The organism is Larkinella ripae (genome assembly GCF_054780775.1).
The window spans coordinates 344,098-401,768 of sequence record NZ_BAAGVR010000001.1 but is presented as its reverse complement, the minus strand read 5'-3'; the positions used below and the strand labels follow the sequence as shown (position 1 = coordinate 401,768).

At 49.3% G+C, this 57,671-nt stretch carries 49 protein-coding genes, 1 tRNA gene and 1 pseudogene (2 of these 51 only partly in view); 28 read left to right on the top strand and 23 right to left on the bottom strand.

Going from position 1 to position 57,671, the window contains the following annotated elements; translation table 11 throughout:
* Both ACYVHX_RS01770 and ACYVHX_RS01765 read right to left on the bottom strand, forming a co-directional pair.
* A protein-coding gene (locus tag ACYVHX_RS01770) for a hypothetical protein (RefSeq protein WP_460669870.1) crosses the window boundary here: on the bottom strand, nt 1-201 show its 5' portion. 762 nt of this gene lie to the left of the window's left edge; 201 of the gene's 963 nt are visible here — the first part of the coding sequence; the start codon lies at nt 199-201; its stop codon lies off the left edge, out of view.
* A 137-nt stretch (nt 202-338) separates the two neighbouring features.
* Entirely contained in the window at nt 339-2,462 is a 2,124-nt protein-coding gene (locus ACYVHX_RS01765) for a M3 family metallopeptidase (RefSeq protein ID WP_460669869.1), read from the bottom strand.
* A gap of 422 nt (nt 2,463-2,884) precedes the next feature.
* On the opposite strand from ACYVHX_RS01765, the gene ACYVHX_RS01760 reads away from it, so the two are divergent.
* Together ACYVHX_RS01760 and ACYVHX_RS01755 are read left to right on the top strand one after the other, a co-directional pair.
* Entirely contained in the window at nt 2,885-3,274 is a 390-nt protein-coding gene (locus ACYVHX_RS01760) for a hypothetical protein (RefSeq protein WP_460669868.1), read from the top strand.
* Between the two features lie 124 nt (nt 3,275-3,398).
* On the top strand, nt 3,399-4,634 hold the full coding sequence (locus tag ACYVHX_RS01755; RefSeq protein ID WP_460669867.1) for a DEAD/DEAH box helicase: 1,236 nt from the start codon (nt 3,399-3,401) through the stop codon (nt 4,632-4,634).
* Nucleotides 4,635-4,663: 29 nt separating this feature from the next.
* Here the strand turns inward: ACYVHX_RS01755 and denD are convergent, their stop codons facing one another.
* Entirely contained in the window at nt 4,664-5,611 is a 948-nt protein-coding gene (gene denD / locus ACYVHX_RS01750; RefSeq protein ID WP_460669866.1) for a D-erythronate dehydrogenase, read from the bottom strand.
* Between the two features lie 119 nt (nt 5,612-5,730).
* On the opposite strand from denD, the gene ACYVHX_RS01745 reads away from it, so the two are divergent.
* Nucleotides 5,731-6,510, top strand: a complete 780-nt coding sequence (locus ACYVHX_RS01745; protein WP_460669865.1) for a DUF5958 family protein — start codon at nt 5,731-5,733, stop codon at nt 6,508-6,510.
* Nucleotides 6,511-6,644: 134 nt separating this feature from the next.
* Here the strand turns inward: ACYVHX_RS01745 and ACYVHX_RS01740 are convergent, their stop codons facing one another.
* From ACYVHX_RS01740 to ACYVHX_RS01730, 3 genes are all read right to left on the bottom strand, one after another.
* Entirely contained in the window at nt 6,645-7,085 is a 441-nt protein-coding gene (locus ACYVHX_RS01740) for a carboxymuconolactone decarboxylase family protein (RefSeq protein ID WP_460669864.1), read from the bottom strand.
* A 64-nt stretch (nt 7,086-7,149) separates the two neighbouring features.
* Entirely contained in the window at nt 7,150-7,725 is a 576-nt protein-coding gene (locus ACYVHX_RS01735) for a Crp/Fnr family transcriptional regulator (RefSeq protein WP_460669863.1), read from the bottom strand.
* A gap of 299 nt (nt 7,726-8,024) precedes the next feature.
* Nucleotides 8,025-9,338, bottom strand: coding sequence for a type IX secretion system plug protein (locus tag ACYVHX_RS01730; RefSeq protein WP_460669862.1), 1,314 nt, complete (start codon nt 9,336-9,338; stop codon nt 8,025-8,027).
* Nucleotides 9,339-9,440: 102 nt separating this feature from the next.
* On the opposite strand from ACYVHX_RS01730, the gene ACYVHX_RS01725 reads away from it, so the two are divergent.
* Nucleotides 9,441-10,361: a bestrophin family protein gene (locus tag ACYVHX_RS01725; RefSeq protein WP_460670409.1), complete on the top strand. Its 921-nt coding sequence runs from the start codon at nt 9,441-9,443 to the stop codon at nt 10,359-10,361.
* Nucleotides 10,362-10,419: 58 nt separating this feature from the next.
* Nucleotides 10,420-11,217 (top strand): DUF3667 domain-containing protein, encoded by a 798-nt coding sequence (locus ACYVHX_RS01720; RefSeq protein ID WP_460669861.1) that lies wholly within the window; start codon nt 10,420-10,422, stop codon nt 11,215-11,217.
* 31 nt (nt 11,218-11,248) lie between these two features.
* Here ACYVHX_RS01720 and ACYVHX_RS01715 read toward each other — a convergent pair whose 3' ends face one another.
* Nucleotides 11,249-13,183 (bottom strand): ABC-F family ATP-binding cassette domain-containing protein, encoded by a 1,935-nt coding sequence (locus tag ACYVHX_RS01715; RefSeq protein ID WP_460669860.1) that lies wholly within the window; start codon nt 13,181-13,183, stop codon nt 11,249-11,251.
* A 95-nt stretch (nt 13,184-13,278) separates the two neighbouring features.
* Between ACYVHX_RS01715 and ACYVHX_RS01710 the strand changes: the two genes are divergently transcribed.
* The 19 genes from ACYVHX_RS01710 to ACYVHX_RS01620 all read left to right on the top strand — a co-directional run bounded on the left by ACYVHX_RS01710 (nt 13,279) and on the right by ACYVHX_RS01620 (nt 34,740).
* Nucleotides 13,279-13,351, top strand: a tRNA-Thr gene (locus tag ACYVHX_RS01710).
* 183 nt (nt 13,352-13,534) lie between these two features.
* The gene (locus ACYVHX_RS01705; RefSeq protein ID WP_460669859.1) at nt 13,535-14,848 is read left to right on the top strand and encodes a site-specific integrase; all 1,314 of its coding nucleotides are present in this window, start codon (nt 13,535-13,537) and stop codon (nt 14,846-14,848) included.
* Nucleotides 14,849-14,884: 36 nt separating this feature from the next.
* Complete coding sequence (locus ACYVHX_RS01700; protein WP_460669858.1) at nt 14,885-15,706, top strand: hypothetical protein; 822 nt, start codon at nt 14,885-14,887, stop codon at nt 15,704-15,706.
* 83 nt (nt 15,707-15,789) lie between these two features.
* The gene (locus tag ACYVHX_RS01695; RefSeq protein ID WP_460669857.1) at nt 15,790-16,101 is read left to right on the top strand and encodes a helix-turn-helix domain-containing protein; all 312 of its coding nucleotides are present in this window, start codon (nt 15,790-15,792) and stop codon (nt 16,099-16,101) included.
* Between the two features lie 174 nt (nt 16,102-16,275).
* Nucleotides 16,276-17,121 carry a DUF4373 domain-containing protein gene (locus tag ACYVHX_RS01690; protein WP_460669856.1) on the top strand — a complete coding sequence of 282 codons (846 nt, stop codon included), beginning with the start codon at nt 16,276-16,278 and terminating at the stop codon, nt 17,119-17,121.
* On the top strand, nt 17,118-17,345 hold the full coding sequence (locus ACYVHX_RS01685; RefSeq protein WP_460669855.1) for a hypothetical protein: 228 nt from the start codon (nt 17,118-17,120) through the stop codon (nt 17,343-17,345). The genes ACYVHX_RS01690 and ACYVHX_RS01685 overlap by 4 nt, the downstream gene beginning before the upstream one ends.
* A complete protein-coding gene (locus ACYVHX_RS01680) occupies nt 17,342-18,751 on the top strand; it encodes a replicative DNA helicase (RefSeq protein ID WP_460669854.1) in 1,410 nt (469 codons plus the stop codon). Before ACYVHX_RS01685 ends, ACYVHX_RS01680 begins: the two co-directional genes overlap by 4 nt.
* 28 nt (nt 18,752-18,779) lie before the next feature.
* Nucleotides 18,780-19,184 (top strand): hypothetical protein, encoded by a 405-nt coding sequence (locus ACYVHX_RS01675; protein ID WP_460669853.1) that lies wholly within the window; start codon nt 18,780-18,782, stop codon nt 19,182-19,184.
* Between the two features lie 14 nt (nt 19,185-19,198).
* Nucleotides 19,199-19,831, top strand: coding sequence for a terminase small subunit (locus ACYVHX_RS01670; RefSeq protein WP_460669852.1), 633 nt, complete (start codon nt 19,199-19,201; stop codon nt 19,829-19,831).
* Nucleotides 19,791-21,194 carry a terminase large subunit gene (locus tag ACYVHX_RS01665; protein ID WP_460669851.1) on the top strand — a complete coding sequence of 468 codons (1,404 nt, stop codon included), beginning with the start codon at nt 19,791-19,793 and terminating at the stop codon, nt 21,192-21,194. Before ACYVHX_RS01670 ends, ACYVHX_RS01665 begins: the two co-directional genes overlap by 41 nt.
* Before the next feature lie 32 nt (nt 21,195-21,226).
* Nucleotides 21,227-21,457 carry a hypothetical protein gene (locus ACYVHX_RS01660; RefSeq protein ID WP_460669850.1) on the top strand — a complete coding sequence of 77 codons (231 nt, stop codon included), beginning with the start codon at nt 21,227-21,229 and terminating at the stop codon, nt 21,455-21,457.
* A 116-nt stretch (nt 21,458-21,573) separates the two neighbouring features.
* Nucleotides 21,574-25,101: a tape measure protein gene (locus tag ACYVHX_RS01655; RefSeq protein WP_460669849.1), complete on the top strand. Its 3,528-nt coding sequence runs from the start codon at nt 21,574-21,576 to the stop codon at nt 25,099-25,101.
* Between the two features lie 92 nt (nt 25,102-25,193).
* A complete protein-coding gene (locus ACYVHX_RS01650; RefSeq protein WP_460669848.1) occupies nt 25,194-25,487 on the top strand; it encodes a hypothetical protein in 294 nt (97 codons plus the stop codon).
* Between the two features lie 129 nt (nt 25,488-25,616).
* Nucleotides 25,617-29,738, top strand: a complete 4,122-nt coding sequence (locus ACYVHX_RS01645) for a helix-turn-helix transcriptional regulator (protein WP_460669847.1) — start codon at nt 25,617-25,619, stop codon at nt 29,736-29,738.
* Nucleotides 29,739-30,274: 536 nt separating this feature from the next.
* The gene (locus ACYVHX_RS01640) at nt 30,275-30,493 is read left to right on the top strand and encodes a helix-turn-helix domain-containing protein (protein ID WP_460669846.1); all 219 of its coding nucleotides are present in this window, start codon (nt 30,275-30,277) and stop codon (nt 30,491-30,493) included.
* Between the two features lie 209 nt (nt 30,494-30,702).
* Entirely contained in the window at nt 30,703-31,440 is a 738-nt protein-coding gene (locus tag ACYVHX_RS01635) for a hypothetical protein (protein WP_460669845.1), read from the top strand.
* Nucleotides 31,441-31,546: 106 nt separating this feature from the next.
* On the top strand, nt 31,547-33,019 hold the full coding sequence (locus ACYVHX_RS01630) for a hypothetical protein (RefSeq protein ID WP_460669844.1): 1,473 nt from the start codon (nt 31,547-31,549) through the stop codon (nt 33,017-33,019).
* A 119-nt stretch (nt 33,020-33,138) separates the two neighbouring features.
* Nucleotides 33,139-34,389, top strand: a complete 1,251-nt coding sequence (locus ACYVHX_RS01625; protein ID WP_460669843.1) for a site-specific integrase — start codon at nt 33,139-33,141, stop codon at nt 34,387-34,389.
* A gap of 3 nt (nt 34,390-34,392) precedes the next feature.
* Nucleotides 34,393-34,740: a LytTR family DNA-binding domain-containing protein gene (locus tag ACYVHX_RS01620; protein ID WP_460669842.1), complete on the top strand. Its 348-nt coding sequence runs from the start codon at nt 34,393-34,395 to the stop codon at nt 34,738-34,740.
* 52 nt (nt 34,741-34,792) lie between these two features.
* Here the strand turns inward: ACYVHX_RS01620 and ACYVHX_RS01615 are convergent, their stop codons facing one another.
* The 3 genes and pseudogenes from ACYVHX_RS01615 to ACYVHX_RS01605 form a co-directional block, all read right to left on the bottom strand.
* Nucleotides 34,793-35,089: a hypothetical protein gene (locus ACYVHX_RS01615; protein WP_460669841.1), complete on the bottom strand. Its 297-nt coding sequence runs from the start codon at nt 35,087-35,089 to the stop codon at nt 34,793-34,795.
* An 89-nt stretch (nt 35,090-35,178) separates the two neighbouring features.
* Nucleotides 35,179-35,353, bottom strand: a pseudogene (locus ACYVHX_RS01610) (integrase core domain-containing protein); the annotation flags it as partial.
* Between the two features lie 167 nt (nt 35,354-35,520).
* Nucleotides 35,521-36,423, bottom strand: a complete 903-nt coding sequence (locus ACYVHX_RS01605; RefSeq protein ID WP_460669840.1) for a response regulator — start codon at nt 36,421-36,423, stop codon at nt 35,521-35,523.
* Between the two features lie 544 nt (nt 36,424-36,967).
* Here ACYVHX_RS01605 and ACYVHX_RS01600 point away from each other — a divergent pair.
* The 3 genes from ACYVHX_RS01600 to ACYVHX_RS01590 all read left to right on the top strand — a co-directional run bounded on the left by ACYVHX_RS01600 (nt 36,968) and on the right by ACYVHX_RS01590 (nt 40,471).
* Nucleotides 36,968-37,780, top strand: coding sequence for a WecB/TagA/CpsF family glycosyltransferase (locus ACYVHX_RS01600; RefSeq protein ID WP_460669839.1), 813 nt, complete (start codon nt 36,968-36,970; stop codon nt 37,778-37,780).
* Between the two features lie 39 nt (nt 37,781-37,819).
* Complete coding sequence (locus ACYVHX_RS01595; RefSeq protein ID WP_460669838.1) at nt 37,820-38,716, top strand: glycosyltransferase family protein; 897 nt, start codon at nt 37,820-37,822, stop codon at nt 38,714-38,716.
* Between the two features lie 306 nt (nt 38,717-39,022).
* Nucleotides 39,023-40,471, top strand: a complete 1,449-nt coding sequence (locus tag ACYVHX_RS01590; RefSeq protein ID WP_460669837.1) for a right-handed parallel beta-helix repeat-containing protein — start codon at nt 39,023-39,025, stop codon at nt 40,469-40,471.
* A gap of 14 nt (nt 40,472-40,485) precedes the next feature.
* Here ACYVHX_RS01590 and ACYVHX_RS01585 read toward each other — a convergent pair whose 3' ends face one another.
* The gene (locus tag ACYVHX_RS01585) at nt 40,486-42,084 is read right to left on the bottom strand and encodes a PQQ-binding-like beta-propeller repeat protein (RefSeq protein WP_460669836.1); all 1,599 of its coding nucleotides are present in this window, start codon (nt 42,082-42,084) and stop codon (nt 40,486-40,488) included.
* 725 nt (nt 42,085-42,809) lie between these two features.
* Here ACYVHX_RS01585 and ACYVHX_RS01580 point away from each other — a divergent pair.
* Nucleotides 42,810-44,174: a hypothetical protein gene (locus tag ACYVHX_RS01580; RefSeq protein ID WP_460669835.1), complete on the top strand. Its 1,365-nt coding sequence runs from the start codon at nt 42,810-42,812 to the stop codon at nt 44,172-44,174.
* A 12-nt stretch (nt 44,175-44,186) separates the two neighbouring features.
* Here the strand turns inward: ACYVHX_RS01580 and ACYVHX_RS01575 are convergent, their stop codons facing one another.
* The 12 genes from ACYVHX_RS01575 to ACYVHX_RS01520 form a co-directional block, all read right to left on the bottom strand.
* On the bottom strand, nt 44,187-45,008 hold the full coding sequence (locus ACYVHX_RS01575) for a glycosyltransferase family 61 protein (RefSeq protein WP_460669834.1): 822 nt from the start codon (nt 45,006-45,008) through the stop codon (nt 44,187-44,189).
* A gap of 365 nt (nt 45,009-45,373) precedes the next feature.
* Nucleotides 45,374-46,234, bottom strand: coding sequence for a hypothetical protein (locus tag ACYVHX_RS01570; protein ID WP_460669833.1), 861 nt, complete (start codon nt 46,232-46,234; stop codon nt 45,374-45,376).
* The gene (locus tag ACYVHX_RS01565; RefSeq protein WP_460669832.1) at nt 46,227-47,822 is read right to left on the bottom strand and encodes a hypothetical protein; all 1,596 of its coding nucleotides are present in this window, start codon (nt 47,820-47,822) and stop codon (nt 46,227-46,229) included. Before ACYVHX_RS01565 ends, ACYVHX_RS01570 begins: the two co-directional genes overlap by 8 nt.
* Nucleotides 47,801-49,048 carry a glycosyltransferase family 4 protein gene (locus tag ACYVHX_RS01560; protein ID WP_460669831.1) on the bottom strand — a complete coding sequence of 416 codons (1,248 nt, stop codon included), beginning with the start codon at nt 49,046-49,048 and terminating at the stop codon, nt 47,801-47,803. Before ACYVHX_RS01560 ends, ACYVHX_RS01565 begins: the two co-directional genes overlap by 22 nt.
* A 2-nt stretch (nt 49,049-49,050) precedes the next feature.
* Complete coding sequence (locus ACYVHX_RS01555; RefSeq protein ID WP_460669830.1) at nt 49,051-49,938, bottom strand: glycosyltransferase family 2 protein; 888 nt, start codon at nt 49,936-49,938, stop codon at nt 49,051-49,053.
* A gap of 2 nt (nt 49,939-49,940) precedes the next feature.
* Complete coding sequence (locus ACYVHX_RS01550; RefSeq protein WP_460669829.1) at nt 49,941-51,212, bottom strand: O-antigen ligase family protein; 1,272 nt, start codon at nt 51,210-51,212, stop codon at nt 49,941-49,943.
* Between the two features lie 23 nt (nt 51,213-51,235).
* Nucleotides 51,236-52,276: a glycosyltransferase family 4 protein gene (locus ACYVHX_RS01545; RefSeq protein ID WP_460669828.1), complete on the bottom strand. Its 1,041-nt coding sequence runs from the start codon at nt 52,274-52,276 to the stop codon at nt 51,236-51,238.
* A 113-nt stretch (nt 52,277-52,389) separates the two neighbouring features.
* Complete coding sequence (locus tag ACYVHX_RS01540) at nt 52,390-53,565, bottom strand: glycosyltransferase family 4 protein (protein WP_460669827.1); 1,176 nt, start codon at nt 53,563-53,565, stop codon at nt 52,390-52,392.
* Nucleotides 53,566-53,587: 22 nt separating this feature from the next.
* Entirely contained in the window at nt 53,588-54,496 is a 909-nt protein-coding gene (locus tag ACYVHX_RS01535) for a glycosyltransferase family 2 protein (RefSeq protein ID WP_460669826.1), read from the bottom strand.
* Nucleotide 54,497: 1 nt separating this feature from the next.
* Nucleotides 54,498-55,781 carry a flippase gene (locus tag ACYVHX_RS01530; protein WP_460669825.1) on the bottom strand — a complete coding sequence of 428 codons (1,284 nt, stop codon included), beginning with the start codon at nt 55,779-55,781 and terminating at the stop codon, nt 54,498-54,500.
* Between the two features lie 94 nt (nt 55,782-55,875).
* Entirely contained in the window at nt 55,876-56,556 is a 681-nt protein-coding gene (locus ACYVHX_RS01525; protein ID WP_460669824.1) for a sugar transferase, read from the bottom strand.
* A gap of 61 nt (nt 56,557-56,617) precedes the next feature.
* Nucleotides 56,618-57,671: the 3' end of a GumC family protein gene (locus ACYVHX_RS01520; RefSeq protein WP_460669823.1), read on the bottom strand. Its footprint extends 1,277 nt past the window's final position; only the last 1,054 of its 2,331 coding nucleotides appear in the window; its start codon lies off the right edge, out of view; the stop codon is at nt 56,618-56,620.

Here is a 57,671-nt window from a genome sequence, read left to right as displayed (position 1 = left end):
ATACGAATGGCCTTTGTATTCCAGACTGGCAATGACCCCCGCCCAGTCGAAGCGCGTGCCCCGGTAGTACCCGGCTGCGGTGTCGGGCAAATACAGGGTCGCTTTCACGGAACCGTTGCTGATCGGCGCCTGCGGAACGTCGTCAACCGTCCAGGCAAGCAGGGAAAACGTCAGGAGCAGGGCAAGGAGGGCTTTCGTCATTTTTCTGGGGTTTAGGTGTCTTGGGGTTTACGGTTTTTGGGATACGGTTTTCGGTGTGGTCCCGATCAACACCCGAAACGTCGACCCGCCAAAAACCGTATCCCGAAAACTGAAAACCGTATCCCGAAAACCGGTTCTTACAACGCCTTTAGCAAGCCGCGCCGACGGAGGAGCGGTTTGATGTCGGGCTCGGCGCCCCGGAAGTTTTTGTACAGCGTCATGGGCTCGTCGGTGCCGCCCCGTTCGAGCACGTTTTTGCGGAACGACTGGGCCGATTTCTGATCGAACAAACCTTTCTGTTTGAATACCTCAAAGGCATCGGCGTCGAGCACGGCCGACCAGATGTAACTGTAATAACCGGCCGAATAACCGCCCGCGAAAATGTGCTGAAAATACGTGCTCCGGTAACGCGGGGGAATCTGCTCGATCAGGCCAATTTTGTCCATCGACTGCTTCTCGAACGCCAGCACATCGGTGGGCGTCTGGTCGGGCTTGAGCGTGTGGTAATCCATGTCGAGCAGCGACGCGGCCAGGTATTCGGTGGTTTCGAAACCCTGATTAAACAGGCTGCTTTTGTTGATTTTCTCGATCATGGCATCCGGAATGACGGCACCGGTTTTGTAATGCTTGGCGTACAATTTCAGCATCTGGGCCTCCTGCGACCAGTTTTCCATGATCTGCGAGGGCAGTTCGACGAAATCACGCGGAACCGACGTGCCCGATAGCCTGCCGTAGGTAACATTGGAAAGCAGACCGTGCAGCGCGTGTCCAAATTCGTGGAAGAACGTCCGGGTTTCGTCCATACTGAGCAGCGCCGGGGCGTCGCCCGCTGGTCGCGCGAAATTGCAGACAATGGAAACCACCGGACTGATTTTCTGGCCATTTTTCACTTCCTGCTGCCGGAAACTGGTCATCCAGGCTCCTCCGCGCTTGCTGGCGCGGGGGTGAAAATCCATGTACAGGATGCCGACGTGCCGGCCGTCAGCTTCTTTCACTTCGTAACCCTGCACTTCTTCGTGGTAAACCGGCAACTCTTTTTTAAGCTCAAACCGCAAACCATACAGCCGATTGGTCAGCATGAAAATGCCCTCGCGGACGTTTTCGAGCGAGAAATACGGTTTTAGCTCTTCGGTATTCAGCGCATATTTTTCCGCGCGCAGCTTTTCGGCGTAATACCGCCAGTCCCAGCTGGCCAGCTTCTCGTTTTTGCCTTCCTTATCCATCATGGCCTGCAACTCGGCGGCTTCCTGTTTGGTGACGGGCTGCGCTGCGGCCCAGAGCTGATTCAGCAGATCGCTTACTTTGGCCGGGGTGGAGGCCATGCTTTCTTCGAGCACGAAAGCCGCGTGGTTCTCATACCCCAGCAGCTGGGCTTTTTCGGCGCGCAGGGCCACCATGCGGGCCATAATGACCTTGTTATCGTTGGCGTCGTTGTGATTGCCGCGTTCGAGATAGGCCTTCAGAATCTGTTCGCGAAGCGCCCGGTTGTCGGCATACTGCAAAAACGGCATGATGCTCGGGTTTTGCAGCGTAAAGATCCACTTCTGACCCGCCTGATTCCGCTTCTTCGCTTCGTCGGCAGCCGCGCTCACCAGCGAAGCCGGTAAACCGCTGAGGTCGGCCGGTTTGTCGATCACCAGCGTATAGGCGTTGTTTTCGGCCAGCAGATTTTGTCCGAATTTCAAGGTTAATACCGACAGTTCTCCGTTGATTTTCCGCAAACGCTCCTGCTTTTCGGCCGACAGGGCGGCCCCGCCCCGCACGAAACCTTTATAGGTTTTTTCGAGCAGCTGTTGTTGTTCGCCCGTCAGTTTGAGTTTATTCCGCTGGTCGTAGACGGTTTTGACCCGCTTGAACAAAAGCGGATTCAGGGCAACGTCATCCCGGTTTTTAGCCAGCTTCGGCGCCACATTCTGCGCAATTTTCTGGAGCGCTTCGCTGGTGTTGGCGCTGTTGAGATTCGCAAATACCGCATTGACCCGGTTCAGCAGGTCACCGCCCACTTCCAGCGCTTCGATGGTGTTGGCGAACGTCGGGGCCTGCCGCTGACTGGTAATCTTCAGGAGTTCCGCGGCTTGCTGCTTGATGCCTTCGTCAAAAGCCGGTTCGAAGTGTTCGGTCTTGATTTTGTCAAAATCCGGAACCCCAAAGGGGGTTTTATAGGCACTGAAAAATGGGTTATCCGCCGGGGATTGCCCGTTTACCAGCCCGGGAGCAGTCAGCAACAGGGTCGATACCAGCAGACTAATGGGTACTTTCATAAGGAGCGCATTGATTGGAGTAATCAAATCTACAGAATCGCACCGCGAAAGGCAAATGCTTTACAATCAGGAAGCTGGAAAACCGGCTTTTAAAAACCGCCCTGAAAACCGCCCGGCGGTTTGAAACACCGGACCCGTCACTTCATCCCGAATTTTTGCGATTTCAGTCGCTACAATATTGATTCACAGGCCGGTTTTCGGTCATCTTTGTATCGTCCAACGCAGCCAGCTCTTTTGTCCGCCAGCGAACAACAAATGTCCGGGATCGTACAGGTAAAAACCGGAAGTTTATTTTTAAAGTGCTGAATGGTAGGTAATTAGGTAATTGGCACGGCATTTGGTTTTTGGGTAGCCGAACCGGTAAACAACAAATCGTGAATCGTAAGTAATCAAACAACAACAAATACTAAACGTAAAAAGTCATGTTAAATCTGCTGAGTAATCTGATCTGTACGGCGCTGGTAAGCGCATCCCTGAATGGTGGTGAAATCAAGGCGCCGAAAGCCCTGCCATTCGAAGTGAGTGCCTACGTCACGAGCGAAAACAAGGTTCGGTTCGCCGTCGAAAAGTCGTCACCGGAAACCGTCATGGTGCTGTTGCGCAACGAGAAAAAGGAAATCCTTTTTCAGGAAATGATCACCAAAAAAGAATTGAAATACGCGGCCAAACTGGACATGAAAAACCTGACCGATGGCGCGTACGAACTGGAATTTAAATCGGCCCAGGGCACCATTCGCAAACAGGTGAACGTGGCTACCAAACCGGTGGCATCGCCCGAGCGTCAGGTGCTGCTGAACAGTCCGGCCGAATAACGTGTCGGGTTTGATCCCCTGCAAAACCACCCCGGACCCGGGGTGGTTTTTTGTTTTGGGGAACGGTTTCTGGGAATATTCCCGTTACTTCGCAGGACCACGGAGCCGAACCGACTGCATTCCTATGAAATTTGACGATTATCACATTGCCCCCGAAATCAAGCGGAATCTGGAAGGGCTGGATTTTAAAAAGCCGACGGACATTCAGTTCAAGTCGATTCCGCCGATTCTGAAGGGGGAAGACGTGCTGGCGATTGCCCAGACCGGCACCGGAAAAACGGCGGCTTTTGCCATTCCGGTGGTCAGTATGCTCTACGAACGCAACCGGTCGCGCCGGACCGAGGGCATCAAGTGTCTGGTGATGGTGCCGACCCGCGAACTGGCGATTCAGATCACGGGCGTGTTCGAGAAAATTGCCCGCTATACGAACCTGAAGGCCTTTTCGGTTTTTGGCGGGGTGGAGCAGGGGCCGCAGATCGCGCGCCTGGAAAATGGCATCGACATTCTGGTGGCAACGCCGGGCCGGATGTTCGATCTGGTGAGTCAGGGCCATATCCGGCTGCAACGGGTTGAAATCCTGATTCTGGACGAAGCCGACCACATGCTCGATCTGGGCTTTATCAAGGACATTCAGGACCTGATGCGGTTTTTGCCCAAAAAACGGCAGACCTTATTTTTCTCAGCGACGATCAACGAAAAGATCAAGAAACTGGCGTACTCGCTGGTGCACAACGCCATCCGGATTCAGGTTTCGCCCAAAGATCCGGTCGCCAAAAACATCGACCATTCCGTGGCTTTCGTGGGCATGGACGATAAGCGGTTTTTTCTGGAACGGCTGATCAGCGAGCATCCCGAAAGTAAAATTCTCGTGTTTGTGCGGACCAAAGTGCGGGCCGAGCGGGTCCTGAAAGCACTCGAGCGGGTGAACATCCCGAGCCAGACCATCCACGGCGACAAAGAGCAGCGCGACCGCTTGCAGGTGCTGAATCAGTTTCGGAATGGAAGCGTTAAGGTGCTGATTGCTACGGATGTCAGCGCGCGCGGGATTGACATTGCCAATGTTGACTACGTGGTCAATTACGACCTGCCGGAGCAGCCAGAAAACTACGTGCACCGCGTGGGCCGAACGGGTCGGGGCACGCAGAAAGGGCAGGCTTTTTCATTTTGCAGCCCGGAAGAAAAACCGATTCTGGCCGAAATTGAGCAGTATCTAACGAAGCCCATCCGGGTTGTTCAGATCGACAACGGAACCTATACCGAAACCGTTGATGCCAGTCAGGACGCGCAGTTTGACCTGAAGGCGCTGATGAAGGAAGCCGAGGAGTTTGAACAAAACCGCCGGAAGAAAAAGAAGAAATAGGAGCAGGGGAGTCAGGCTCCCGAAGACAACTACGGTTTTTCCGGCGCGAGAAATTGCCGGATGAACGTGTCGAACGGGCCATCGACCGAAAAGCCAAGCCGGAGCGCCCGGCTGTTGTCGACGGCTGTGGGCCAGCTGCTGACAATGGCGTCGATGGCCGGGTCGGGCCGAAACTGAACCCGGTCGCGCGTTTCCCGATTCGTCAGCCGTTCGAGGGCGTCGAGCATCGCCCGGATGGTCACGGCAATGCCGGGGAGGTTGACCGTGCGCCAGTCGCCCAAAACCGCCGAATCCAGCGTGGCCCCCTTGATGAGGTTCTGAATGACCGTGTCCGGACTGGACACCAGAACCGTCAGGTCCGGAGAAACCGGACAAACTACCGACTCGCCCCCGAGGGGCTCCCGGATGATGCTGCTGACAAACGACGAAGCCGCCTGATTCGGCCGGCCGGGCCGGACGCAGATCGTCGGCGGGCGCAAGACCCGCCCATCGACAAACCCTTTCCGGCTGTAATCGTTGACCAGCAACTCCACCACGGCTTTCTGGATTCCGTAGGACGAGCGGGGCGTCACGACGGTGGTTTCGTCAACGACGGCGGGCAGCGTTCCGCCATAAACGGCAAAACCGCTGGCGAACACAAACCGGATGCCCGGACGCTGGTGACGGCAGGCTTCCAGCAGGTGGCGGGAAATGCCGAGGTTGACGGTCCAGCCCAGATCGAACTCCTGCTCGGCCTGGCTGCTCACCACGGCAGCCAGGTGAAAAACAACGCCGGTTTTTGGCGTAATGATGCGCTGGGCAACCCCCGCTTCCGACAGATCAAGTTGCTGGCAGCGGATCCGCCCGTCATTCGCCGGAAGGGGAGGAGCAACGAGGTCGACTAGAAGAAGCTCGTCAAAAACCAGCGAACTCTTCAGGAGCGCTTTGGCCAGCCGCTGGCCGAGAAAGCCCGCTCCGCCCGTTATAATAATCTGCATGATTGGCTAACGATTTGAAACCAAAAGCATCGAAAACCGGCGGGTTACTTTTTAGGGTGAACGGTTATTTCGTACAAAAAGCATAAATTTAGTTTTTAAAGTACAAAACCGTTACCGACGTGCGCGAGAAAATGAGTCTGGAAGAGGAAATTGCGATCGTCCGATTCGGGCAGGGAGTCCTTTCCGATGCGGATTTGCGGGCTTCGTTCAGTCCGTTGGATAAGGAGCGCAAAAAGAATCAGTTACTGGATCTGACTTCGCTGGTGCACCACGCAAAACCGGTCGATGCCGATATTGAGCGGGCAATTGCGGCTAGCGGGCTGGAACCGACCGATGCCGCCGTTTATTTCCTGAAAACCGATCGGCTGCGAGTCAACCGGGTTTTTATCACGCCCGAAGATGAACTCGACAGCGCTTACCTCCTGCAACTGCATTTGTTTAAAATCGCTTACCAACGACGCTATGCGCTGGAAAAAGGCAGGTTGACCCAATGGTGGTTCTGGGATTTAGCAGCCGATGAGGTGGTTCAGCGGATTCTGGCCGCCCACCAGCAACTGGTGGACGACGTATACCAAAATCCGGGGTACCGGGGCGAATTTGTCAGCATGGTGAAACTGCAACTGGCCAATGAACAGCAGATGCAGGCCCGCTTTCAGGAGCCTGCTCCCGAACCGGAAACCCATTTTACGTTTCTGACGTACGATGACATGCTGACGGCGGCCTTTAAAATAGACCAGGAAAATAAAAAATACAGCGAGCCCCTGTTCCTGCTGCGCCATGCGATGGGAAAGGCACTTTCAAAAAAATACGGTCTGGATTTTCCCCAGGAACTGCGGCTGATGCAGGATGTTCTGGAACGATACCGGCAGGAAAACCGCCCCGATGGGCTGGCGGAATGAGATCGGATGCGCTACTGGTTGGGCGAACGGGTCCGGAAATCGTAGCCAGCCAGCAGCACAAACGCCTGAAGCAGCGCCAGAAACCGGCCTTCGCGGGGTTAGGCAAAACCGGGCGGTTTTCGCGGACGGGCTTTTTATTTCCCAAATTCCAGGTGCGTACTGATCGCAATGCGGTTCCAGGCATTGATGGTGACGACGGCCATGATGAGCTGGGCCAGATACGTACTGCCAAACAACTGCTCGGCTTCCTGGTAGATTTTGTCGGACAAACCGCCCTGATGAATCAAGGTAATCGCTTCCGTCAGGGCCAGAATGGTTTTTTCTTCGGCGGTATACAGATCGGTCTCCCGCCAGGCATTGAGCAGAAAAATTCGCCGGGCGGTTTCGCCGGATTGCAGGGCTTCCTGCGTGTGCATGTCGATGCAGTAGGCGCACCCATTGAGTTGGGAGGCCCGTATCTTGATCAGGTGCTTGTGCGACCGGCTTAGCTGGGCGGTTTGTAGGTAACCTTCCAGCGCAAACATGGCTTTAAAGGCCTGAGGTTCCGTCTGTTGGATATTGATTCGCTTTTCCATGGCTCTTCTGTTTTGATGGTGGGACAAAACTAGGCACTGGATTGCGGGGAAAACTTAAACTGGTTTAAGAACGCTTTTTCCGGCGGATTTCACTCAGGTATTCCGGCGTAAACCCGAGAAAGGACGCCAGCAGGTACTGCGGAATGCGCTGAATAAAGGCGGGGTATTTGTCCGCGAACTGGCCGTATAGCTCCTCCCGCGAGTAATCGTAGAGGTATTTGATGCGCAGTTGGGCGGCCGCGTAGGCTTTCTGGTAGATTAGGCGGAAATACCGCTCCAGCTGGGGAAATTGCGCCAGCAGCTGTTCCTGCGACTGGAAATCAATGGCTACAAGGTCGCAGTTTTCAACGGCCTGAATAAAAAAATCGGTGGGCTGCTGGTTTTGAAACGCCATGTAATCGGTCATCCACCAGTTTTCAATCGCAAACTGGGTGGTTTGCTCCACGCCTTTTTCATTCACGAAAAACATCCGAAGGCAGCCGTTCAGCACGAAATAATTGGACCGGCAGCCCTGACCTGCTTCCACCAGATTTTCTTTCTTTTTCAGGTGAATGGGCTTGAAAAAAGCCGATATGGCCGGTTTATCGTCGTCCTGGATGGCGACAAATTTTGCAAAGTGCCGGATGAGTTGCTCGGGCATACGGGGTCAGTCGAAGATGGCGGTTCAAAGGTAGCCGTAGATTTTGATTTGTGTCGTGGTTTCAGGGCGAATTGCCCGGCCCGATCCGCACCGATCTTCTATTTTTCTGATCAAAACAAAAGCCGGTCCTGGCAGGCTGTGCGGTTTTTATCGGACAAAAATCTGCTAATCAAAATTTGCGGTTCTGAAGAAAACCGCTGCGGATTTTATATTCGCGACCGGAAACGGCAAGCCGGCGCCTTGCCAATCCTGGCAAGCGTCAACCCGGGAAATAGTGCGGGCCTCGCGGTTGAAAGGAGTTATTTCCGCTTGTTGTAACCCAGTCGGCGGTACCCGATGAGTTGATCGGCCCGCGCAGCCGGGGGGCGGTGGTAGATGAAGAGTTCGTAATCATTTTCGGTGTCCGAATACGTGCCCTCGATCAGGATTTCATTGCCGGTCAGGTTCATGCCGGAGCGCGTCACGGGGGGCGGAATGCCCTTAACGGAGTAATTGTAGTTGTAGACGCCCTGCTTCAACGGAATTTCGGCCTGATACGCCCGGAGTTCCGGAACGTAATGCATCCGGTTGAGCTCGTCCAGCCGCCAGAAATTGAACGCACTGTTGACGTAGACCTCGGCGTTGGCCAGTTCATCCAGCCGCAGCGTAAAAACCGTCGTGATGTAATCGGACTGCGTCGCTCCGATTTTGGTTTCCAGCTGATCGATCACGTATTGCCCGTTGAAGTCGTCGGTCTGCACGTACGCGCCCACGGAGCGCGGGCCGTCGGTTTGGACAAAAGCCGTGTTTTTATCGTCCTTCCGCTCCACCCGTTCGATGTAGTTTCCGCGCGATAAAACCGTCCGGGTGTCGAAATACCGGTATTCATTGCCGCCGGGAAAGGTATTTTTCAAATCAAACAGGCGGTATTCCAGCAAGTTGTCGAACACCCGCACGTTGGTGGGTCGCAGGCCCGTAACGACCCGGTCGTCGCGGTAATTCTGCCGGATGACAATCTTCAGATCGTCCTGCGGAGAAATGAGCGGATAGCCCCGGTAACTGATGTCAAAATTGATCTGCTGGTCGGTAAACCGCAATTGGGGATCGTTGGCAAACTGCACCGTTGCCGCCACACTGACGCGGTTGACGTAAGCAATAAACCGGCGGCTGAAATAGATCTGTCGCGGGTTCCGCTCGTTGTACACCACCAGCACATAATTGCCCGGCAGCTTCATTTTCGGGATTGGAAACCGGTAGTGGTAATACGGTATTTTGGTGTTGAGCGAAATCTGGTAATCCTGAATCGGGAAGTCGTTGTATTCATAAGTGAATTCAATGTCGTTCAGAATCGACTGCTTCCAGTCGGCGTTGCAATGCACAAATTTGGCGCGAAACGGGCGGTAGTTGGCCGTCAGGTCGTCAAATTCCAGCAGCAGTGAGGTCCCGACGCCCTGGTCGATCACGGGCGGGTTGAGGGTCTGGGCCGGGTCGCCGGGGTCGTTGCCCAGCACCGGGTAGAGCAATACGGTTTTGATGGCATTTTCAAAAATACGGTCTTCCGTCGGCAGGTTTTGGGCCGCGGCTGATCGGTTTATCAGGACACTGAGGAGCAGGAGGAATCGAAATAATTGCATAATACAGCTAAATTCTCATGAGTATGAACGAAATTTCGGACGCAGAGTTATACAAAAAATCCAACGATCATTTTGAGAAAGAAAGATACCAATCCGGAAGCAATGGTCAATTATAACCCGAAAGAGTGGTTGCGGTTTTTGATCAACTTCCCCAAAGCCGATACGGTTCGCAAGCTGTTGCCGTTCATGGGCGGCATGGCGGTTTATTCGTTCATCATTGCCTTTATTATTCTGGAAATCTTTCACCTGAAAGACAATTCGGATTTGAAAAATATTTCCCTGATGCACTCGCTGCTGGGGTTTGTGATTTCGATGTTGCTGGTTTTCAGGACCAATACGGCGTATGACCGCTGGTGGGAGGGGCGCCGGCAGTGGGGCGCGCTGGTCAACAACAGCCGGAATCTGGCCCTGAAGCTGGAACCGCTGCTGGACGGAGCAAACCGCGACGAGCGGGATTTTTTCCGGACGATGATTCCCAATTTTGCCTACGCGATGAAAAATCACCTTCGCGCCGGTTTTATCGAAAACGAATTCACCGAAACCGCCTTGTTTCGGCTGACGGATCTGAAACCGGACGGCCACATTCCGGCGCAGATTTCGGCGGCCATTCTCCGCAAAGTTTATGACCTTCAGCGCCGGGGTGTTTTACTGCCCGAACACCTGTTATTTCTGAACCCCGAACTCCTGAGTTTCATGGACATTTGCGGGGCCTGCGAACGGATTCACAAAACGCCGATTCCGTATTCCTACAGTTCGTTTCTGAAAAAATTCATCACGATTTACTGCATTACGCTGCCGCTGGGCTACGTTTTTAACCTGCATTACCTGGTCATTCCGTTTGTGGTGTTTATTTTTTACGTGCTGGCCAGTCTGGAGGTGATTGCGGAAGAGATTGAAGACCCGTTTGGCACCGATTCCAACGATTTGCCCGCCGAAACCATTTGCAAAAACATCCGCAACTCGGTGCAGCAACTCGTACCGCTGGCGGCCCCGCCCGTTCCGGCGGCTTCCGGGCGTTCCTGAGTTGCGGTTCTGGCCCGAAACCGCTACTTTGCGGGCAGCTTCATCTTAGCCTAACACCATGAGTCTGACTGCGGTAAACGAATGCCCGAACTGTTCGGCTGGTCTGGAAAAACCGTTTCATTACTGCCCAAACTGCGGGCAAAGTGCGCACCTTCACCGGTTTAACCTGCCGCATATTTTTCACGAGATTTTCCACGCCTTTACGCATGCCGACAAGGGCGTTTTGTACCTGGTGAAAAGCCTGACGCTGAAACCGGGGGTGGTGGCCCGCGAATACATTCTGGAGGGCAAGCGAAAAAAGTATTTTAATCCGTTTACGTTTCTGCTGCTGGTGCTCGGTCTGGCGGTTTTTGTCAATTCGTACTTCAAACCGTATTTCCGGGGCGACAACGCAAAGCCGTCGGCAAGCGCCCACGCTCAACCGGGCAGTGCCTCCCCGGCCGACGCCATCCAGCAGCGAAAAGAAAACATTGCGACGCTGTTGAACAAACGGGCCAACCTGATTGCTTTTGCGGCCATTCCGATTTTTACGCTGATTTTCTGGCTTTTCTTCTTTCGGTCGGGCATCAACTACGCCGAACACCTGGTGGCCAACGTATTCTTTGCGGGCTACTTCCAGCTGGTGGCCGTTGTCGTCACGGTGATCCTGAGCCTGTTTGACCGCTACATCTCCACCATCAACGAGCAGCAGCTTGTCTTTCAACTCATTTACCTGCCCATTGGCTATTACCAGTTCATGAATTACCACCGCCCCGTCAAGTTTCTGGTCACGCTGCTGGCTTCTTTGCTGGCGCTGGGCGTTTGGGTGCTGCTTTCGTCGCAGGCTATCCGGTTTTACATCCAGTATGGCTTTTGACAAAAAAACCGGCGTTGCCACCGGTTTTTGATCAGGCGAGTTTCTTTTCCAGTTCTTCGGCTTCGAGCATGGCTTCTTCCCATTGCTCCTGTACGCTGTCAAGCTGGTTTTTCAGGTGCTGGTAGTCGGCGGTTTTGGCCTGAAGCTTTTTGCCATCCGATACCACCGCCGGGGTCGCCAGTTCCGTTTCCAACTGTTTTTTCTGTTTTTCCAGCCCCGCAATTTTCTGCTCGAACTCGTCGGCCTGCTGCGTCACTTTTTTCAAAGCCCGTTGCAGTTCCCGGCGCTCGTCATCGTTGGCGGCCGGTTTGGGTTTGGCCGGGGCGGCAACCGGGGCCGGGCTGGCTTTGGTTTCGCCCCCCTTCAATTTGCGCTCTTCCATCCACCACTCGTACTCGTCGTAGGTGCCGGGGTATTCTTTCACCTGCTCGTCTTCGATGTACCAAATTTTATTGGCAATCTGCGACACAAAATACCGGTCGTGAGAAACGATCACGTAGGTTCCTTCGTACTGCTCCAGCGCCTGGATCAGGATGTTCACCGACTGCATATCCAAGTGGTTGGTCGGCTCATCGAGCAGCAGGAAGTTGGCCTGCGACAGCAGCACTTTCGCCAGGGCCACCCGCGATTTTTCACCTCCGGAAAGCACTTTAATCTTCTTGAATACATCGTCGCCCGAGAACAGAAAGCAACCCAAAACCGTCCGGAGTTCCGCTTCGGATTTGTTCGGGTTGGCCGATTTCAGTTCTTCGAGCATGTTGTCGTCCACGTTCAGCGACTCCAGCTGGTGCTGGGCATAAAAGCTAAACGAAACGTTGTGGCCGAGCCGCCGTTCGCCTTTGCTGGTTGGTTCGGTGCCGGCAATGATCCGCAGTAGCGTCGATTTTCCTTTTCCGTTGGCACCGATCAGCGCCACGTGGTCTCCGCGTTCCAGCCGGGCGGTGGTATGCGTCAGAATCTTTTTCTCGCTGTAGTTTTTGGTGACATCATCCAGGTGCAGGATGTGCCGACCGGGTTGCGTCGAGAAGTTAAACCGGAAGTTGACGCGGGCGTTTTCGTCGATGACCGCATCGACCAGTTCCATCTTCTCAAGCATTTTCACCCGGCTTTGGGCCTGTTTGGCCTTCGTCGCTTTGGCCTTAAACCGCTCAATAAACCGCTCGGTCTGGCGGATTTTGGCCTGCTGGTTTTCGTAGGCGCCCTGCTGGATTTCGTTACGCAGCGCCTTCTCTTCGACGTAAAACGAATAATTTCCGGCGTAGTAGTTCAGCTTCGCGCCCGAAACTTCCACAATGCTGTCAACCACATTGTCCAGAAATTCGCGGTCGTGGGAAACCACAATCACCGCTCCTTCGTAGTTCTGGATGTATTTTTCAACCCACTGAATGGAGGGTAAGTCCAGGTGGTTGGTGGGTTCATCGAGCATCAGCAAAGACGGTTTTTGCAGCAGCAGTTTCGCCAGCATGACCCGCATCCGCCAGCCCCCCGAAAATTGCCGGAGCGGTTTGTGCAGGTCGTCCGTCGTAAAACCGAGTCCTTCCAGGATTTCTTCCGCCTTCGACTGAATGGTGTAACCGTCCAGAGCCGCAAATTCGTCCTGAGCGCGGGCCAGCTTGTCGATCAGGGCGTCGGTGTAATTGACTTCCATTTCGTGCAGCAGGGCATCGATGCGCTTTTGCAGGTGGTTCTGGCGTTCGAAAGCCTGCATGGCCACCGACAGAATCGAGTCGTCGGTTTGGTAGGACAGCAAATCCTGGTTCAAAAAACCGATGGTAACGTCGCCCGCTTTGGAGATCACCCCGCCGTCGAGTTGGTATTCGCCGATGATCAGCCGCAGCAGCGTTGATTTTCCGGTTCCGTTGAGGCCGATAAGACCAATTTTCTGACCGGGCTTGATGTGCATCGACGCATTTTCGTAGAGTGCCCGGCTTCCGAGGTAATAAGACAGGTTGGTAAGAGAAATCATGGCGCGAATTTACGCATTTTTGCCGCGTTTGCTTGCATGATTTGTCAAGAACCCGTTATATTTGCACCCACAAAAATGAGGAATACTTTCATTTTGCCTCCTTAGCTCAGCTGGTAGAGCGACGCATTCGTAATGCGTAGGTCGCAGGTTCGAATCCCGTAGGAGGCTCATTTTTTGAATCAGGGTTAATCAGTTTTCGAGTATAAAAGCTCAAAATCAACTGATTAGCCCTTTTTCTTTATCAATCCTTATCACTAATAATACGGTTTGATAAAGCTCATCCGTCACCAAATCCGTCACCACGTATTGTTATTATTCGTATCTTGGTAGTGACCAAACCCGGTACTATCCATGAAAACGATTACCGAGAAGTCGGTAAAGTTGATGTTGAACAAGGCGAATGCTGATCTTCCGACTACTATCTACCTTGTTTTTCGCTACGACAACAAACGATTTCTAACCTCAACGGGGCAGACTATTATCCCATCCGAGTGGGATGCTGAAAATCAGCGGGCCCGTACGGACATGAAGAATCGTCAGCAGCGTCAATCCAACGAAACAATTAATGCTCACCTAGAACGCCAGCGCTCCGTTTTGCTGAAAGTTCTAAATTCGCTGCAGCTGGCACAGATTTCTTTTTCTAACGAATCAATCAGCCAACATCTCGATAATGCACTGGGGCGCACCAGAAAAGCAAAAATTGAAGAACTAAAGCCTGAAACGCTGCCTGACTATATCGACCGGTTTGTAAAGGAGGCTAAATCCGGAAAAAGGCTCAATTCAAAAAGTATTCACTATGCTAGGTATACGCTGGAAGGTTACATGAAATTGAAACGTATTCTGGACCGGTACCAAACTGACACGGGAAATCGAACCGCTTTCGAGTCCTTCACGCTTGATTATTACCATCATTTCAAACTCTGGCTTACGGGGAGGGGACTTACCCTGAATTACGTAGGTACGCTTTTGAAAGATCTGAAGGTGATGTTGAAACAGTCCCACGCCGATGGCATGCACACCAATACGGTTTACATGCACAAGGATTTTAAGAAGCTGGTCGAGGACGTCGATAATGTGTATTTATCCGATGAAGAGTTGACGCGGCTGTTTACGCTGGATTTATCCGGCAATGTACGGCTCGACCGTATTCGGGATCTGTTTCTAATCGGTGCGTATACCGGTCTGCGGTTTTCTGACTTTTCCGAGCTTCGGCCGGAGAACATTACCCACAATGGCCGTATCCTAACACGTAAGACGCTCAAGACCTCTGAGCGGGTTTCGATCCCACTGAATTCTAATGTGCTGGCTATTCTGGCAAAATACGAAGGAATCCCGCCCCAGACGATCAGCAATCAAAAGATGAATGATTATGTCAAAGAGCTTTGCCAGCGGGCTGGGCTGACTGAACGGATTGAAGTAAGCAGGACCAAGGGTGGTTTGAAACAGACGAGGTACCTGGAAAAATGGGAACTGGTGACGACCCACACGGCCCGGCGTTCATTTGCTACCAATGCATTTCTGGCTAAGGTACCCACGGTCTCGATCATGAAGATCACCGGTCATAAATCGGAGGCAGTATTCCTTCGCTATATCAAAATTTCTTCGGAGCAAAATGCTTTGTTGATGCTGGAGCATCCGCACTTTTCTAGACCACTAAATGAGTGAAAATTATATCTTCCAATAGACCTAAAATTAGCAATAATGACTGATTATAACAATTCTCAGCAGCCCACTAAAAGGACCATAGAAACCAAGTTTCTTAATCTATATGAACAATGGATTGAAGAGTGGATACAGATCGTTGCTTGTGTGGAATCAGATCTATTATTTAAACAAATGGGAAGAGAAATTGATATCGATTTGAATAATTGGAGACAACAACTTATCTCAATTCGTGAAGATTTTGATTCAAATATAGCATTATTCCAAATTGAGATTGAGGATAATATTTTCAGTATCAGCGATGAGCCAAATCGTTTAAGATATCTTAAAAAATTGGATAAGTTACCAAAACGGGTTAATCAAGTTCGCGATCTAATTATTGAGCAAGCTAGCTTCATAAAAACGGCATCTACCGAGTTTGAAGGGAAATCACTTGCATTTAGTTTTTATCATATTGCAGCAATTGCTCTCCCTTCTTGCTTTGGCAGCACCTTGTCTTCGATTTATAAAGAAGCATTTAAATATGAAATAAATTTTACAGAAGAAGAACCCCCACTGGCTAAGAATTTTGTAAAGACTGTTGTCAAGCCCGATATTTTGTTCAAATGGATAGGGAATAAAACTGATTTGGCCGAATTGATTTGGGCTTTAGCAAAGTCGGAACGAATTAGTGACACAGAAAGCGGTCAAGCTATAACTCAAGAAAAGCTATCCAGTCTTATCGAGTCAGGACTTGGAATATCAATCGATGTCACCGGACTAATGAAAGGTAGAATGAGAACTTATAAGGTGACTAAGGATGGAAATACATTCACCAAAACTTTATTTGATTTGGTTAACGAACGAGCGGCTTCTTCATAAAATTTATTCCACCTTCCTTCCACTGGAACTATCATCTGATAAAAACTCGCCTATTTTGAGCTGTAACCAAACCTGCTACAGCCATGTATGGCACAGTCACTCAAATCCAAGTCACCCCTGATCAACTTACAGAATTGGTCAGAGGGGCCGTTCGTCAGGAACTGGCTAACTTTACTCCAGCCACCCCAGCAGATTCTAACCTCCCTGACCTGCTAACACGTAAACAAGCATCCGAAAAGCTACAGGTTTCACTAACTACTCTCCATGATTGGGCGAAGGATACCGATGATAGACCAGCTGTCCTAATTCCGCTTAAAATTAATGGACGGGTTCGCTATCGCAAAGCGGATGTGTTGGCTGCTCTTAAAGAATCTCGGCGATTCAAAGCTGCATGAAATATGTCTGGCCAATTGCCGAAGAATTGCAGCTAATTCAGGCAATACAGCAACAAAAAACGGAATAGCCATGAGACTGCAACCCAATAGCTACTCCGTCGATGTGCTTGAAGATCAGGGCGAATTTACGAAAAATTTCTGGATTTATTTCTCATCTGAATATTCGTAATCGCTATGGCCCGCCCATCCCGTAATAACGCGGACTACTTCCCCCATAACGCAGATTTCCGAAATGACCGGCGCGTCAAAGCGATCCGGGCTCAGTTTGGTGTGAGCGGTTATGGAATCCTGATGATGCTCATGGAAGTTCTAACGGACGCTGAATTCACCCAGTTGAATACCGACGATTTGGAACTTGATCTGCTGGCTGGTGATTTGGGGGTTTCTGTCACAGATATCCGCAGTTTGCTACAGTTTGCGGAAAGAATCAGCCTTTTTGCCCGAAATACTACCGGACATCTGATTTGTACGGACCTAAACAAAGGTTTAGAGCAGGTTTTTGAGAAACGGAATCGGGCTCGAATAGCGGCTCAACAAGCCAAAGAAAGGGTTTCTGTCACAGAAACTCCGGATTCTGTCACAGAAAGTACACAAAGAAAAGAAAAGGAAAAAAAAGAAGATAATACTTCTTCTGTCGCTGATGCGACTAATTGTTCTTCTTCGGGAAAAGATAAGCCTCAAAAGGACTATACGCTGACTCATAAAATCCGGCTGGCCATTGAGGAAAAGTATCCGGATTATTACTGGGATGCTAAAGATGGGGCCCACGCTAAAAAGTGTGGCGTAAAACTCCAAACAGTCGCTAAAAATCGTCTGAGCCGCGATCCAACTGATTCAGAAAGTATCGATACCCTCAAATGGATTTTTGCTGAATCAGAAACGCTGGGGCCTTATTACCATTTTCAAGATATGGCCAGCTTCAATACGAATTTTAACAAGATTGTTAACCAAATCAGAAGAAGATCTTCAGTGTCACAAACTAGTCAGCCCATCCGGCGATCACCCAACGAAATCAAATGAAACATTTTCCTAAGATAGCCCGCATCCCGTCCGATGCTGTCCAGCTTCCCAATGGAGCTTGGGTTTATAAGTCTCGGGATTATCAATCGGGTTTTGAAAGGCGCCAGGTCAGTAGGCTCAAAACCACGGCCTGTTTTCTTCCTCCTGACGCAACTTTTGTCGATCCAGAAGAAGCGGAAACGGAACGACTCAAACTGGAACTCAATCAACTTCGAAAGTCATGAACACAAAAGCATTAGCCTCGCTACCCAAAGAAGAAACTACCGAACGCGCCGTGGTAGCCGCTCTGTTCGCAAAGCCTAAACTATTCAACGACCACTGGGCGATCCTGTTGCAAGGCGAAGTCTTTACCCACGAGGGTTACAAACTCCTGGTGCAGACGATGCATGCGCTTTTTCTCAGCGGACAGAAAGTCAGAATGGGAACCGTGCTCAAGGCCCTCAAGCAATCCGGAGATTTCAAAAAACTGGCGGCTTATTCGGACCTGTTGGACGGTCTGGACCAGGAAGGCCAGCTTTTGGAAAGCCAGCAGGATTGTTACCACCTCAGGGAATTGTGGCTCAAACGCGAAACCATTCTGGGTACCCAAAGCATTCTGACTGCGGCTTACGCCGGCGGTGAGTCAATTGATGCGTTGTCGGCCAAAGTCAACCTACTGGCCGATACGGTTACGTCGGGCATGACCATCAGCCGGGAGAAGTCGACGAAGCAATTCATTTCGGAAGCCCTGCAACGGATCGAATCCGCCATGAACAAACCCGACGGCATATCCGGCATCGACACGGGTCTGAAGAAGCTCAACAGCCACTTCGGCGGCTGGCAGAATGGGATCATTCTGATTGCAGGCCGGCCCGGCATGGGCAAAACCATTGTCGGTTTGTTTGCCGCCCTGTCGGCCGCCCGCGCCGGAAAGCCGGTCGGTTACGTTAGTCTGGAAGTCGATGCCGCCGAGCTGATCATTCGGGCCTTTGCCGAAAGCCTGTTGATCCCCTACGAAAACATCCTGACGGGCAAAATCACTCAGGCCCAGTTTGCCCAGATTCACCGGCTGGCCGGGGAGATGGAACAATTGCCCATCCATTTTTACGATGATGAGCCCCGCGATATCGAAGACATCCGGAATTTGCTAATCGACTGGCGCCGTCGGCATCACATCGAACTGGCCATCATCGACTACGTGCAACTCATTGAAGATCGGACCCAGCGGGGCGAGTACGAAGTAGCCAGCCAGGTCAGCAAAAAGCTCAAGAAACTGCAGCGCCGGATTAACATTCCGCTGATCGAGTTGGCGCAACTCAACCGGGATAATGAAAAGAAGGATGATAAGCGCCCGCAAATCTCGGGACTGCGCTCGACGGGCCAGCTCGAACAGGACGCTTCGGTGGTTATTCTGCTTTACCGGGACGACTACTACAAACTGCAGAAGGCCGAAGAACTGGGCGTTGAAGTCACCCTTGACCACCAACTGGACCTGATCGTCTGCAAAAACCGCAATGGCCGGGTGGGTACCGCTTACACCTACGTCGATGCGGCCACGAACCGCCTGGTGGATTACCGCAACCAACTCCAATTCGAACCACCGCCGCAAGGAACCTTCCAGTATCAACCTTTGGCGAAAGCCGAATTTTAAACCCACCAACGTTCAAACCCCATTGATCATGGCACTCGAAAAACAAAAGTCCCAATCCGAAAAGCCCAAACCCGGTCTGATCACCCAGCACTATGTAGACCTGGTTGATGAGAAACAACTACTGGACCCCACCTTTGACCGGCAAATGCTGGCTGACTTAGCCCGTAATCGACCAGAGCGTTTGCAAGCGTATCTGAAAAAGAACAAGCTCACCTGCCTGCATTTGCTTATCCTCGAAGATCAGGCCGCCAATACCCTTGAAGTAACCATCACTGACGGCACCGGAGCCAAAGAAACCCGGTTCATCACCCGCCAGCAGGAAGCCCAACTCAAACCCCAGGCCCTCTTTGTTCAACGGCTGGTCTTTGAAGACTTTTCTATCGGCAAACCCTATACGATCGATAGCACCACCTTCACCCAACTGCACCCGTAATTTTTATCCCGACTATGCAAGATACACCACCGTACACCAATGACCCCCAGGAGGATACCGGCTCCGATTTAACCGATAAGCAGCAACGCTTTGTGGAGGAATACGGCGTGGACTTCAACGCCACCCAGGCCGCCATCCGGGCCGGCTACTCGGCCAATGAAGCCTCCGCGGCCACCATCGGCTACCGATTGTTGAGAAAGGTTGAGATTTCAGCCGCCATTGAAGCCCGGCTCTCGCACCTGACCATGTCCACCGAGGAGGCCGCCGTCCGGCTCACCCGTTACGGACGCGGCAGCCTAAGGCCCTTTCTAAACGACCGGGGACTGATCGACCTGACCAGTGAAAGTGCCCTGAACAATCAGGATCTGCTGCGCAAAGTCAAACAGACCGTGCGCGTCGAGCGGAACTTTGAAGGTGAGCCGGTGGCCGACATCATCAGCACCGAAATCGAGATTGTCGACCCCAAAGACTCCATCGACAAGATGCTGCAGTACCACGGCAAGTACATCAAAAAAGTAGAACACTCCGGCCCCAACGGTGGCCCGATTCCCCTGGAAGATTTAACCCAGTTAAGTGATGACCAACTCCGCCAACAGGTTGCTGAACTTGAAGCTCGAATTACGCCGGCGGCAACTGGCCCGCAATAACCTGAGCGACTTTATTCCCTACATCCGCACCGACTACTCGCCCCAATGGTTTCACCGGGTCATGGCGGTCAAACTTCAGCAGGTGCACCGGCGGGAGACTAAAAAGCTCATGTTGTTTTTGCCGCCGCAGCACGGCAAATCGGAGGTGTCGACCCGGAGCTTTCCGGCCTGGACGCTGGGCCAGTCCCCCGACACCAAAATTGCGATTTGTTCCTACTCGGCCACGCTGGCCAGCAGCTTTAACCGCGATATTCAGCGCAGAATGGACGATGACCGCTACCGCGTCCTGTTTCCGGATACGAGACTCAGCCAGAGCCGGGTGGGACTGGGCAGCAACCAGCATGCGCTGCGCAACCATGAGCTCTTTGAAATCGTTGGCAAGCGCGGCTTTGTTAAAACGGTGGGCGTTGGCGGCTCGCTAACGGGAACGCCCGTCGATCTGGGCATCATCGACGATCCGATTAAAGACCGCCAGGAAGCCCAATCCCTGACCGTCCGTGAAAGCACCTGGAATTGGTATACGGACGTGTTTGAAACCCGCCTGCACAATAATTCGGCCCAGGTGCTGATCATGACCCGCTGGCATCAGGACGACCCGGCGGGGCGGCTTTTGGAGCGGGACGGGGTTTGGAGTTTGGATAATCCCAACGGCTGGCAGGTCATCTCCTTCCCCGGACTGAAAACCAACGACGGCACCTCTTTTGACCCCCGGCAGCCGGGTGAGGCGCTCTGGCCCGATCGCCACTCACGGGAAAAACTGGAGCGGATTAAAACCCATAATGTCATTACGTTCAACAGCCTCTACCAGCAGGACCCCAAACCCTCCCCCGAAGCGTTGGTGTATCCCCACTGGTCAACGGTGCCCGAATTTCCCAAAAACTGCGAACGGGTGGTGTATGGGCTCGACTTTGGTTTCTCCAATGACCCATCCGCCCTGGTTAAAATCGGTCAGATACGGACCAAGCTCTACCTGGAAGAAAAACTCTATAAAAAGGGGCTGACCACCAAGCTACTGGCCAAAGAACTCCGGAGCGCCGGCATTCGCTACGGTGACACGATTGTTGCCGACAGCGCCGAACCACGGACCATCAGCGATTTACGGCAAGAGGGCTTTACCATTGTGCGGGCCATCAAAGGACCGGGCAGTTTGAACGCGGGAATTGACACGGTACGGACCTTCGATTTGTTTGTGACCGAAAAGAGCCACAACCTGCAAAATGAGTTAAATCGGTATGAGTGGATTATGGAAGGCGGGGCCGCGACCAACCTTCCGATTGATGCCTTCAACCACGCCTTGGACGCCAGCCGCTACGGTGCCCGCTACCTCAAACAAAGCAGCGGGGGCGGCATCGAACAGGATTAGACGGAGCAGAAAGCAAAATGAGAACCAATCCCATGAAGAAAAACAAAAAGCAGAAGGCCAAACCGGCCGCCAGGAGTTTGGAACAGGTGATCGCCCTCAAACAGCAGATTATTGAAAGGGCCAAAGGATTTCTGGTTAGCGGGGTCCAGACGTCGATGCAATGGGCCGACCACGAATTGGCAATGGGCCGCTTAACCCCCGAGCAGCACCAGCAACAGGTCGACCGGGCCCGGGAGGAAATGAACCGGATTGCCCAGTACTGATTCGCCGGCGCCGGCCTCAACTTTTGGGGGAAAAGGTTAGGGGGTGTGAAAGCGATTGGCTATCTTTAGCCTCTCGTCAGCAAGTAACGGCGCTCACCGTAACGCCCTTATTTGCTATGTCCGCGCTTCAGCCCGAAGAGTTTGTCAATTTCCCCCGCTGGTATTCCGAACTGGCCAAGTTGGAAGCCTCCGCCGAGGGCCTGGGAAACTCCTTCGAAAAACAACTCACCCGCATCCGTCAGCAAGCCCAGTCGGCCTTCACGGCCATGCACCAGTTGACGGAGAAGATCGCCAAAATCAGTCCGATCCATCCGGACGCTTCCCAAAAAGTGGCCGAGTACGGCCAGCAGGTCCAGCGGTTGGGCCTGCTCTACCAGACGGCCCAGAAAAACATCGTCAGCTTAAACGAGGCCCAGCAGGCCCAGCGTGAGTCGGTCAAACTCTACCAGGACCGCTTGCAGGAGCTGGACCGGCAGTTCAAGGCCCTGGACTCGACCCAAAAGGGCTACCTGGCCAAGAAACGGCAGATTGCCGCCGAGACCAAACAGGTAACCGCCGTTATCAAGGCCCACGACACCGCCCTGAAGCAAGCCAAGCAAGCCATTGATGCCGCGGAGGGGTCCTACGATCGACTGTCGCGCCAGGTGGTCGACATGAAAACCAAGCTGCGGGCAATGCCCGACGCCTGGAACCAGTCAACGGGCGCCATCAACCAACACAACCGGGCCGCGGTCGATCTGCAGCGTCAGATTGAAAAATCGGATGCGGCATTGAAGAAAATGGATGCTTCAATGGGCAACCACCAGCGCAACGTCGGTAATTATGCGTCGGCGCTCTCGGGACTGAAGGGGCACCTGCTAAATTTTGGGGCAAGCTATATCTCGATTGAGGCTGGTTTGAGCGGCTTAAAGCAGGCCTTTGGCATCATGACCGAAATGGAACGAATGGACGCCGCTTTACGGGCCGTTACCCGCGACAACGAGGACTTTAACCAGACCCAGCAGTTTTTGATTTCTCTCTCCAAGGATCTGGGCCAAAACTATCTCTTACTGACCAAAACCTACAAGGGACTGGCCGCCGCCACGCGCGAAACGTCGCTGGAAGGAAAAGTAACCCAGCAGATTTTTAAAGGCGTCATTGAAGCCGGCGCCACGCTCCAGTTATCGAACGAAGAAGTCGAGGGGTCTTTGTACGCCATTTCCCAGATGGTCAGCAAAGGCAAGGTTTCGATGGAAGAACTGCGCCAGCAACTGGGCGAACGCATGCCGGGGGCCATGCGACTACTGGCTACGGCCTTGGGCGTTTCGGAGATGAAGCTCAATAAACTGGTTGAAGACGGCAAGCTGTACGCCCGCGACGTGTTGCCCAAACTGGCTACCGAACTCGACCGCGTTTATGGTCCTTCGGCTCAGAAAAACATTGACAAATTCGGGGCGCAGTGGAATATTCTCAACACCGAAGTGGCGCTGTTTCTTAAAATGCTCAATGAGGAAGAGGGGGCGACCGGTCCGGTAGCGGGCTTTATTAACATTCTTTCAAATCGGCTGGAGAAGGTGCGCCTGGTGTTGCAAAGCAAAGACTGGGGCCTGATTCTCAAACTGGCTACCGATCTGACGGGCTACAACCAGGAGGTCAACGAGTACGTCCAGCGCCGAAAAGCAAATTACGGCGATGAGCAGGCGTACAAAGCCCTGACCCCCGAAGCCCGGGCGGCTCGGCGGTCGGAGTTTATTGATCGTCAGTCCGCTTTACAGGCCAGGCTGGACCAGGCCAAACAGGTTCGGCCCACCAGCCAGATTGAGGACATCAAGCAGAAAAGCCTCATCAAAACCCTGGAGAATCAGATTGCGCTGTACGACCGGAAGCTTTTGCGGATGCAGGAAATCAATGCCGCGGCCTTGAAGCAGGAAGCCATTACCGGCGAACAGTTGAAAAAAGAAGCAGCCGCCCAGAAAGCCATGGAATGGGAAGAAGGTAAGAAAAAGCGCGATGCGGCCCAGGCTAAAGCCGAACGACAAGCCTCCGCCGATGCGGTGGATAAACTGCGCACCCGATTGGATACCAGCCGGGACAATACCCAAACCCAGGTAAAAGGACTGCAAGCCCGCCATGAAGACGGAAGTCTGTCGGATGCTGATTTTGCCAAAGAGAAGTACGATGAGATTATCAAAGGGGCCATGGAGCGGCATAAAATCCTACTGAAAGCTGCCCAATCCGATTTTAAAGAGGTAAAGAAAGCGGCTGAGGATGGGCTACGGGAAGAAAACAAAGTCATCAGCGATGCGGGCGCCGATTTCCTCAAGGCCCGCACCGATGCCGCCAAACAGAGTCTGAAAGTCATGGTGGACAATGTTAGGGAGGGAATAAAGGACATCGATTCGGAAGTTCGGGAATCGATGGAACGCGCCTTGACCGGGCGAAACGGGGAATATGAAGCCGAAGAACTGCGCATTCGGCAGGCAATGGCCAAACGGCAGCTTACCGAAGAGGACGGCTACCGGCAATTGTTCGAAAATCAAGTTGCTTACTATAAAGACGTGGCCGCTATTCAGTCCCATTTCTACGGACAGGACATCAAGCTAACCGATCAGTTGATTGACGCCAAAATCCAGGCCGTTAAAAAATGGGCCGAGGTGGCCGGCCGCACCGAAGCCGAAAAAGCAGAAGCGGCCAACGTAATCAGGGATCTGGAAGCCCAGCAGGCGGCTAACAAACGCAAGGAAGAACTCGCCAATGTAAAACAACAGGGCGATTCCGTTACGGCCATCAACCAGGCCACTTCTGATAAAAACGTTAAAATCACCGAAGAGGAATATCAAAAAAGGCGGCAAATCATTGAAGGCGTGGGTGAAACGATGACCACGGTTGCGGGTGCTTTATTCGAAATTGACCGGGCTTACCGCAACCAGGCCTTGGCCGAACTGGAAGATAAAAAAGAACGGGAACTGGCTATTGCGGGCGAAAACAAAGAAGCCCAGCAGCGGATCAACGAGGTATTCGAGAAAAAAGAGCGGGCCATCCGCCGTAAACAAGCGCTGGCCGACCGCAATCAGGCGCTGTTTGATGTGGCCATCAACACGGCAGTCAATGCCTCCAAATACACCCCCCTGAACCCCTTATTCTATCTGGCCCTGGCCAACGGGGTAGCCCAGGCGGCAGTGATTATTTCCAAGCCGCTGCCCGCTTACAAGGAGGGTAAAAAGGCCTCTGATTCGTATTCGGGTCTGGCCCTGGCCGGGGAAGCTGGGCCGGAGCTGTGGCTCAGGGGCGATTCAGCCACGCTGGTCGATAAGCCAACGGTGATTGACACCAAAGCCGGGGACACGATCCTGAAAGCCTCCGACACGGATCAGTTGCTCCGAAGCTGGAAACAGCAGGAAGTACGGCAACAGGCCGAGCAGCAGATGCTTTTGGACCGGGCCACGCTGAAAGGCTTGCACGAAAGCCGGTTCCCTCAGCCGCCGATTGTGGTTAGTACCGGCCTAACCGAAAAAGGGGTGGAAAAAGCCATGACCGCGGCACTGGCCAAGCAGTCGGTTCACCAGACGATCATCGACGAGGACGGATTCCACAACTTTATTCAACAGGGACAAAACCGCACGGAATATTTTAACAAACGCTACCATTTACCGCGCCGATCCTAACTAGACGATAAGCCCCCAAGGCCGCTCCCGGTTACCCGGTGGATCACAGGCAAGGCTTGGGGCTCTTTCTTATTGCAACTAAATCGAAACGGATGAGACACTACAAGGTAAAAGTCTATTTGGGCGAAACCCGGGAGATCCGGCAAAAAGGCAGTAGGCGGTACGTGGCCAGTTTAACCCACTGGACTTTTGTGACGGCTGCTACCCGGGAGGTTATCCGGCACAAGACCTACGAAGACGACATCGCCGGTTTCTTTTACCGGGACTGCGCCGGGGTGGATGGGTCGGACTGGAAGCTGGAGGAGATCGATTCGTTGGTGGGCAAGAATGAACTGACTCTGCCCAAGGACTACCAAGTGTTTTCTCGGGAATACGACGGGCATTAAATAGTTCTATCTAAATAGTGTCATATATATTACTGCTATAAATAAATGTTTAATAAACTTAGTACTTTATTTGTCAATTACATTCAATAGTTTTGTATTGTATAACGCTACACAATACAAAACTAAAAAATGAAATTAAGAACAATTAGCGGTAGTGCAGCCAACAATCAAACACCAGGTGGATATGTTCGAGAAAAGGTTCTACTGCCCAAAAAGATGTCGGTAACAGAAGCGGCAAAAATATTGGGTATTGGCAGACCAGCCTTTTCAAATTTTTTGAACGGTAATGCCTCCTTGTCGCCAGAGATGGCGTCTCGAATTGAGCGAGCTTTTGGTATACCTACGCAAAAGCTTCATGAGCTTCAGGCTTTATTTGATGCGCTACAAGCAAAAGCGAAGGGATCACCTTCAAATACAAAAGCCTATGTGCCTCCATTTCTTAATATTATTGCCAATGAAATCGAGACATGGGCTTCCAGTATTGGTGCGCGTTCACGTTTATCTGTCTTTCTACGCATTCTTGTTAATTCTACAGGAGTTAGTCTAACTAAAGTTGATTTCCCAGGAAATAACGATGCTGAACGGCCAGGCTGGGACGGCTGGATAGAAGCTAACGAAGGAACACCATGGATTCCAGAAGGGCAGTCTGGGTGGGAGTTTGGCTGTAACCAAAATCCTAAAGAAAAAGCGGATAAGGATTATGCAAAAAGCGTTAATGCTGTCAATAAATCAAGCAGGGCCAGTATAACGTTCATTTTTATCACACCACGTCATTGGCTAGGGAAAACAAAGTGGGCGAACGAACGTAAATCGGAAGGCAATTGGAAAGATGTTCGTGCCTATGACGCAAGTGATCTGGAACAGTGGTTGGAACAATCAGTAGCCGGCCAAACTTGGTTTTCTAGTGAAACGCAGCGTGCTTCTGATGGAACACGATCGTTGGATAAATGCTGGCTTGACTGGTCTGGGGTTGCTAATCCACCTTTAACAGGTGATTTATTTACAACCACCGTGCTAAGCAGCAAGGATATGATTTCCGCCTACTTATCGAAGCCAGCAGAGCAGCCGATTATTATTGCAGCCGATTCAACCGAAGAAGCTGTTGCTTTCCTAGCTGTATTATTTAGTGGATCTGATGAAGAACTAGCATCGTTTCGAGATCGCGTTATCGTTTTCGACAGACCTAATGTATTGCCTAAGATCGCTGCCGGTTCTTCAAACTTTATTGCTGTAACTACTTCGCGAGATGTTGAACGGGAGCTTGGGCCTTATAGTCGCTCTATTCATACAATAATTGTTTACCCGAGAAATGCGATCAGTGCTGAACCTCACATTTTACTGGAGCCGTTAAATTATGAAGCTTTTAGCTCTGCACTTGAGAATGCGGGTTATAAACGAGATGAGATTGATAGGCTTGATCGCAAATCAGGTCGGTCCCTCACCGTTCTACGTAGACAGCTTTCAGATATACCGGCAATAAAAAAACCAGAGTGGGCAGTTAGCAATGAGAAAGCAGCAGATTTGACCCCATTCCTATTAGCAGGAGCTTGGAGTTCGACTAATCCGTGGGATCAAATTATATTATCCTCTTTCGCTGACAATACCCCTTTCGAAAACCTGGAAAAAAAGCTTCAGGAATTCACCCAACTTAATGATGCTCCGGTATGGTCGATAGGCGAATATCGTGGCGTAATCTCTAAAATTGATCTTCTATTTGCTCTCAGTGGTACAATCACTCGCAAGGAGTTAGAAACGTATTTTGAGGTAGCTAAGTATGTTATTGCAGAAGAAGATCCAATTCTAGAACTCCCAGAAGATAAGCGATGGCTAGCTGGATTTTATGGCAAGACTCGTCAAATTACTGGTGCTCTGCGTAAAGGTATTTGTGAAACGCTTGTATTATTGGCAGTGCATGGGAATGAGTTATTTTATAAAAAATTAGGGGTTAATGTTGAAGCCATGGCTGTTCGATTGATTAGAGAATTGCTTGGCGATCCGCTGACAACTCGAACTTTGGAAATGCATGACCGCGATTTGCCAACGTATGCTGAAGTTGCACCTGACGAATTCCTAAGAATACTGGAGAAAGATCTAAAAACTGCTGCGCCAGCCAGTTTGAATCTTATGCGTCCCGCTGGCATAGGTATCTTCGGTGGGAGTTCTCGGACAGGCTTGCTTTGGGCTTTGGAGAATCTGGCATGGTCTCCAAAAACTCTTTTAAGGGCAGTTTTAATATTGGCGAAGCTTGCCGAAATCAAAATTGAAGATAATTTAATTAACAAACCGATTTCATCGCTCAATGCCATCTTTCGCTGCTGGATGCCACAGACCGCTGCAAGTATAAGGGACCGAATAAATGCTCTAAAATCGCTTGCAAAGCATTACCCAAAAATCGCATGGGCAATATGCATGGAACAGTTCGGACAAATTCACCGCATGGGCACCTATAACCATAAACCTCACTGGCGGAACGATGCCCAAGGACATGGCGATCCGGTGACGGTTGGGGAGATGGAAGAATTCGTTATTGAAGTAGTCAAAATGGCTTTAAGTTGGGAGGAGTATGATAAATCAGCAATTGGTGATCTCATTGAACGACTTCATTCTTTAGACGATAATCTCCAAAAAGATGTGTGGAATATTGTGACGAAGTGGGCCGATACAGCCAACGATCTAGACAAGGCATGGGTGCGAGAAAAGGTTCGTGTGAGCACTATATCAAAGAGAGGAGTTATTCAGAATAGGAACGTGAAAGGACGGAAGCCAGATGCTGCCAAAGCTGCTTTTGCCGCCTTGGAGCCAAGTGATATTGTGAACAAACATGAATGGTTATTCCGCAAACAATGGATAGAAGAGTCCTTCGATGAAATGCACAATGATGATCTAGATATTTATAAGCGAGAGGAGCGCATAACGAAAATGAGAGTTGATGCGCTCCAGGAGATTATAAGTGAGCAAGGGATTACAGGGGTTTTAAGGCTGGCAGAAATGGGAGAAACTTCTCTTCAAATTGGAGCGCTATTGGTTTCCAAAATACTCCCTGATGATGAGGTCACACCTTTTATTTTGACGTTATTCAAGTCAGGAGAAAAGTCAGATTCATGGATATACAGAAACCTTATTAAAGGATCTATTTGGGCAATACAGGATGATTCGAAAAGAAATGAACTGTTAAAAACGATAGGAGGCCTTCTGCCTTCAGAGAAATTAACAAGACTTCTCGAATTAGCACCTTTTCGAACAGCTACATGGTCTCTAATTAAAGAAATGGGTGAGACGCATGAAAAAGAGTATTGGGCAACGGTCCAGCCAAATTGGGAAGGCCAAAACAAAGATGAACTGAACGAAATAGTAAACCAGCTTCTGTCTGCCAAACGACCCCATGCGGCTTTCAGTTGCGTTCGCTTATCGATTGAAAAACTTAGGCCAGCTTTGTTATTTAAATTAATGGAAGGTCTCGTAACTGTCAAAGATGAACTTGATGATTATTTTAAGTTTGAATCTTGGGATGTAAAAAAAGCATTTGAGCTACTGGATGCAAGCGATTCTTTCTCAATTGAGCAAATGGCAGGTCTGGAACTTTCTTACATTGATGTTCTAGCACGCTATTGGGGCGATAGAACAAATCACGGAATCCCTAACCTTGAAACATATATTGATAAAAATCCTGAATTTTTTGCTCAAGTAGTTGCATGGCTTTATAAGCGTGCAGATGGCGGTACAGACCCTGAAGAATTGCAACTGGAGAAATCCGAGTATATTGAAAATCGAGCGGGAATTGCTTATAAACTTATTGAAGGATTACAACGCATACCAGGTCGAAACAAACAGGGCGATATTGATGAAGATCAACTCTTGGGTTGGGTTAATATTGTTCGTAAATCTTGCGCTGAACTTGGTCGTCAGGAAACGGGAGATCGCTCTTTAGGTAAATTATTTGCAGAGTCGCCAAAAGGAGCAGATGGTGTTTGGCCTTGCGAACCAGTACGTCAGGTTTTGGAGCAAATACAATCTGAAGATATCTCACGGGGAATCACCCTTGGTCTTTACAATTCTCGTGGCACTCACTGGCGTGGAGAGGGCGGAGATCAGGAGCGTAGTATATCTTCGATGTATCGAAAATGGGCTAAAGCCTTGGAATTTTCTCACCCTTTTGTGGCTTCAACAATTCTTAATTCGATGGCCAACGAATATGAAAGGGAAGCGCAGCGTGAAGACCTTGAAGCAAGAGTTAATCGTCGCTTAAGGTAATAATGATATGATTTTGTAAAGTGAATATCTTATATAAACTAATTCAAACTTTAACACCCGGAGTTACCTATCGAAAGTTGACCCGGGTGTTACCATTCATACGAAATTTTAAATAGATCGATTTACAGTACGTGCTATTAGAATCTATTAAAATCACCTATAAATTAACCAACATGCAGTCACACATTACTAAGGCTTTATTGAGGACCATTCTCCCCATAGTTTGCTAGACAGCAGCAGCCCAACGGGTTATATCATCTAACTAAGTTCGTCTATTTTCCTCACTTACCAACAGCGACTACAATATGCTTATACAGGGGCAGCAACAACTCATCGAAAACACGGACAGAATCTGATGGAAATGGCGCTGCAGAAGATCAAAAAGTTGACCGATGAAATTTAAGGAAGTTTATGGTGGGAAATAGTAGCCGATCACTCACAACTATGACCATTGAATCAACCCTTCCGTTGTTTTTGGCCCCATTTGCATAGATTTAGTCCTCACCACTTATCTTTAATGCAAAATGATTAGCCAGATGCCGCAGACGCCCGAAGAGATCGGTCAATTAATAAAACAACTCCGGAAACAGAGAAATATGACCCAAACAGAATTGGGTGAAAAATTGGGGATTAAGAAGTCTTCAGTTGTCTCATATGAAAAGGGCAGGAGTAATTTTACAGTTGATACTTTGCAGCGTATCGCTGATGCACTAGGCGCTGATCTAACTATTAACTTAGCATTTAAAACTAAGTAATTTTTTTTACCCAAAAAGTTTGAATATATTGATACTTTTGTTACTTTTGAAATAAGGAATCGGCAGAGATCAGAAAAGGCGGTATAGTACCGATGAGGTTGCCCGCTGGACTGTACGATTGAAGCCAACACCCAACAAAAAACCCCAACGCTCACGTCTGGACAACTTTAGCGAAGGGGTCATGTGCCACAATTAACCTGATCGATCAAATGAACACGGAACAAAAGTACAGTTCCTCAGCCAGCATTGCAACCGATGCCGGGCAACCTAACTCTGCCTGCGGCCAAAGCCGTGGCGCCCTGCAAACCGTCGACGAACTGTTTGACCGGCAGGGACCGATTGTAGCACTCAAAACGGTGCTTTCCTACCACATTCAGTACGAGTGCCCCCGGCACCAGCAACCGCCCCTGGCCATCACCTGCCCTAACGATGTAATCCGGCTTTTCCGGCCAATCTACGAGGGCAGCTACCCCATTCCGGGTGGAAACTACGAATGTCAGCTGTTTCTGCTCTTGATGTGTCAGGGAAAGCTGCTGGGCATCAAATTCGTCGGCTGGTCCTACAATGACATTGCGGACTCCCCGGTGGTGGAAGCCTACCGCTGGAACCAGTATCTGGGGGCTGATGCGATGATTGTCATTTCAGCCCACGCCGACAACGATCACACGCCGATCGATGACAGTGTCGACTCGGCCTCCTGGGATATGCCTAAAGAGTTTGAGCGGTATGCCGCTCCGGATCTGTACCTGAAACTGATCGATCACATCCGTATCTCACCCACGGGGGAGTTTTCCTACATCGCCGCCAACAATCCCTATTACACAGGCGGCACCTGGCCACCGGTCGATGAAAAAGAGCAGCGGCAAATCCTACGGCCCGAAGACCAGTACGATGATAACCGGCCTTACGATTTTAACCGTATTCTGCCGGATACCTTCTACGAATAAATCGTAACCCCTTTCGCTATTGGATTCTCATTACTCCCGGCCCCATCACCGGCCGGGCCCCTACTTTTCTGTTTTTCTTCTCAGCCTCCAAAACCGGTTCAACACCATGAACTTACCCGCTTATGTTTTACAGGACGGTCAGCAAGCCGCCGTTAATCTGAGAGTCTATCTGCCGACCATCGGCGTCTCCTTTGAACTGTACCGCCACTGGGTCAGCAGCCGTATCCAAGAGTTGGAACTGGTGGAAGGCCAGCATTACCAGCTTCACAAAGAAGGGCAGACCAAAAAACACATCGTAACTTTTCCAGCGCTGATTCAACTGCTGGGCATTGGCCGGTTTAAAGCGTTGCGGGAACAGCAGCAGGTTATTTACGCCCTGATGGATGCGTTAAAACAGCAAGGCTTTCAGCTTCCGGATCATCTGGCGGAGTTTAAGGCCGAACTACCTAATCTAACTGACCCCAGCCCGGCGCCGGCGATCTCCAGGGCTTCAGCGGCTATTGTGCCGGTTCTGCAAATCGAAGGCCGGGCCGCGGTCAACGTGCTGGATCTGTTTAAACTCTGGAATCCCCAAACGGAGACGCGTATGCCGCAGTGGTTTCTGTACCACATCAACAAGCTGGGCTTTGTGCTGGGCAAGCATTACGTGGAATACAACGAGCCACCCACAGCGGGCCACCGCCGGGGAACCACGGGCTATATTGTCAGTATCGATGCGGCCATTGCCATTGCGGAGAACGAAGCGAAAGGCAAAGGCCAGCACATCAGTCAGTACCTGATTGGATTCCGGAAAGAGTTGGCCAAACAGCGCCTGTCGACCAAGGGCAGTTTAGCCGATTTCATTGGCCTGAAGCCCGCTGTGCAGCCTGATCCGGACACCAGTGGATCACCGAGTGCTCAGGTTAAATTGTTTGACAATAACCCCACGTCTGAAGCGTCATCCCCACCCATCGAACACCAGACCGGTGAGGTTGATGAATCAAACCGGGAAGATGCCCCGGCAGGTGACGATTCTTTGCCGCAACAACAGGAGGTTGTTCACCAGACGGATCAACCCAGCGATACCGCTGCGGAGCCGCGATCCGATCTGGACAGCACTTTGCCTACCGAATCCACTCAACTTCCCTCAGCTGCCACCCTGATGTTGCAGATGGCTCAACTCCTGTTACAGCAGGCGCAGCTGTTGGTCGATCAGGAGCAGCGTCTAACGGAGACAACAACCACCGTCAGCCAGATCGTGGCCATCGGCCAGCAATCAGCCCTGCAGACGCTGGGTCTGTCGACGGGCGGACAGCAGCCACCGCAGCAGACCATGCGCTCACGTATACGACAGATCGTTAACAGCCGCTGCCGTAAAACCGGCGAGTTTCAGGACCAGGTGTACGCCTTCATTTACAACCGACTATACTACCTCTACGGCATCAGCGTGACGGCTCATCACAAGGCCAAGGATGAAAGTTACCTGGAGTTGTGTGAACGTCTGGGTATCCTGGAAAAGGTTTACGCCATTGTTAACAGTCACGAGTTTACCATCGCCAGCAACGCAGCCCCGCTGCAGCCTCGCGGGCAGGCGGCCTGATGGGACGGCGCTTGAAATCCACTTTTCGATGGCAGTCGTTTATCCCTTCCATTCTAAACAATCAATCATCGTGAAAAACAGTAAAACAGGGCCGATGCCCATTCAGAAAGGAGGGCATTATGGTCCTCAATGATGTTAAAGTTAATTTTTGGCTCCGTCGCCAGCGGGTTGCCAAGCGTAAGGGCACTCATTTCGGCCAGGCCCCGGTGATGTTTTATATTATCGCCAACGGGGTGCGATCTAATGATGCCCGAACAGGCGTCTACTGTTCGGCGGACAATTGGGATGCTGGTTCTGCTCCGGCCGAGGTCACTCAACGGATTCGCAAACTGGAAGAACACATTGGCCAGATGAATGCCCGCTATGAACAGTTAAACATTCCCGCCACTGGTACAATGCTGTTGAACGATCTGCTGAATACGAACAAACCAGCCCGTTTCTTACTCATTGTTGCCCAGGAAATGCTGGAGGCGCTTGAAAAAAAAGTAGGACGCCGGATTACGAAAGTAACCTTTCAGCATTACAAAGCCCGCTTCAACAACCTGACGCATTACGTCGAGCTAATTCTCAAACGCAACAACCTGACCCTGCACGAAGTCAATAACGCTTTTGTGGAGGACATGGAAGAATACTTCCGAGATCGCTACATTACCCAGCGTGGAAACCGCAAGGGCATGGCGGTACTGACGCTTAAACAGCAGGTTATGTTTCTGGTGAATGTGATGGATTTTGCCCAACGCCGGGATTACGTTCAGCAAAATCCCATCAGGGTCTACAAGGTTGATGCCAGCGATTGGAAGCCTAATAAGACTTACCTGACCGATGATGAACTGGATCGGTTTCGCAGCGCTTCAATCACTGACGAAAAGACTCGAAAGGCTGCGGATGTCTTTTTGTTTCTGTGTGAGACGGGGATGTCCTACTGTGATTACCTGCGCATGCAGGACGACTGGATAAAGCCCCTAAGAGATCTGGATTTGCCGCGCGATATTCGCTATAAAGTCAATCCGGATGAAAAGTGGCTGATTGGTGCCCGACAGAAAAGTAAGGTGTCATTCGCTGTACCGTTATCACTGGAGGCCCAGCGGCTGCTAACTCTGTACGGTGGGGTATCTGGAATGCCCAAAAAAATTGATAACAACGATTTAAACATTTACATTCGAAGCGTCGCTCAGTTGGCCGGGATCACCAAGCATTTGACCTCCTACGTGGCCCGCAAAACCTTTGCCCACTACTGGCGCAATCGGTCCGGTCTGTCGAGCAAAGCGGCCAGCCGGTTGATGGGGCACTCGACCGATACGATGATCAACTTTTATGCGGATGTCCAGGTAGAAGCCGCCGTCCGTGAGGTATACGCCCGAATCGCATAGGAAATGGGTACATTCCAAAACCAACAGACACCCGGTCAAAACCGGCCGGGTGCCCTGACGCTGACGATTGGCGCCCACACGGATTGGGTGCCGATCAATCAGATCGTTCGGATCCAGGGCGAGGGCAATTACAGCCGGATTCATACCCAGATGGGGCAGGAGTATCTGATTGCGGTTACATTACTGAAAGTAAGTCAGCGACTGCCGGGCTTCTGGCGGGTGCATAAGTCGCACCTGGTTAATCCTGCGTATGTCGATCAGATTCGTAAGACTCAAAAGCAGGGCAGGTTTATCTTACTGACGACGGGTGAAGAGATTCCGATAGCCCGCCGGTTTACCATCCAACTTTAGTAAGCCTGGCTCCGGCTCAGAACAATACATATCCACCTCCTCAAGCTGCGGACTATTCTGCCATCGTTTTAGCGATGTGATAACCCAGAACGTTAAAATCCGTTTTGGCCTGCAGCAGATCAATGCCTAAAGATCCCGGACCTACCTCCGCCGACTGAATTTTTACTAGCTCCCCGAGTTCTGCTTGGGTCTGTGCCGGAACTTGAGAAAAGTCATCCTCCCGGTTGGCGGGAAGAACCAGATACCAGTTTTCATAGCTGCGGGACTGATAGATATGCGTGTGTACCCTATTTTGGATAAGCCTATCCCACTTGTTTAGACTCAATTGGTAGCATAAAGCCAAGCGCATGATGGGAGCCTTTCTAATTATAATTTTATAGCCAGCCTTTAACTATCAACCAAACTCAAGCTAAGTTACGAATCGGATCGCCAAAGCGACAAATAAGCGTTCAATACTTCTCGGCGAAAAGTCCCGCACGGGTATCCCCGCGTTGAACCGCTCTATAAACGCATTTTGAGCGGCCGCTGCTGCGGTGGGTTTTTCCGGTTGAATCCAGTTTAACCTGTTTTTTTTCATCTCACACCATTCCGTTAATAATGTACTAATGAATTCTGCCAGGCCGAAGGAGCGGTTTGCTTCCATTTTTCTTCCCCTTTGTCAAAAGATAATGGAAAGGCTCCATTTTCCGACCGATCACTTTTGGAGAAGCTTACATGTTAGGCAACAACTGAAAAAGAGTAACTACAGGGCTCAATTTGATATTTGGACCGATTTGGTAATTACCCCAAATAGCTGTTCTCATTTTGAGCCTGATAGGTAATATTTTTCCATTGGTGCCATACAGATTTTATATGGTCTGACCAATCCTCACCAAATACTGGTTTAACTAAATAGGAACTGGCGCCCCAATAGTAAGATTCTTCCACATCTCTTAGATCTCTTGAATAACTAACAATCACCACAGGAATGTGTTTATACGATGAATGATTTCGCAAATGCCGCAGCAATTCCCACCCATCTTCCCGTTTAGGAAGGTGAAGATCTAATAGAATTAATTTGGGGAAATCTTGTTTTCCAACTCGGCACTTTTCCAGGTAATCTAAAGCCTGTCCAGATGTATTTGCTCCAACCGTTATTACTTCCTGAAGCTGTTTCTTAAGCAAATATTTCATGAGGATCTGCTGATCTTCATTATCCTCTATCAAAAGAATACTATCCCGTTCGTTGTTGCAAAAGAGATTTTCATTCCAGCGTTCCAACAGATTTTGCCTGACGTTTTGCCACCGCCGACGGGAAACCATGAAAGATTTTCCTGTGGATAAAAAAATTTTATAACCGCTGCTGATGCGTTCGATCCGCTCGATAAATCGATGATTAATTAATTGCATTCGATTGAGCCGGACAAACTGTTGTGCCGGTAACCGATCCTGGTGGTACTTCAATGTTCTAGAGGTAAGAGTACGGTGTCCGCCGAGCCAATATTGCCAGGTATAGTTAGCCTCTGCTTCCAGATAGATCAAGCTTGTAATATCGGGCGATAAAGTACTCGTGGTCCTAACATCTCGCCGGATTACGGACCAGTTTGCCGACTTTTCATCGGGAATTGAAAAGAAAGCGGTTCTCAAGAAAGTCATCATGGTTAGTCCTACAACGTTGAACAGAGCATTACAAACTGGGTGCATTCGATCTGGTAATGCGGTTAGGTAGAATAGCACCCTAACTTCAATTTTATCAACGTAAACATATACGATAGATACGGATTGTTAGATTTGATAACTGCCTATTAATTAGGTAGATAATTCTGAATGGATATCCGTATAAAAGCAAAAAATTGTCTTTTTATTGCTAAAGATTGAATTATAGTAAGTGTTTATTGAGTGGTTATCTGCCTAACCTACAGTTATACTATATAATAAACGAACAAGGCTTTTTACGTGTACTGTATCTCTATACGTACGCAGTTAATAGTCAGGTTAGAATCGGCTGATTGGAGACGAATCCGGTTTTTGAACCCTATTTATTTTCAGGGTAAATGGCTTCAAAGTCTCTTTCACCCTTCGTTTCAATGGATTACCAGACAGCGATGTAAGAGCCCTGCTTTTAATAGTCAAACAAACACATCTAGGCAATTTAATGTGCAAAAAAGACCCTCATTCTCAGTAGGATTTCTTGTGGTAACTTCATCATCGTAACATTTTAATTCAATCTGTTAACTGATTGAAGTTTATGGTAAATTATACTTCTGCACACCAGAACCCGGGCTATCACACGGAGGAAATTCGACGAGCCCGGGTAATTAGTCTTGATCTTTCCATTGGTGATTATGCTCATTTTCAGGAAGTAATCATTGAGGCAGCCTGCCGGAGACAATCAAAACGCATCTGTTTTGCTAATGCCCACATGATCGTGGAAGCCAGGCGAAATCACAAAATTGCACAGGCGGTAAATGACTCCGCGTGGGTAGCCGTCGATGGCGTACCGCTCATCTGGGCTCTGCGGGGCTTGCATCACATCGAGCAGGAGCGGATAGCAGGTATGGACTTGATGCCTTCTCTTCTTCAGCGGGCCGCTGAAGAAAATCTGTCGGTGTTCTTCTATGGATCGACCCCCGAAGTACTGGAGCAAACGGCAAAAAAATGCCGCCAGCAGTTTCCGGGTCTGATCATTGCCGGCACCGAATCGCCACCGTTTCGATCGCTAACACCCCAGGAGGAACAGGAAAGTGCCGATCGGATTAGCACTTCGGGAGCGGGCCTGGTTTTCGTGGCCCTGGGATGCCCAAAGCAGGAGCTTTGGATGGCCCGGATGCAGGGCCGAATTCCGGCGGTTATGCTGGGAATTGGTGCCGCCCTGCCGCTTCTGGCCGGTTCGATCAGCCGAGCTCCGCTCTGGGTTCGAACGGCCGGTATGGAATGGGTCTACCGGTTGGGGCAGGAACCCCGGCGACTGTTAAAACGCTACCTGACTGTCAATTCCCGCTATATCTGGTATCTGGCGGCTCAGGTCCTCCAGTCTGCCCAAAAAAAGCAAAGTTTCTGAAATCATCTTCGTATCCAATCATTTCAAGCTGTCCATCCCATGAACGCTCCTATTGTTTTATTTGCCTTCAAGCGACCCAAAGAACTCGAATTGACGCTTACCGCTTTACAGAAGAATCATTTAGCTTCTAATAGCGATTTATACATTTTTGTGGATGCTGCAAAACGACCCGAAGATGTCCCCAAAGTTGCCAAGGTAAAGCAACTCCTGGACGAGGTAAGCGGTTTTCGAACGGTCTACCGCCAATACGCCCAAACCAATATTGGTTGTGCCGACTCGGTAATTCAGGGCATTTCCTACGTACTGGAACGCCATCCTTCAGCCATTATCGTGGAAGATGACCTGATTACGGCCCCCAACTTTCTGGACTTTATGAACCAGTCGCTCCAGCAATACGCCAACAATCCGAAAGTTTATTCCGTTGCAGGGTACACATTCCCCTTTGCCCGCCCGGCCGACTATGGACCGGATTCGTATTGCATCGCCCGGCACAGTCCGTGGGGCTGGGCAACCTGGGCCAACCGCTGGAAAACCGTTGACTGGTCGGTGGCTGATCATGCCGATTTTATGGCCAATAAGGCGCGTAAAGATGCGTTTGCGCAGGGTGGTGCCGATCTGGTTCGCATGCTACAAGACCAGATGGAAGGGAAAAGCGACGCATGGTGCATCCGGTTTTGTTACGCCCAGTTCAAGGCGGACGGCTTAACGATTTATCCAACTGTATCGAAAGTTCAGAATATTGGTTTTGGAGAGGATGCTACCCATACTAACATTTTTAACCGGTACAAAACCGCCCTGGATACTGGCGAGCAGCGCGTGTTTAAACTCTCCAATCCGGTTAGAATTACTGAGTATTACCATCGAAAAACGGCGCAGCGTTACAGTGTTGTCGTCCGGGTTTTTAATAAATTAAAAACGTATGCTGGTTTACGATAATAGTAAGTACGCTTCATTCATCAACCTGATAAATCCTGGCTTTATGAAAGACTATTTTTCCTTTGATCTGGTAGCCATCCCGTATTCAAATAACCCGACTCTGTTTATATTCTTGGCGCTTATGAGTGTTTTCATCATAATTAGCATAATCATAGTTCTGTCATGCCTTAGATTGCACGATCAGATTGATAAGGCCGATAGAACAATCAGTATGGCGGACGAACTTAGGTATATAACCAATCAGTCATCTGATTCGATGCAGATGGAAAGCTTCCTATAACACTTTAACTTATTAACACACACTGCATGAATGACCTGATCCGTATAGGATGCCTGATAATATGTACGCTTTTTCTGATTAAATGCAAAGATTCTGATCTTCCTTCGGAAGTTCGGTTGATGGATACGGATACCTTAACAATTGCGGAGACACGCGCGATAAATACGACTTCTATTCCCGGTGCGATATATATAATTGACGCTGGTAAAGCGGGTTTATTTAAATTCGATCAAACTAGCACCCGTGCGGATAATATGGGCGTTATTTTGGTGACTGCCAACGGGAAAAGGTATAAACGAGAATTTACCGGAGACGCTAACGTTGCCTGGTTTGGGGTAGAAACTACCGATAACGACATCGGGCCGGAACTGCAACTGGCCGTTGATTCCGAAAATAAGTTGTCGATTCCAGATGGTACGTATACCCAATTGACAGAGGTAAAAATCAGGAGTGATCTGCATATTAAAGGAAACGCCGGTAAGGTAATGATCAATCTCCCCAAAAGTTATGTGTCATTAGTGAATGGCGAAGATCGAGCACTATCGTTAAAAAACATTGTCCTCGATGGGTTGTCGTGGAGTGTGACGTCGAGTCAGGACGCAACGTACGGACCTATCACCATTGATGGCCCTTCGGTTGACAACTTGCTGATTCAGAATTGCAGCAGTAATGACCAAACCGCAAAGGCCAATACGAACTGGTTGACGTTAAAAATTCAGGCGGGAAAAACTGCGAATGCGATCACGGTTAAAAACAATTCAGTACAGGCGAAACGGATGGGTTGTGAAATTTTTAATCACGACAATTACAATAGCTACGCCGGAAAGAACATTGTGGTTACTAATAATTATTTTCATAATTGTGAATTCGGAATTTCGCTGTCCGGACCTTTAGATAGTCTTATCGTTGATAGTAACTACTTGAAAGATTGTAGTTTATACGGTATTGAAATTGCCGGTGCCGCCCGGAATACCCGCATTACGAACAATAAATTTGAAGGTACGTTCGACAAATTTCTGGAGGGTTCCAATGATGGAGGGGGCAACGGAACGATCACGGGCGGTATGCTGATTTCAGGCAATGTTACGGTTGGGATGTGCAAAGGCGGTGTCCAGCTTTTTAATGCCGGAGCCGTGTCGTTTACGAAAAACAACTTTTCAATGACCGGCATGCTGGAACTGGCCCATTCCACCAAAGGAGGGATATTTACCGATAATGTGATCGAAAGTCTGGCCGATAAAGCTGTGATTTGTGACAACTCTCCGGATAACACCTTCACGAACAATACGATATCAAATCAGGGTTCTCCCGCCAATCGCGCCACTTTCATGGCTTACGGTAGTAAAGCAACGAACAACACACTTTCTAACAATAAACTACGGAAAGGGAGCGGTGGGCTCTATCACGAAGCGATGCTGGGCGGAAGTTATAAAGCAAGTATGAACTACGACGAAGCAGGTAATCTGATTCCATAACAACCGTTCTTTCCTTATTGAGACAAAATTTTCAGCGTCTGCACCCGTTCGGGACTGCTTGCCCGCAAGAGGAACAGGCCGGGTGGGCGGTTTTTTACTTCAAACCGGTGCCATTCCACCTCCCGCATCAGAGTAATTCGGCGTTCAGCGACAAGATAACCTTGCGGATCAGTCACTTGTAGATGCATCTGTTGACCATATACACCGCGCACTTCTACCGAAATCCGCCCGTCCTGCACCGGGTTTTCCAACAGGATAACCCGCCAGACATTCTTTTCGGCCGACTTGATCAGGAGTTTTTCGTTGTCCGGAAGGGATAATTTCATCAACCATCCATCGGCCAAGCCGTGGATGGTGCCGGTCGTCAGACTATTGGATCGGGTGTAACCGGCGGCCAGAATGTCGCCGTTCGCTGTCGGCATCAGGCTATAAATTCGGTCTTCCCATTGCCCGCCAACAGGCTGTTGCCAGACCATCCGCCCGGTTTTATCGAGCTTTACCAGCCAGCCGTCTTCCCGGCCGCGGCTCCCAATTACTTGATTGTCACTAGAATGGCTATAACCCGCTACCAGAAAACTGTTATCCGGCGTGGGCGTTATCGCCGTCGCAAAGTCGTCCTGACTACCGCCCAACGATTGTTGCCAGATCAGTTGCCCCAATTCGTCGAGACGGACTACCCAGTAATCCCGCTGGCCATGAAGGGCCGTTACCTGCCCATCGACGGAGCGGGTGTTTCCCGCAACAACATAGCCGCCATCGGGTGTGGAAGCCAAAGCCGTTGCCAGATCATCGTCACTGCCACCCAGCGTCCGTTGCCAGAGCAGCCGGCCCGTTTGATCGATTTTGATGATCCAATAATCCGCTTTTCCGTGATTGCCACTGACTTGACCGTCGTTGGATTCGGTGGAACCGGCCAGCAAAAAACCGCCGTCGGCAGTTGGAGCCAGCGCCGTAATCGTCTCTTTGCCACTCCCACCCAGCGATTGTTGCCACACGATTTCACCGTCCCGGTTCAATCGCACTACCCATCCATCGGTGTTCCCGTGATTACCTGTCACCTGTCCGTCGTTGGATTCAGAGGAGCCGGCTACCAAAAATCCTCCGTCAGCGGCGGAAGTCAGGACGGAGGCCAGATCGTTTTTAGTGCCGCCCAAGGTACGTTGCCAGCTCATTTCGCCAGTCGAATTGAGTTTAACAACCCAGAAGTCTGCCTTTCCATGATTGCCGGTTACCTGTCCGTCGTTGGAATACGTAAAGCCCGCAACCCCAAAACCGCCATCGGGCGTGTAAACCAGCGCGCGGGCATGCTCGTCTTGGCTGCCTCCCAGCGTTTGTTGCCAGCGCACACCTCCGTTTTCATCAAACCGGACTACCCAGAAATCGGCGCTGCTCTGACAAGTGCTGATTTGCTTGTCAATAGAAAAAGTAACGCCGGCAATCGCCGAACCGCCACCATCGGTTTCAACCGTTGCGTAGATATTTTCGTATCGCCGACCACCCAGGGTCTTTTGCCAGATGGAGCTTACAGTTTGGGACCATAACGGCAAACTGGTTAATTCCAGTAAAACTGCAATCAAAAGGGGAATCCGTCGGGTGTAAAAAAAAGCATTCATTGGGGAAAATCACGAGGTAAATGGCCCAATTCAGGCAGGCATTGTATTAAGGTCAACAAGCGTACCAAATCCAGATTTGAAAAGGTAGGAAGTCCTACCTCGATTAGGGAGAGATATTAAATGGATTTTTATTCGCTAATAATCAATACGATAGAAGGATTAGCGCTAAAAAATACTCTAGCCGTTATGATACCAGAAAATAAATTAGTCTGGTAAATCAGCCGATTTACGAATAGAACCGCATTCTGGATAGCGTTTTGCTGGATTATATAATCGAATGAATAAACAATTTGTCTATCAATTCTTGTCTTCCGATCAGCTATAAGGCTTTTTCAAAAATATAGATGTTTTGAAAGCGGTCTAATTACCCCTAAAATGAAGAGAAAATAAAACTTAATTTGTGCTGAATTATGAAATGGAGCTTGGTAGTATGTGGTTTATTCGGCGCTTGTTTTTTGAATTTCCGGCCGACTTGTGCATCAATTCGAATCCTGAACAAACCAGCCGTTTTTGTCTTAATCAGCGATTCGAAGGTATGGTATGATGGAAACGATTGGGTAAAAAAGCCGGGTACGGTGGCACCTTCAACACCTGGTTTTGGGGCGATTGTTCTACCGGGGCCGGAAGGCTTTTACTTTCAGCGCGAATTTTCCGGCCCGGCCCTTGCCGTTTGGTTTGATATCCGACCCGACGACAATGACATTGGCCCTGAACTTCAGACGGCCGTGAATACCGTAAGTGACCTGTTTATTGCGGACGGAACTTATACCCAGCTTACGAAGGTAAATCTGCGGAGCAACATCACCATTCGCGCCCATCCGGGAAAGGCAACAATTAAGTTGCCCGGCGATTATATTTCCTTAAATCACGTCTGGAACGAAAGCCGTCTGGAAAACATCCTGATCGATGGGTTGAGCTGGGCTTTGACCTCAAACAAAACCGTAAATGGCAGCTACGGTCCTATTACCATCGACGGGCCGAATACGCAAAATATTATCATCCGCAATTGCCGTAGTGTGCACACCTCAAAAACCGCCAAAGTAAACTTTGCTTTCATCAAGGTGAGCGCGGGCAAGTCGGCCAATACCATAACGTTTGAAAACAATTCGGTGACGGGCGCCCGGATGGGGTTCGAAATCCTGAATCAGAACAATAACGGCCAGTATACGGCCAAGAACATCAAAGCCAACCGGAATACTCTCGAAAGCTGCGATTACGGAATCAGTATTTCCGGCACTTTTGACCTGGTTGAAACGGACCAGAACTACCTGAAAAACTGCCCCACCTACGGCATTGAGTATGCCGGTGCGCTCCGGAATTCCCGGCTCACGAACAACCGGTTCGAGGGCACGTTTAATGGCTCGCTGTTTGTAGCCAACTGGAGCAGTACGGACCAGTATAACGACGGCGATTTTGGAACCGGTTCGGGCTATTTCATTTCTGGCAATCAAACCGTCGGACTTGTCAATTCGCGGCTTGAGCTAACGGGAGCAGGCTCAACGCAGTTTATTAATAATTATCTGAATATCAGCGGAGAGGTAATCATTGGTAAGGATACGAAAGAAGGCTTGTTTGAAGGGAATACGTTTATTCTGGGGAAAAAGGACATTGCCTTTAAAGTAGCGGGGCCGCAAAACCGCTTTACCTGTAACACGATTAAAGCCACCAGTACTTCGCTCTGGAAACTCCTTTGGGCGGACGGTTCAATGGCGAAGAATAACGTTTTCATAAACAATATTCTGGATAAAATAAGCGGCGATCTGACGGGCGAATACAACACGATACCTCATAAATTGTACAATAACTATGACCGAAATGGGAACCCGCTCAACGTCGGTTCGGGTTCAGCGCGGATGGCGGTATCGAATACCAGTGGAACCAAGCAATTTTCGGGCGATGGGGTCAAAACCCAGTTTGTAATTCCCCACGGTCTGGACGACATACCGGTTTTTTTCAGCGCCGAATCCGGAAGTGTGGATGCTTCCGAAATTCAATACCGGATGGTAGATAAAACAAATATTGTCGTCGTATATAGCACGGCTCCACCCGCTGGTACGGATAACATTAAAATTATCTGGAGTGTAAAATAAAGCGGAACAGGCTCACACAGAACTTTTCTCCAGAATCAGGTCCAAAGCTTTTTCAATTTCGACAATCGAAACCGTTATGTCTTCGTTGACATGCCGGTGCCCACGACCCGCGACCGGGTCGTGGGCATACGCAAAATAGTCGAGATCCAGTAACTGGGCCAGATACCGGTAGTAGTCCGGAACGTAATGCTTGGAAAACAGTTCCAGAAGACGCGTGCCGGGTTTGCACCAGAGAATATTGGCAAAGGAAGCTCCGTGTGGTCCGATGATGAAAGAAGCATTGTGGTAAAGCGCAACCTGATCCGCAATGGTTCCGGGCTGATCTTCAATGATTTCAAAATCGTATTTCAGTAGCAGAGTAATCAATTGTTCTTCGTTTAGAACCCGACGCCGTCCTGCCCGGCGGATATAAATGCGTTTAGGTTCGGCGGGGATAAGGGGTATACGGTTTTCGATCCGGTTTTTAAACCGCATGATGTCGTCAGAATGCGGGTAAAACCAGTCCGAACTATTGCCGGTAAGGACCGTATTAAATTTTACGGAATGAATCCGGCTATCAAGAATCGACGATAGTTTGTAGCCAAGAAGTTGCAGAAGTTCAAGCTCAAAGGGCGTATTGAGCAATGGATAGGAGATCAAGGCTTCATTGAACGTTTTGTCCGGTAAAGCCTGTTCAATCCGGCATAATTTAGGGCCAATGGAAACCAGCAAATCGTAGTAGCCGCCCCAGTAATGACTCCAGGGTGCAACGAGGGTTTCAGCCTGGAAAACCGGGCGTTTTTTCAGGCGAAACAAGTCATTTAAAAAGGATTGGTTGCCGAAATCAGTATTCAAGACAGTTTTGCCAATTCGGATACTGCCACATCGTAACTGTTCAGCCGGAATGGTCCGGTTTTCATATTTCCATACGTAAACCGGCCGAATATCGACTGATTCTTCGGAAAAAAAAGCCGCGTTTCTGTCTGGAAAACTACCTACTTTACGCAGTGTGATCTGGCCTGCTGCCGATGCAAAAAGCTGATTTTTTTTCAGATACGTTTCCGTGGCTGACTTACTTAACAGATCGATTCCACACACCTTTAACAATGAGCCCGAAAATTCTTTCCCAAGTTCAATAACCGGACGCAAAACATGTTGATAAATTGGCATACTGAAAAAGGCAATACAAACTTAGATTCTGATGAAGCAATGCAGCAATGCTATTGTTTTTTACGCACTTTTTTGTTCAATTCACGTTCCAGTTCACTTTCTTCTGGGTCGGTAGCAACCACGGAAATGGCTGAGAGCGGCTGAATCTCAGGTTGGCGCTCTTCCTTTTCCGGCTCATTTTGAACGCCTTCCGATTTGTGCTTTGAAATGGCTTTAACAGATGCTTCGACTGGGGCCTTTTTTTTCACAATTGGCGCTGTAGACGACAGGTGAGAATCCGGTTTTTTAAGCGCAGGTAACGAAATGGAAGGCCAATTTTTTTCCGACAAAATTGGCATATTTCCGGTACTTTGCTCCGTAACGGAGTCTGTTGATTGTTGGTTGTCGACCAGTGCGATTTGACCAGAACGGTTATAAAAGGTATATGCCAAACCCCCAATCAGCAATAAAAACGGCACGGCAAGCCAGTAACTGGACGCCCACGTTCGGGGGCTCTTACCCACGATCTGAATTGCAGTCATTGTTTCGGACGTTTGTACAGTCAGATTAGCGCTATGTCGCCCCACGCTGTCAGGTGAATACCGAATGTGTACGTGCGTCTGTTTGATAACGGGCTGAAGGGTCAGGCTCGGTTTAAAGGCAGGTCGCTGATCTGTGGCTAATTGAAAATAATTCGGCGCATCAGTTTTTAACATCAGTGTTGCGTCACTCTCTAGCGAGCCAATCGTCAGAATTAAATAACCGTATTCACCAGGCCGCGTTTCGGGTAAAATCAACGTTTGATCAGCCGAAATCAACCCGGAATTTTGCGTAAACTGAATCATTTCGGCAGGCCAATGTTCAACATCCCGTTGCACCGGCGACTGGTGACTAATTGTCCCGTTTCGTTTGCCACTTTTTTGATCATTCATGGTTCTGCTGTTTATTGTTAGCTTCAAAAGAACATTCCAGAATCTGGTGTCCTTCAATTGAAACCGGTATAACGGCCAGTACTTTAACTTTCCGGTTCTCGACGTAACGCTCTATTTGATACCGGCTGGATTCATCGATAACATAGAAGTGCGGAAAATTGGCGTTAGTAAACTCATCGGTCCTGATAATATTCTTCACATTATATTTTTCATTGACTGACTTTAGGATGTTATAATCCGTTGTAGCGTTCAATAAATTGCCTTCTTTGTTGGCAGCCTCCCAATCCAACAGGTAATTAATTTTAAGGCTTTTATTGTAAAACCAGATAGGTAAAAAATAGTCGGCGGATTCAAAAAAAATCGGATATCTATAGTTAACCTTAGGTAAATGTGCTAAAATTCCACTTGGAAACAGGGCAGTTTTTTTATTCTGATAAAACATAAAGACTGCTAATAAAAGACCATATAGTGGCAGAAATCTCACTAGTTTTGCTGAGTAATACGAAGGGATAAAATAATAATATAGGTAGATAATCTGAAAAGCAACCAGTAAATTATTGGGCCAGAAATACCGGCTTAAAAAGACGGAAGTGTGCAGAAAAGAAACCAAAAGCGCGACAAAAATAACGGTAGTGCTTAAGAAACCAGCTAACAGGTAAAACAAAAAGGCTTTATCCTTTATAACTTCCTCGAATCCCGTTCTTAGCTTTTTCTGAGAGATGTAAATAAAACATCCCGATAAGAGCGCAACTCGCAAGATTGGCAAAAACAAAAGAATGCTGGATCGTTCCAGTTGCGAGGAAAGCGTTGGGATTGATTCGCCAATGGTTTGGAAAAAGGAAATAAAGGTAGGCAGAGGAATCCAAGAATGCGGTTTTCCAGCGTTCGATTGAATTTTAAAGCTGGCATACCAGATCACCAGCCATATACTGATAATGAAACCATGAGTGAGCAAAACGAATAAATAATTCTTTTGCTTTGACCAAAAAAACAACAGACCAAAAAAAGCAACCGAAGCCGCTACATAAAAGAGGCCAAAATTATGGGTCAGAGTCAGCAGGGAGCCACATAGAAAGTAGCTTACTAATAAATTGATTTTATTAGGTGTAATAATTAGTTTGTGGGATATGATAAAATAAACACAACTTATTGCTAAGAATAGCGTATATCCACGGATTTGAGTCGAAAGTGTATAATTTAAATACGTTAAACTAACCACCAGCGTAATCAGGATAAAGTTGGAAACTGCATTTCCAACCAGCGACGTAACGAATCTAAAAAAAAGCGCAATAGTAGCCGAAAATAAAAGGATCGATACGGTTTTTAAAAAGAACGGATTAAGGCTAATAAAATGCCCAATCAGCCAGTATAGATTGGCAAAAAAAGGTGGGTTTGCATCTAGTCCACTGACGACAGCATTGTTTACATGCGCAAGCGACGGGTCAGAAATTAGGAGATAACTCAGGATCTCATCCATCCAGAGCCATCTTTCTTTAAAATAGAGCGAAATGGTCAGGCCAGATATCAGAATAAACATAATTCCCGCACTTAATACATTTCCGTTTGCTAACTTGTAACTGGATCCCATGATAGTAAGGAAGGGTAAATTTCATCGACGTACTGTCTTATTTTGTGTTCCCAAACCTGTGATTGAGCAAACTCGTAGGCTTTTCTGCCCATCAAAATCCGTTCTTCCGGGTGGAAATACATCCATTCCACAGCCTTGGCTAAATCCTTAAGGACCTGCTCCTGAGTCATTACTGGTATTTTGATTCCCCGTTCTTTGGTAACCAGCTCGTTTTGACCGTGTAGCTTCAGCGTGACCACAGGCAAGGAGTACGCCATGGCTTCCATGATCTGCATGGGGCAGGAGTCTCGTAAACTGGTGAAGAAGAATAAATCAGATTGTTTGTAATACTGCTTTACTTCCTGATACGATACACCGCCCACCCACTGCACCCGGTCGCCAGCATTATAGTGTTGAATATACTGATTCACCTGATTGCTCATTTCGCCTTCTCCGCCCACGATAGTTAGGATGATTGGCAAGTCTGGATTGACTTTGCTGAAAGCGTGGATACTTAGTTCCAAAGCTTTACGAGGCAGCATACGACCCACCCAAAGCAGTTTCAAAGTTTTACCCGGTTTTCGTTCGATGGGCGTGGAGGGCATAAAAGAAGCACTGAGACCCGCATCCAGCACATAGTTGATGGGCTTGTCGGGCCGTAAATGCCGGGCTAGAGGCAGTGTATCAGCGTTCGAAATCAGGACTCGGTCGGCTACTTTCAGCGTGTGAAAATAGCCCGGATTGGTATGTTGCAGGAATAAACTAACCCAGTTCCTGATCTTTTCTCGGGACCAATACCGCCCGAAATAGGACTTTAATACTTTTGGTGCAGTTTGCCCACCGCCAACCGGACCAAAAATGAACGGTTTTCCGACCTTATACATAAAACTACCCAGTTGAATACTGCTGTAGGTAACATGATGTACCAGGTCGAATGACAGCGTTTGATCGAGTTGACGCGCCAGATCAGCGGCTTTCCATTGCCAGTAGAGGTAATGAACGTACAAGCCAATGAGCGAATAATACCGCTTTTCCAGCCAGTCGGGCATCCCAACGTAATGAAAAACGAGGTTAGGGTACGAACCGGCAGCAAGCGCCAATTCAATTCTGGATTTCCATTTTTCCTGCGTGAAACAATGAATTTCGTAACCTTCCCGGCTCAACAGCACGGCATAATTCCAGCCATTTCCTTCTTCTGAACCATGATTGGGCAGGCAGGCATAGGCCGATAGCAAGACTTTTTTCATGGTTAGGATACGGTTTTAATAAGTCTGATTTTGCGCATAAGAAAACCAACACAGATTCTGGAAACATCGATGAGGAAATAGAGGTATTTTGTCTTTGAATGGATAATGGCGAAGTGATACCGTATTTTAAGATTTGTTGGCGATTTAATGGATGTGAGACTATTTATAAACTCCCCCCAGCTAACTTTTTTATTGATGAATAAGCCGGTCGCTTTCACGTATTCATAAACCACACTACCCGGATTGACAATTAGCCTATAACCGGCTTTGTGCGCCCGTACAGAAAATTCGATATCTGACATGTAATGGGCAAAATGCCGGGAATCATACAGGCCAATTTTCTCAAAAATTGGAAGCGGTATTAATGTTCCCCGGCCCGGTAATGAATCAGATTCAATGTAAGTGGCAGTTTTAACCAATTCTTTAAAATCATTGTTGTACTTTTCGGCCAGCAGTTTTCCACTCGCGAAGTACAATTCATGTTGCGTTCCGGCAAATTGAAGCCTGTTGGGGTTATCGATATCGACGCTGACTGACCCAATTAAACAGGGCTTATATTTATGATAAGCTGTCAGTAGCGTCTGCAAATAATCTTTCTTGACTTCGGTATCGTCATTTAGTGTTAATACAAAATTTTCCTCATTGGGAACTGCATAAGCCTGTGCATACCGAATGCCCCAGTTGGTGGCTTCCGTCCACCACAAATTTCCATCACCCTGCAAAACAATGACCTCCGGAAATTCGATCCGGATCATCTCGGCGGTTCCATCCGTCGAGCCGTCATCGATGACAATCACTCTGAAATTTGGGAAGGTCTGCGCGATTAAACAGTTCAAACATTGACGGGTAAGGTCCCGGCGGTTATGGACCGGAATGACTATACTGATCATGATTATCTTTCAGTTAGAATAATGGATTTATCAGCATTTCGCTGTTCGGAATCAGGAAAGTCTATTGCTTCAAAATCAGCCTCATCGTCTGTCGGTATTGGCCGGATCGAGCCGTAATACATGCCCAGGCCAACGAAACTCCAGTAATAGGCCGGAAGCTGGTACGATATGCCGAATAACAGGCCACCGGCAATGAAGCAGAATAAAACCGTCTGCTCGGTAGAAAACGTCTCGTTGCGGTAGTAAATAAATAGAAGGGTAAAACAGATCACCAATAAATGAATACCGAGTCCGATAAGACCATAATTATAGAGCAGATCGACGTAATGTGAATGGATAATGGTGCCTTTGGTTGGAAAATCTTCATTTTCCATAATTTCACCTTTATCATAGCCATCATAGCGCCATCCGAGTAGTGGCCTTTCCTGAATTCCATCCCAGTAATACAGCGATTGCTCGTAACGCCAACTTCCGGTTTCATCTTCGGTTGGCGAAAATATACCGGCAATATTTTCGAAAAATGCCGCTGTTTTAGTGGGGGATAAGGCCCCCAGAAAAGGAGTTGAAACCACCAACAAGATCGCAAATACCGCCAGTGTTTGCCCAAATTTTAAATCGCCGATCAAAACTCTTTTTCGAATTGATAAACCGCCCAGAATCAGAGCTGTAATTACCGCCGTTGACATAACTGAACGGTGCAGCAGAATAACAATCAGAGCAAAAGTGGTAAGGGCTTTTAATAGTATTATTTTTTTCGGTTCCTTCAGGTAAGTAACCAGAAAGTGCAGGAATGGAATGACAAGATACAATGCCTCAGGAGCGGATGTCGTCCGGGTTTCTGAGGTGAATGAATAGCTGAATATCCGGCCAATCACCAGTTGATTGATGACGTAAAAGAAGAATATGAGATTGACAATATGATTCAATTTTAAGACCCTGAGTTGGCTCATGGCATAGAACGTAATCAAGGCTAAACCGCAATAAGAGAAGCGTTTAAGTACAAAAAACGAATACACATATTCCTGGTAACTGTGTAATGACTCTAGAACCAGAAAGATCGACCCCAGCGTAACCAGCCAAGCTACGGCTTTATACGAAACCGGATAGGTAAAATAAAAAGCCATCACCAGCGTCATCCCAGCCAGGGCTACCAGATTGAAAACCATCACGAAAAGCGGATGCTCCTGTTCGCCCCCGTAACTCAGGGGACTAATCCCAAATAAGAGGATAAACAGGATTGCTCGATAAAGCCAGATTTTTAGAAGGACAGGCATACGAATTGGAATATGATTCAGGACTAGTCAGAATCTGCTAAAACCGCCCGATAAATAGTTTTGGTGGTGTCGGTAATTGTTCGAACGTCGTACCGTTGCAAGGAAACTTCCCGCGCTTTTGCCGCCAGTCGCTGGCGAAGTGTAGGGCGCTCCCACAACGTTTGCACTGCCTGGGCTATTTCCTGACTGTTCAGAGAGGTCAGCAGGCCCGTTTCGTAGTTCTCGATGAGGGAAGGAACCCCACCGACATTGGTGGCAATAACTGGTAAACCAGCTAGTTGCGCTTCACACACACTGTTGGGGCTGTTGTCGATGTAGGAGGGATGAAGAAGGCAAAATGCTTCTTCGTAGGTGTTCCATAACTGCGCTGCGTTCAGCATCCCCCGGTGCTCAATGTCCTCTCCCCGAATGTTCTGGAGGGAAAGTGAAGAAATCAGGCCTACTAAATCGGCTTTCGTACCATAACCGGTGACAATCATCCGAACCGGTATTCCCGGAACAAGCAAATTCAATGCGCAAAGCGCTTCCCGGATTCCCTTGATCGAATTTACCCCGCCCACAAACAGCAGCGCGTTGCCGGGTTTTGTCGGCGATGGCGTAATGGGCTTGTAAAACTCCGGCCGGATCAATTCCCAGTTGTGGTGAATAACCGCCTGGGGTTGTAGCTCGCGAATAACGGCTTTGTCCCAATGCGTTCGGCAGATAAAATGTCGGACGGTTTCGGTATACCGTTTTTCGTAATAACCGGCAATGGCCCACGAAACATGTTGAAACTGCGGTCGGGCTGGCAGATACTTGTAATATTTAGTAACAAACCCCTGCGCCGACAGCACTTTCGGAATTTTCAGCGAACCACCCATTACCTGATACTGTTGCTCCGTACCGTGGATGTGCATCAGATCATACTGATTCACAATGCCTTCCAGATAGTTTCTAACACGCTTAATCCGGCTCGAATAGCCGGAAAGCAAATCCCATTTGTCGTCCCGAACCTTCAGATAGATGTACCGGACACCGTCTTTGACCAGTTCCTCGTCCTGTTCAATCCGATGGTTGTAACTCACGATTGTAATGGTAACGTCACCTGTAGCCACCAGACTGTTCGCCAGAGACGTTATCCAAGGTGTGGGATGTCCACTTATCGATGGATGGGGCGCAGCCGCGAGCCAAAGAACATTCATGGTGTTAAGGCGGTTTTAGTGGAAAGTTCTGTGTACGGCTGGTCTGCAAGTATGGCCTGGTAAAAAATCAGGTGTTTGTCAATCATCGCGTCCAGCGTGAAGTTGTCGCGCGCAAAACGGAATTGCTCTTGAGCCAGCTGCTTTCGTTTTTCAGGACTCTGATGGCTTTGAATAAGGGTTGCCAATTCAGCGGGTGTCGCATCTTTTGGGAGAAGCCCCGGCTGGTGCGCATCGAATTGTTCCGGAATTCCACCCGTCGCCAGCGCCAGAACCGGCGTGCCGGAAGCAATTGCCTCGGTAATGGCGTAGCCCCAGGATTCCTCGGTGGCGGTGTGTACGTACAGATCAGCTTGAGCTAAATAAGGCGATACATCGGACTGAAAACCTGCAAAACAAACGAATTCCTGCAATGTTTTTTCGGCCACAACTTTTTCCCATTCGTACCGTTTTGGCCCATCGCCAACCAGCCACATTTTAAAGTTGCGAAATCCGAGCGTTCGTAACTGGTGGGCGGTTTCAATCAGCAACAGTTGGTTTTTACGATGTTCGAGCGTACCGATATTGACAATATTCAACGGCAATCCTAGGGCAGTGGGTTTTGAATTCTGATCGGGAAAGACAACCCCGTTGTGAATCACTTCGCAAACCGCCCCTTCGGGCCGCAGAAAAGCCGAAGTCTTTCTGGTATAATTCGAAACCGTGATAAACGTCCTGTGCTGCCTGAACAGGTGCGTATACCACGCTAGTAGTTTTTTACGCCCCCAGGCGCTAAGTCCGTAGTGCAGATCATATTCCGTAATCGGGTCTGTATTGAAGTGGCAGGTCACCACCGTCGGAATTTCCTTCCCCAAACCGGTGGAGGCAGCCGCGCCGGAGTTGACATCCTGGGCATGAATTAGGTCGATTTCCCGGTTGGCATGTTTGCGCACGGCAATCCAGATACTAATGAAGTTGGAAGCTTCCCGGAATAGAATCGGGCTGTTTTTTCCCAGTAAATCAGCTATTTTTCCCAGAAGACTCAGCGCTTTCCGGATTAAAACCGGCGCGTCGTCCGGGGTTATTAACTCCACGGAAGTTACGATCTTGGACATATTAGCCAGCAGCCGGTTGTTGTGCGCCGTAACACCCGTTTTTGAACCCGGCGTCATCGAAGAAACCAATAGAATTCTCATGCGTGCGGTTTTGGAAAGCGGATCATTTGTTCATGAAGCGGTATAACCGAACGGTAAGAATGCCGTCAGGCCGTTTCCGGAAATTGTTGAATAAACTATCCAAAGCGGCTTCGCTGTAGATCAGGAAATTGTACAGCCGATGGCGCCGTTTCGAGACGATTTGCTCCAGAATAACGCGCAGTGACCATTTGAAGAAAACCATAACCCCATAGTTGGAACCGTGCAGATTCTGGAAAATCCGGCGCTGGTTTCGGACGGCGTAATATTGTTTCCAGGCACCGGGCCATGGAATACCGTTCCGGTCGAAGGACGGCGGGTGATGAAAGATGCTTTTGGGAACCGTCACCACTGGAAAGCCCATTTTCTGTGCCCGAGTCATGTATTCCACTTCGTCGCCCCAGATAAATAACCGGCTGTCGGGCAGACCGACAGCTTTGACCACATCTGTATGAATCAGGGTGCCGTTGAAAAAGAACGCCACTCCATAAATCAGGTCATACGGTGCCATATCGGCAACTTTTCGATACGATTTATTCGGACGATCTACAAAAAAGGCCAACTCCGTCCTATCCTGATTACTGACCGAAACCGCGTTCTTAATACAGGGGCCGATGTTGGGCGCACTCATCAGTTTTTCGAGTGAATCGGGCGTGGCCAGACAATCGTCATCCATGCACCACAGCCAAGTAAAACCGGCTTTGTAGGCGGCTTCGATGCCCGTGGCAAAACCACCCGCACCACCGGAATTAGACTGGTTAATAACAGTCAGCGCGGATTGGGTGGCCAGCCATTCGGCGGTTCCATCCGTACTTCCGTTGTTAATAACCAGAATAGTATCCGGTTTTCGCGTTTGTTGTTCCAGACTGAAGAGGCATTTTTTCAGATCGCCAAGCCGGTTGTATGTCACTACGACTGCTGCTACCGTTTCCATATTACCGTATTAAAAATGAAAGCACTTTGCCTTTGCCAAAACGGAAGGCGTCCCCTATATTTTCCACCCGGAAAACCGTCACGCCTTTCGTATATAAATAGATTCCCATGGCCAGCATCACGACGGCTTCTGTAATGACCCACGAATAGGCCGCACCCAGATGATTATAGCGCTGAATCATCAGTAGATTTAATGAAAGACCCAGCACCGATCCTAAAGCCGTAATGGCAAAAAAGGCTTTATCCATCCGCAGATTCAGCATGGTGTGGATTCCCAACAAGTTGCTAATGCCGATGATGACCGGTAAGAGGGAGATAATCCGGAGGATTGGGATCGCGTCCTGAAACTGGGGTCCGTAGAACAAAGGGATGAAATAAGGCGCAATGACCCAAAGTCCGATTGAGAGGAGACTCAGCGCAATGGTCAATGGAAAAATGACTTTTCGAATCATCGCCAGACCCTGTTCCCGGCTTTGGCCAAAGGCATGAACCACAATGGGGAAAAAGGCTTGATTGAGTCCCAGGACCATGAAAGAACGTGTGATTCCCTCCAGCCGGGTTCCTGCCGCGAAAATGCCAACGTAATAAGTCGAGCTGAAAAGACCTAGGAAAAACAGATTGGAACCGGCGTATAATGTTATCATGACCGAAGAAAAAAACAAGGTGCTGTCGTCCCGAAACCGGTTCCGTAACTGCCTGAAATTCGGCCAGGTAAACCGCACCTGAAATCGGCGCATCGCCAGCCAGAGCGCGACGATATTGACCAGGAGCTGAGAAACGCCAAGTGCCAGATTTTGATAGAGATAATCGTCAGCCTGTTGGATCAGCAGAAAGATGGAAAGCGTGAAAACGATCTTGACAGCTAAGTTGAAAACCGCAACCCGGCTCAGATCTTCCATAGCCTGATAGAGCCAGAAAGGTGATAGAACCATGCCCAGACAGGCCGTATAGGTGCAGACGTGGAGCCACAGGTGCGCTTTGAATTCGGGATTGCCCAACGTGATCAGCGTGAAGGCAATTGTTGAGACAATCCAGAGCAGAAACTTACCGGCAATCACTTCGCTATAAACCCGGTTAATTAAATCCCTGTCGTTCCGGTTGGCGGCAATACTACGAACGGCGGCCATGTCGAAACCGTAATTGACAATCAGGTTGAAATACGCAATGTATGCCAGCGAGAAGTTTAGCAAACCCAAGCGTTCGGGGCCAATAATCCGCACGACGTACGGCACCGTCAACAGCGGCAGCAGGAAGTTGGACACCTGAATGCTGAAAAGCGAAGCCATATTAACCACAAATCGCCGGAAGATTGATCCTAAAAGGACGGGTGGCGATTTGACTATATTTTTGTTAATCATATTCGTTATTCGGATTGAGCACTTACCAGGCGTTTGTATTCCCTTTCAGCATTGATTTAACCGTGTACCAGCAGATTTTAACATCCAGCCAGGGTGTTTGCCGACGGATGTACAAGTGATCATACCGAATTCGCTGGCTCATTTTGTAAGCTTCTTGGGTTTCGCCCCGTGCCCCCCGGACCTGAGCCAGACCGGTGATGCCGGGTCGCACGCAATACCGGTTTGGATAGCTGGACAATTTGTGCCAATAGAGAATATCCAGGGGGAGCGGATGAGGGCGCGGTCCAACAACGCTCATGTGACCGGCCAGTACATTCAGAAATTGCGGCAATTCATCAAGATTGGTCCGGCGCAGGAACCGACCCAGGCGTGTTACTCTATAATCATTAAATGTAGCCTGTTGGAACCGGGCCCGGCGGTCGAAGGTCATGGTTCGGAATTTCAGACAAGGAAAATGCCGCCCGTTGCGCCCTGATCGCGTCTGCACGAATAAAACCGGGCCCGGCGATTCCAAACGGATGGCCAGTCCGAAAATTGGTACTAGCCAGATCAACAAGCTGAAGGTTATAAAACCGGCGAAAATCAGGTCAAATAGGCGCTTGCCCCAATGTAGATACGCGTTACTGACAGGATTTTTAATGACAAATTTTACCCGTTTCAGTTGCCTTCTTTTTTGGGAAGTTATAAGTGTATAGTTAATCATGAGGATAATAAATTTAGAATTCAACTTCATCCATAGGTGTACAGCATATATAAAAGGTGGTTCATTTTGGCCGACCACCTAATCGGCGCAGAAAACTGGCATTTGGCCGTTGGTATCCATATTTGCTCGTCGTGTAGAAATAGGATTGATCATTGTTCACAGAATTTATAATCAAGCACAATTGGTTGAACCGTTGCTCCCGGTGCAGGTGATCAATCATCCGCAGCCGGGCTTTGGGCGTCAAGTCATGCCGAACCGGATACAGCGTAATATCGGTAAAGGGGGCAATCAGCAGCGCGTCGGTCATGAGCCCAACAGGTGGTGAGTCAGCCAGAATAAACGTAAATCGGTCGCGCAATTCGCGAAAGAGTTCGGCCAGTCGATTACCCGCCAGCAGTTCCGCCGGATTGTCTGGTAGCGCTCCACTTGTTATAATGAAATAATGCGGATAGCCGGGTACCGGTTGCAACACTTCTTCGAGACTGGCTTCTCCGGTCAGATACTCACTAATCCCGATCGTATTGATCATTCCAAGTGATTTATGCAATTTCGGATTGCGCAAATCGATGTCCAGAATAACCGTTGGCTGATGCAACAGCGCTAGACTGGCGCCCAAATTCAGGGACAGAAACGATTTTCCTTCGCCACTGATGCTGGAGGTAAATAAAATCACCTGGCTGTCGGTGGAATTTTTGCGCAGGTGCTGGAGATTCGTACGCAGTACCCGGATCTGTTCGGCAATGGGAGAGTGATTCCGAGACGTCATGATCAGCGCTTTCTTTTGCCGGTTTTGCATGATTTCTCCAAGGATCGGAGCCGTCGTGGCTTCCTCTACATCGGAACGGTTACCGATTCGGTCATTTAGAATACTGCGTCCGGCAATAGCGAACACGGGTAGAAGGAAACCAACCAGTCCGAACAAAATATAAACCATGCGTTTCACGGGCTTAACCGGTACGGCACCCCCACGGGCGGGGTCCACAACCCGACTGTCCGAAATCGTTGATGCGTAGGAGATAGCGGTTTCTTCGCGTTTTTCTAATAAATAGGTATACAGGTTGTTTTTGATCGCCTGCTGGCGGGTTTTATTCAGCAAAGTGCGCTCCTTTCCCGGA

Bases quoted from the DNA above. Each gene is read 5' to 3' on its own strand.
- ACYVHX_RS01555 (WP_460669830.1), bottom strand. From the start codon at position 49,938: ATGATCAGTATAGTCATTCCGGTCCATAACCGCCGGGACCTTACCCGT.
- ACYVHX_RS01565 (WP_460669832.1), bottom strand. From the start codon at position 47,822: ATGGGATCCAGTTACAAGTTAGCAAACGGAAATGTATTAAGTGCGGGA.
- ACYVHX_RS01570 (WP_460669833.1), bottom strand. From the start codon at position 46,234: ATGAATGATCAAAAAAGTGGCAAACGAAACGGGACAATTAGTCACCAG.
- ACYVHX_RS01635 (WP_460669845.1), top strand. From the start codon at position 30,703: ATGAACACGGAACAAAAGTACAGTTCCTCAGCCAGCATTGCAACCGAT.
- ACYVHX_RS01560 (WP_460669831.1), bottom strand. From the start codon at position 49,048: ATGAAAAAAGTCTTGCTATCGGCCTATGCCTGCCTGCCCAATCATGGT.
- ACYVHX_RS01725 (WP_460670409.1), top strand. From the start codon at position 9,441: ATGGTCAATTATAACCCGAAAGAGTGGTTGCGGTTTTTGATCAACTTC.
- ACYVHX_RS01670 (WP_460669852.1), top strand. From the start codon at position 19,199: ATGCAAGATACACCACCGTACACCAATGACCCCCAGGAGGATACCGGC.
- ACYVHX_RS01550 (WP_460669829.1), bottom strand. From the start codon at position 51,212: ATGCCTGTCCTTCTAAAAATCTGGCTTTATCGAGCAATCCTGTTTATC.
- ACYVHX_RS01765 (WP_460669869.1), bottom strand. From the start codon at position 2,462: ATGAAAGTACCCATTAGTCTGCTGGTATCGACCCTGTTGCTGACTGCT.
- ACYVHX_RS01655 (WP_460669849.1), top strand. From the start codon at position 21,574: ATGTCCGCGCTTCAGCCCGAAGAGTTTGTCAATTTCCCCCGCTGGTAT.
- ACYVHX_RS01730 (WP_460669862.1), bottom strand. From the start codon at position 9,338: ATGCAATTATTTCGATTCCTCCTGCTCCTCAGTGTCCTGATAAACCGA.
- ACYVHX_RS01755 (WP_460669867.1), top strand. From the start codon at position 3,399: ATGAAATTTGACGATTATCACATTGCCCCCGAAATCAAGCGGAATCTG.
- ACYVHX_RS01540 (WP_460669827.1), bottom strand. From the start codon at position 53,565: ATGAGAATTCTATTGGTTTCTTCGATGACGCCGGGTTCAAAAACGGGT.
- ACYVHX_RS01715 (WP_460669860.1), bottom strand. From the start codon at position 13,183: ATGATTTCTCTTACCAACCTGTCTTATTACCTCGGAAGCCGGGCACTC.
- ACYVHX_RS01595 (WP_460669838.1), top strand. From the start codon at position 37,820: ATGAACGCTCCTATTGTTTTATTTGCCTTCAAGCGACCCAAAGAACTC.
- denD (WP_460669866.1), bottom strand. From the start codon at position 5,611: ATGCAGATTATTATAACGGGCGGAGCGGGCTTTCTCGGCCAGCGGCTG.
- ACYVHX_RS01625 (WP_460669843.1), top strand. From the start codon at position 33,139: ATGGTCCTCAATGATGTTAAAGTTAATTTTTGGCTCCGTCGCCAGCGG.
- ACYVHX_RS01740 (WP_460669864.1), bottom strand. From the start codon at position 7,085: ATGGAAAAGCGAATCAATATCCAACAGACGGAACCTCAGGCCTTTAAA.
- ACYVHX_RS01680 (WP_460669854.1), top strand. From the start codon at position 17,342: ATGAACACAAAAGCATTAGCCTCGCTACCCAAAGAAGAAACTACCGAA.
- ACYVHX_RS01620 (WP_460669842.1), top strand. From the start codon at position 34,393: ATGGGTACATTCCAAAACCAACAGACACCCGGTCAAAACCGGCCGGGT.
- ACYVHX_RS01690 (WP_460669856.1), top strand. From the start codon at position 16,276: ATGGCCCGCCCATCCCGTAATAACGCGGACTACTTCCCCCATAACGCA.
- ACYVHX_RS01720 (WP_460669861.1), top strand. From the start codon at position 10,420: ATGAGTCTGACTGCGGTAAACGAATGCCCGAACTGTTCGGCTGGTCTG.
- ACYVHX_RS01650 (WP_460669848.1), top strand. From the start codon at position 25,194: ATGAGACACTACAAGGTAAAAGTCTATTTGGGCGAAACCCGGGAGATC.
- ACYVHX_RS01640 (WP_460669846.1), top strand. From the start codon at position 30,275: ATGCCGCAGACGCCCGAAGAGATCGGTCAATTAATAAAACAACTCCGG.
- ACYVHX_RS01660 (WP_460669850.1), top strand. From the start codon at position 21,227: ATGAAGAAAAACAAAAAGCAGAAGGCCAAACCGGCCGCCAGGAGTTTG.
- ACYVHX_RS01600 (WP_460669839.1), top strand. From the start codon at position 36,968: ATGGTAAATTATACTTCTGCACACCAGAACCCGGGCTATCACACGGAG.
- ACYVHX_RS01675 (WP_460669853.1), top strand. From the start codon at position 18,780: ATGGCACTCGAAAAACAAAAGTCCCAATCCGAAAAGCCCAAACCCGGT.
- ACYVHX_RS01700 (WP_460669858.1), top strand. From the start codon at position 14,885: ATGACTGATTATAACAATTCTCAGCAGCCCACTAAAAGGACCATAGAA.
- ACYVHX_RS01645 (WP_460669847.1), top strand. From the start codon at position 25,617: ATGAAATTAAGAACAATTAGCGGTAGTGCAGCCAACAATCAAACACCA.
- ACYVHX_RS01535 (WP_460669826.1), bottom strand. From the start codon at position 54,496: ATGGAAACGGTAGCAGCAGTCGTAGTGACATACAACCGGCTTGGCGAT.
- ACYVHX_RS01585 (WP_460669836.1), bottom strand. From the start codon at position 42,084: ATGAATGCTTTTTTTTACACCCGACGGATTCCCCTTTTGATTGCAGTT.
- ACYVHX_RS01685 (WP_460669855.1), top strand. From the start codon at position 17,118: ATGAAACATTTTCCTAAGATAGCCCGCATCCCGTCCGATGCTGTCCAG.
- ACYVHX_RS01590 (WP_460669837.1), top strand. From the start codon at position 39,023: ATGAATGACCTGATCCGTATAGGATGCCTGATAATATGTACGCTTTTT.
- ACYVHX_RS01530 (WP_460669825.1), bottom strand. From the start codon at position 55,781: ATGGCTTCGCTTTTCAGCATTCAGGTGTCCAACTTCCTGCTGCCGCTG.
- ACYVHX_RS01630 (WP_460669844.1), top strand. From the start codon at position 31,547: ATGAACTTACCCGCTTATGTTTTACAGGACGGTCAGCAAGCCGCCGTT.
- ACYVHX_RS01695 (WP_460669857.1), top strand. From the start codon at position 15,790: ATGTATGGCACAGTCACTCAAATCCAAGTCACCCCTGATCAACTTACA.
- ACYVHX_RS01615 (WP_460669841.1), bottom strand. From the start codon at position 35,089: ATGCGCTTGGCTTTATGCTACCAATTGAGTCTAAACAAGTGGGATAGG.
- ACYVHX_RS01705 (WP_460669859.1), top strand. From the start codon at position 13,535: ATGAAAACGATTACCGAGAAGTCGGTAAAGTTGATGTTGAACAAGGCG.
- ACYVHX_RS01760 (WP_460669868.1), top strand. From the start codon at position 2,885: ATGTTAAATCTGCTGAGTAATCTGATCTGTACGGCGCTGGTAAGCGCA.
- ACYVHX_RS01605 (WP_460669840.1), bottom strand. From the start codon at position 36,423: ATGCACCCAGTTTGTAATGCTCTGTTCAACGTTGTAGGACTAACCATG.
- ACYVHX_RS01525 (WP_460669824.1), bottom strand. From the start codon at position 56,556: ATGATTAACTATACACTTATAACTTCCCAAAAAAGAAGGCAACTGAAA.
- ACYVHX_RS01735 (WP_460669863.1), bottom strand. From the start codon at position 7,725: ATGCCCGAGCAACTCATCCGGCACTTTGCAAAATTTGTCGCCATCCAG.